This is a genomic window from Paenibacillus sp. FSL R7-0313 (assembly GCF_037969885.1).
Classification (GTDB): Bacteria; Bacillota; Bacilli; order Paenibacillales; family Paenibacillaceae; genus Paenibacillus.
Genome location: NZ_CP150219.1, coordinates 2535579 through 2593249, shown reverse-complemented (window position 1 = coordinate 2593249; position 57671 = coordinate 2535579). Strand labels below are relative to the sequence as shown.

General features: G+C 48.6%; 59 protein-coding genes (2 of these 59 cut by a window edge). 5 read left to right on the top strand and 54 right to left on the bottom strand.

From position 1 onward, the window contains the following. On the bottom strand, nucleotides 1–780 hold the 5' portion of the coding sequence (locus tag NSQ38_RS11365; protein ID WP_339789265.1) for a DHA2 family efflux MFS transporter permease subunit. The gene continues 750 nt to the left of window position 1, outside the view; 780 of the gene's 1530 nt are visible here — the first part of the coding sequence; it begins with the start codon at nucleotides 778–780; its stop codon lies beyond the left edge, outside the window. Between the two features lie 218 nt (nucleotides 781–998). Then, nucleotides 999–1358: a hypothetical protein gene (locus tag NSQ38_RS11360; protein ID WP_339789262.1), complete on the bottom strand. Its 360-nt coding sequence runs from the start codon at nucleotides 1356–1358 to the stop codon at nucleotides 999–1001. A gap of 186 nt (nucleotides 1359–1544) precedes the next feature. Between NSQ38_RS11360 and NSQ38_RS11355 the strand changes: the two genes are divergently transcribed. Then, nucleotides 1545–2783: a glycosyltransferase family 4 protein gene (locus NSQ38_RS11355; RefSeq protein ID WP_339789260.1), complete on the top strand. Its 1239-nt coding sequence runs from the start codon at nucleotides 1545–1547 to the stop codon at nucleotides 2781–2783. After that, nucleotides 2780–2950: a hypothetical protein gene (locus tag NSQ38_RS11350; protein WP_339789257.1), complete on the top strand. Its 171-nt coding sequence runs from the start codon at nucleotides 2780–2782 to the stop codon at nucleotides 2948–2950. Before NSQ38_RS11355 ends, NSQ38_RS11350 begins: the two co-directional genes overlap by 4 nt. Nucleotides 2951–3284: 334 nt before the next feature. Here the strand turns inward: NSQ38_RS11350 and NSQ38_RS11345 are convergent, their stop codons facing one another. The 21 genes from NSQ38_RS11345 to modA form a co-directional block, all read right to left on the bottom strand. After that, on the bottom strand, nucleotides 3285–3815 hold the full coding sequence (locus NSQ38_RS11345) for a GNAT family protein (protein ID WP_339789255.1): 531 nt from the start codon (nucleotides 3813–3815) through the stop codon (nucleotides 3285–3287). Nucleotides 3816–4064: 249 nt separating this feature from the next. After that, the gene (locus NSQ38_RS11340) at nucleotides 4065–4781 is read right to left on the bottom strand and encodes a glycosyltransferase (RefSeq protein WP_338588417.1); all 717 of its coding nucleotides are present in this window, start codon (nucleotides 4779–4781) and stop codon (nucleotides 4065–4067) included. Between the two features lie 96 nt (nucleotides 4782–4877). Next, on the bottom strand, nucleotides 4878–5594 hold the full coding sequence (locus NSQ38_RS11335) for a glycosyltransferase (RefSeq protein WP_338588418.1): 717 nt from the start codon (nucleotides 5592–5594) through the stop codon (nucleotides 4878–4880). Further along, on the bottom strand, nucleotides 5591–6532 hold the full coding sequence (locus NSQ38_RS11330) for an NAD-dependent epimerase/dehydratase family protein (RefSeq protein ID WP_339789253.1): 942 nt from the start codon (nucleotides 6530–6532) through the stop codon (nucleotides 5591–5593). Before NSQ38_RS11330 ends, NSQ38_RS11335 begins: the two co-directional genes overlap by 4 nt. After that, nucleotides 6514–7341 (bottom strand): SDR family oxidoreductase, encoded by an 828-nt coding sequence (locus tag NSQ38_RS11325; protein WP_036605842.1) that lies wholly within the window; start codon nucleotides 7339–7341, stop codon nucleotides 6514–6516. Before NSQ38_RS11325 ends, NSQ38_RS11330 begins: the two co-directional genes overlap by 19 nt. Further along, a complete protein-coding gene (locus NSQ38_RS11320) occupies nucleotides 7338–8324 on the bottom strand; it encodes a polysaccharide biosynthesis protein (RefSeq protein ID WP_017692517.1) in 987 nt (328 codons plus the stop codon). The genes NSQ38_RS11325 and NSQ38_RS11320 overlap by 4 nt, the downstream gene beginning before the upstream one ends. Then, nucleotides 8317–9408 carry a UDP-N-acetylglucosamine 2-epimerase (non-hydrolyzing) gene (gene wecB / locus NSQ38_RS11315; RefSeq protein ID WP_339789250.1) on the bottom strand — a complete coding sequence of 364 codons (1092 nt, stop codon included), beginning with the start codon at nucleotides 9406–9408 and terminating at the stop codon, nucleotides 8317–8319. The genes NSQ38_RS11320 and wecB overlap by 8 nt, the downstream gene beginning before the upstream one ends. A 14-nt stretch (nucleotides 9409–9422) precedes the next feature. Next, complete coding sequence (locus tag NSQ38_RS11310; protein WP_339789248.1) at nucleotides 9423–11048, bottom strand: glycosyltransferase family 4 protein; 1626 nt, start codon at nucleotides 11046–11048, stop codon at nucleotides 9423–9425. A 66-nt stretch (nucleotides 11049–11114) separates the two neighbouring features. Then, a complete protein-coding gene (locus NSQ38_RS11305; protein WP_339789246.1) occupies nucleotides 11115–12254 on the bottom strand; it encodes a glycosyltransferase in 1140 nt (379 codons plus the stop codon). Nucleotides 12255–12314: 60 nt separating this feature from the next. Next, nucleotides 12315–13409, bottom strand: coding sequence for a glycosyltransferase (locus NSQ38_RS11300; RefSeq protein WP_339789243.1), 1095 nt, complete (start codon nucleotides 13407–13409; stop codon nucleotides 12315–12317). A gap of 250 nt (nucleotides 13410–13659) precedes the next feature. After that, nucleotides 13660–14001 (bottom strand): hypothetical protein, encoded by a 342-nt coding sequence (locus NSQ38_RS11295; RefSeq protein ID WP_338588423.1) that lies wholly within the window; start codon nucleotides 13999–14001, stop codon nucleotides 13660–13662. A gap of 1 nt (nucleotide 14002) precedes the next feature. Beyond that, entirely contained in the window at nucleotides 14003–14302 is a 300-nt protein-coding gene (locus NSQ38_RS11290; RefSeq protein ID WP_339789241.1) for a hypothetical protein, read from the bottom strand. After that, complete coding sequence (locus NSQ38_RS11285) at nucleotides 14299–14640, bottom strand: hypothetical protein (RefSeq protein WP_017692510.1); 342 nt, start codon at nucleotides 14638–14640, stop codon at nucleotides 14299–14301. The genes NSQ38_RS11290 and NSQ38_RS11285 overlap by 4 nt, the downstream gene beginning before the upstream one ends. Before the next feature lie 23 nt (nucleotides 14641–14663). Further along, nucleotides 14664–14951 (bottom strand): hypothetical protein, encoded by a 288-nt coding sequence (locus tag NSQ38_RS11280; protein WP_017692509.1) that lies wholly within the window; start codon nucleotides 14949–14951, stop codon nucleotides 14664–14666. Nucleotides 14952–15072: 121 nt separating this feature from the next. After that, nucleotides 15073–15825: an amino acid ABC transporter ATP-binding protein gene (locus NSQ38_RS11275; protein WP_017692508.1), complete on the bottom strand. Its 753-nt coding sequence runs from the start codon at nucleotides 15823–15825 to the stop codon at nucleotides 15073–15075. Beyond that, on the bottom strand, nucleotides 15822–16532 hold the full coding sequence (locus NSQ38_RS11270; protein WP_074096309.1) for an amino acid ABC transporter permease: 711 nt from the start codon (nucleotides 16530–16532) through the stop codon (nucleotides 15822–15824). The genes NSQ38_RS11275 and NSQ38_RS11270 overlap by 4 nt, the downstream gene beginning before the upstream one ends. Before the next feature lie 4 nt (nucleotides 16533–16536). Then, entirely contained in the window at nucleotides 16537–17280 is a 744-nt protein-coding gene (locus tag NSQ38_RS11265) for an amino acid ABC transporter permease (protein WP_036673451.1), read from the bottom strand. Nucleotides 17281–17303: 23 nt separating this feature from the next. Next, a complete protein-coding gene (locus tag NSQ38_RS11260) occupies nucleotides 17304–18143 on the bottom strand; it encodes a transporter substrate-binding domain-containing protein (RefSeq protein ID WP_083677492.1) in 840 nt (279 codons plus the stop codon). Between the two features lie 298 nt (nucleotides 18144–18441). After that, nucleotides 18442–18774 carry a hypothetical protein gene (locus NSQ38_RS11255; RefSeq protein WP_338588425.1) on the bottom strand — a complete coding sequence of 111 codons (333 nt, stop codon included), beginning with the start codon at nucleotides 18772–18774 and terminating at the stop codon, nucleotides 18442–18444. 184 nt (nucleotides 18775–18958) lie between these two features. Beyond that, complete coding sequence (modB, locus tag NSQ38_RS11250) at nucleotides 18959–19645, bottom strand: molybdate ABC transporter permease subunit (RefSeq protein WP_338588426.1); 687 nt, start codon at nucleotides 19643–19645, stop codon at nucleotides 18959–18961. Continuing rightward, entirely contained in the window at nucleotides 19642–20514 is an 873-nt protein-coding gene (gene modA, locus NSQ38_RS11245) for a molybdate ABC transporter substrate-binding protein (protein ID WP_339789239.1), read from the bottom strand. Before modA ends, modB begins: the two co-directional genes overlap by 4 nt. 237 nt (nucleotides 20515–20751) lie before the next feature. Here modA and NSQ38_RS11240 point away from each other — a divergent pair, with 237 nt between their 5' ends. Next, a complete protein-coding gene (locus tag NSQ38_RS11240) occupies nucleotides 20752–21795 on the top strand; it encodes a helix-turn-helix transcriptional regulator (RefSeq protein WP_339789237.1) in 1044 nt (347 codons plus the stop codon). Nucleotides 21796–21938: 143 nt separating this feature from the next. On the opposite strand, the gene NSQ38_RS11235 is transcribed toward NSQ38_RS11240, so the two are convergent. After that, nucleotides 21939–24011 (bottom strand): beta-galactosidase, encoded by a 2073-nt coding sequence (locus NSQ38_RS11235; RefSeq protein ID WP_339789235.1) that lies wholly within the window; start codon nucleotides 24009–24011, stop codon nucleotides 21939–21941. Nucleotides 24012–24192: 181 nt separating this feature from the next. Here NSQ38_RS11235 and NSQ38_RS11230 point away from each other — a divergent pair, with 181 nt between their 5' ends. Then, a complete protein-coding gene (locus NSQ38_RS11230; protein ID WP_339789232.1) occupies nucleotides 24193–25044 on the top strand; it encodes an AraC family transcriptional regulator in 852 nt (283 codons plus the stop codon). Between the two features lie 78 nt (nucleotides 25045–25122). On the opposite strand, the gene NSQ38_RS11225 is transcribed toward NSQ38_RS11230, so the two are convergent. From NSQ38_RS11225 to NSQ38_RS11080, 30 genes are all read right to left on the bottom strand, one after another. Next, on the bottom strand, nucleotides 25123–25356 hold the full coding sequence (locus tag NSQ38_RS11225; protein ID WP_339789229.1) for a helix-turn-helix transcriptional regulator: 234 nt from the start codon (nucleotides 25354–25356) through the stop codon (nucleotides 25123–25125). Between the two features lie 9 nt (nucleotides 25357–25365). Next, nucleotides 25366–25842: a DUF2975 domain-containing protein gene (locus NSQ38_RS11220; protein ID WP_192136289.1), complete on the bottom strand. Its 477-nt coding sequence runs from the start codon at nucleotides 25840–25842 to the stop codon at nucleotides 25366–25368. A 276-nt stretch (nucleotides 25843–26118) separates the two neighbouring features. After that, nucleotides 26119–26454, bottom strand: coding sequence for a DUF3024 domain-containing protein (locus NSQ38_RS11215; RefSeq protein WP_339789226.1), 336 nt, complete (start codon nucleotides 26452–26454; stop codon nucleotides 26119–26121). Nucleotides 26455–26567: 113 nt separating this feature from the next. Continuing rightward, nucleotides 26568–26837, bottom strand: coding sequence for a 30S ribosomal protein S14 (rpsN, locus tag NSQ38_RS11210; protein ID WP_036605831.1), 270 nt, complete (start codon nucleotides 26835–26837; stop codon nucleotides 26568–26570). A 310-nt stretch (nucleotides 26838–27147) separates the two neighbouring features. Next, a complete protein-coding gene (locus NSQ38_RS11205) occupies nucleotides 27148–28344 on the bottom strand; it encodes a GTP-binding protein (protein ID WP_339789224.1) in 1197 nt (398 codons plus the stop codon). Between the two features lie 559 nt (nucleotides 28345–28903). Beyond that, the gene (locus NSQ38_RS11200) at nucleotides 28904–30124 is read right to left on the bottom strand and encodes an MFS transporter (protein ID WP_339312637.1); all 1221 of its coding nucleotides are present in this window, start codon (nucleotides 30122–30124) and stop codon (nucleotides 28904–28906) included. A 41-nt stretch (nucleotides 30125–30165) separates the two neighbouring features. After that, the gene (locus tag NSQ38_RS11195; RefSeq protein WP_339789221.1) at nucleotides 30166–31359 is read right to left on the bottom strand and encodes an MFS transporter; all 1194 of its coding nucleotides are present in this window, start codon (nucleotides 31357–31359) and stop codon (nucleotides 30166–30168) included. Between the two features lie 13 nt (nucleotides 31360–31372). Next, complete coding sequence (locus NSQ38_RS11190; RefSeq protein ID WP_339789219.1) at nucleotides 31373–32125, bottom strand: ABC transporter ATP-binding protein; 753 nt, start codon at nucleotides 32123–32125, stop codon at nucleotides 31373–31375. Next, complete coding sequence (locus NSQ38_RS11185) at nucleotides 32126–32935, bottom strand: ABC transporter ATP-binding protein (protein ID WP_339789217.1); 810 nt, start codon at nucleotides 32933–32935, stop codon at nucleotides 32126–32128. It lies immediately after the preceding gene. Beyond that, on the bottom strand, nucleotides 32916–33812 hold the full coding sequence (gene opp1C, locus NSQ38_RS11180; protein ID WP_339789215.1) for a nickel/cobalt ABC transporter permease: 897 nt from the start codon (nucleotides 33810–33812) through the stop codon (nucleotides 32916–32918). Before opp1C ends, NSQ38_RS11185 begins: the two co-directional genes overlap by 20 nt. Then, nucleotides 33812–34744 (bottom strand): nickel/cobalt ABC transporter permease, encoded by a 933-nt coding sequence (gene opp1B / locus NSQ38_RS11175; RefSeq protein WP_133387061.1) that lies wholly within the window; start codon nucleotides 34742–34744, stop codon nucleotides 33812–33814. Before opp1B ends, opp1C begins: the two co-directional genes overlap by 1 nt. Nucleotides 34745–34757: 13 nt before the next feature. Beyond that, complete coding sequence (nikA, locus tag NSQ38_RS11170; protein WP_339789213.1) at nucleotides 34758–36389, bottom strand: nickel ABC transporter substrate-binding protein; 1632 nt, start codon at nucleotides 36387–36389, stop codon at nucleotides 34758–34760. A 282-nt stretch (nucleotides 36390–36671) separates the two neighbouring features. Continuing rightward, nucleotides 36672–37958, bottom strand: coding sequence for an opine metallophore biosynthesis dehydrogenase (locus tag NSQ38_RS11165; protein ID WP_339789211.1), 1287 nt, complete (start codon nucleotides 37956–37958; stop codon nucleotides 36672–36674). A gap of 57 nt (nucleotides 37959–38015) precedes the next feature. Beyond that, on the bottom strand, nucleotides 38016–38810 hold the full coding sequence (locus NSQ38_RS11160) for an SAM-dependent methyltransferase (RefSeq protein ID WP_339789209.1): 795 nt from the start codon (nucleotides 38808–38810) through the stop codon (nucleotides 38016–38018). Between the two features lie 41 nt (nucleotides 38811–38851). Continuing rightward, a complete protein-coding gene (locus NSQ38_RS11155; RefSeq protein ID WP_339789207.1) occupies nucleotides 38852–39712 on the bottom strand; it encodes a diaminopimelate epimerase in 861 nt (286 codons plus the stop codon). Between the two features lie 333 nt (nucleotides 39713–40045). Continuing rightward, a complete protein-coding gene (locus NSQ38_RS11150; RefSeq protein ID WP_339789205.1) occupies nucleotides 40046–41272 on the bottom strand; it encodes an amidohydrolase in 1227 nt (408 codons plus the stop codon). A gap of 50 nt (nucleotides 41273–41322) precedes the next feature. Then, nucleotides 41323–42384, bottom strand: a complete 1062-nt coding sequence (locus tag NSQ38_RS11145) for an LLM class flavin-dependent oxidoreductase (RefSeq protein WP_339789202.1) — start codon at nucleotides 42382–42384, stop codon at nucleotides 41323–41325. Between the two features lie 121 nt (nucleotides 42385–42505). Further along, a complete protein-coding gene (locus tag NSQ38_RS11140; protein WP_017692495.1) occupies nucleotides 42506–43378 on the bottom strand; it encodes a LysR family transcriptional regulator in 873 nt (290 codons plus the stop codon). Nucleotides 43379–43447: 69 nt separating this feature from the next. Next, on the bottom strand, nucleotides 43448–43996 hold the full coding sequence (ssuE, locus tag NSQ38_RS11135; protein WP_074096318.1) for an NADPH-dependent FMN reductase: 549 nt from the start codon (nucleotides 43994–43996) through the stop codon (nucleotides 43448–43450). A 25-nt stretch (nucleotides 43997–44021) separates the two neighbouring features. Continuing rightward, nucleotides 44022–44936 carry an ABC transporter permease gene (locus NSQ38_RS11130; RefSeq protein WP_339789199.1) on the bottom strand — a complete coding sequence of 305 codons (915 nt, stop codon included), beginning with the start codon at nucleotides 44934–44936 and terminating at the stop codon, nucleotides 44022–44024. Between the two features lie 60 nt (nucleotides 44937–44996). Beyond that, entirely contained in the window at nucleotides 44997–45929 is a 933-nt protein-coding gene (locus NSQ38_RS11125) for an ABC transporter permease (RefSeq protein ID WP_036605816.1), read from the bottom strand. Between the two features lie 41 nt (nucleotides 45930–45970). Then, nucleotides 45971–47614 carry an ABC transporter substrate-binding protein gene (locus tag NSQ38_RS11120; protein ID WP_339789195.1) on the bottom strand — a complete coding sequence of 548 codons (1644 nt, stop codon included), beginning with the start codon at nucleotides 47612–47614 and terminating at the stop codon, nucleotides 45971–45973. Between the two features lie 171 nt (nucleotides 47615–47785). Next, a complete protein-coding gene (locus tag NSQ38_RS11115; protein WP_339789192.1) occupies nucleotides 47786–49129 on the bottom strand; it encodes an LLM class flavin-dependent oxidoreductase in 1344 nt (447 codons plus the stop codon). Nucleotides 49130–49451: 322 nt separating this feature from the next. Next, a complete protein-coding gene (locus tag NSQ38_RS11110) occupies nucleotides 49452–49730 on the bottom strand; it encodes a glutaredoxin family protein (RefSeq protein WP_339789189.1) in 279 nt (92 codons plus the stop codon). Between the two features lie 352 nt (nucleotides 49731–50082). Continuing rightward, nucleotides 50083–51810 carry a glycosyltransferase family 2 protein gene (locus tag NSQ38_RS11105; RefSeq protein WP_339789186.1) on the bottom strand — a complete coding sequence of 576 codons (1728 nt, stop codon included), beginning with the start codon at nucleotides 51808–51810 and terminating at the stop codon, nucleotides 50083–50085. A gap of 66 nt (nucleotides 51811–51876) precedes the next feature. Next, complete coding sequence (locus tag NSQ38_RS11100; protein WP_339790489.1) at nucleotides 51877–52524, bottom strand: GT-D fold domain-containing glycosyltransferase; 648 nt, start codon at nucleotides 52522–52524, stop codon at nucleotides 51877–51879. Nucleotides 52525–53423: 899 nt separating this feature from the next. Beyond that, nucleotides 53424–54155 carry a sugar phosphate nucleotidyltransferase gene (locus tag NSQ38_RS11095; RefSeq protein ID WP_036605812.1) on the bottom strand — a complete coding sequence of 244 codons (732 nt, stop codon included), beginning with the start codon at nucleotides 54153–54155 and terminating at the stop codon, nucleotides 53424–53426. Then, nucleotides 54152–54925: a glycosyltransferase family 2 protein gene (locus tag NSQ38_RS11090; protein WP_338588441.1), complete on the bottom strand. Its 774-nt coding sequence runs from the start codon at nucleotides 54923–54925 to the stop codon at nucleotides 54152–54154. Before NSQ38_RS11090 ends, NSQ38_RS11095 begins: the two co-directional genes overlap by 4 nt. Next, nucleotides 54925–56037, bottom strand: coding sequence for a glycosyltransferase family A protein (locus NSQ38_RS11085; protein ID WP_339789184.1), 1113 nt, complete (start codon nucleotides 56035–56037; stop codon nucleotides 54925–54927). Before NSQ38_RS11085 ends, NSQ38_RS11090 begins: the two co-directional genes overlap by 1 nt. Nucleotides 56038–56078: 41 nt before the next feature. Then, complete coding sequence (locus tag NSQ38_RS11080) at nucleotides 56079–57044, bottom strand: glycosyltransferase (protein WP_339790486.1); 966 nt, start codon at nucleotides 57042–57044, stop codon at nucleotides 56079–56081. A 441-nt stretch (nucleotides 57045–57485) separates the two neighbouring features. On the opposite strand from NSQ38_RS11080, the gene NSQ38_RS11075 reads away from it, so the two are divergent. Then, nucleotides 57486–57671, top strand: partial view of a hypothetical protein gene (locus NSQ38_RS11075; protein WP_339789181.1) — the 5' portion only. It continues 87 nt past the right edge of the window; 186 of the gene's 273 nt are visible here — the first part of the coding sequence; its start codon is at nucleotides 57486–57488; its stop codon lies beyond the right edge, outside the window.

The following is a 57671-nucleotide window of genomic DNA, read 5'->3' as shown; positions in this document are numbered from 1 at the left end:
ACCCACAATGACACCAGTCAAAGTTGTTGCAGACGTCCAGCTCGTTCCACCCTCACTCACACCGTAAGCCAGCATCGAGAACGCAATTGGCGCCAAAATCATGCCGAGCAGATCCAGTGCAGGTGTGCGTCCACGATCTGTATCAGGCAAAAACTTGATACATAGAATGAAAGCTGCAATACCAATGGGCAAGTTAATCAGGAAAATCCAGTGCCAGCTCAGTGATTCAATAAACCACCCGGACAACACCGGACCCAATGCAGGGGCAAGCAGCATCGGAATTCCCAGCATCCCCATGATGGAACCTCTTCGCTCAGGAGGAGCCAGACGAAAGACCATTGCCATACCAATAGGGGCAACCATGCCTCCACCAAGGCCCTGAATGACACGGTAAATGATTAATTGCTCAGGTGATTGGGCAATCGAGCATAACACAGAACCCAAGGTGAACATGGCAATCGTGAACAGAAATACTCTTTTGGCACCAAAGCGGTCCGTTAACCAGCCTGCCAGTGGAATAACTGCAGACAAAGCCAGAGTGTAACCCGTAACCGTCCATTGGATCGTTTTAAGATCCGTCTCAAAATATTGAACCAGATTTGGAATGGCCACGTTCACCACCGTGCTGTCCAGAATAACCATAATCATTCCGACGATAATTGCCAGGAGTGGCAGTATAATGGCTTTAAGCGAAAACTCTGCCGGCTCCTGGGGTACTGCTGTTTGTTCTTTCACGTTCTCCACACTCTTTTCCAGCCAGGAGATCGCAGGCTTATCCATGCGTCTCACTCAGCCTATATTGACGACTAATTTCAAACTATCGTTTTAAATCGTCGTTTTAAACTTTCGTTTAATACTGATCTAATTCTAATGAAAATACCTTTGCTGTCAAGCTATTTTTTTAGGCATTTCTACTATGGATACACCACAAAAAAATGGAACAGGCACCTTCCCTGCTCCATACGTTGGTTAATCATGACTATTCAATGATGTCCATATCAATCTGCAAGCTTCATCATCTGATATTCTGACAGTATGCCCAATGTCTGACCGTGAATACTTCTGCAATATATTCGAATAACCAGATGATTCGGTGAAGAACTGTTGCTGATGACCCTCAGTTCATAAGGCTCGGGTGACACATCCAGATTATGAATGACCTGATTACCGCCCGTTCCCCCCGAATATGCCGTTAGGTGAAAAAGGTGTCGGTACAGTTCTCCGTGCATACTGGCTCCACCAACAAATACATCCGTCCCTTCCTCGCCGCCCACATAGGCCAACTCCACATCCATGTACTTGACGGGAACAACTGTCTGTAACAGATTCTCATGAATCTCAAGTAAATATACCGCCACTGTAGATCCCTCCTTCGGAGCACATGAACCTTCCTGTACATAGGATATGCTTCCTCTCGTCCATTGCCATTTGCATTCACCCATTTTCGACCAATTACACGGAAATGCCCGACCTTCCGGTCCTCTTTTTTCATAGAATAAAAGGATAGAAGCTCGGCCGGTGCAGGCCGTGACAAGGAGGTCGCTATGAAAGTTCTGCTCGTTACGTATTGGGAGCTTACACATATGGGAGGCATATGGACATATGTTAAACAATTGGCCGACAGGTTAATCGCACTTGGTGTAGAGGTTGATATCATGGGCACAAATGGTGCCAATAACGAAGTATATGTTCGTAATCTGAACCGTGCTTTCTCCAAGGATAAGGTATGGCCCATGCTGCAAGCCAAACTCAATCCGACTGATTTGCCACAATTCACTGCCGATCCTCTTCTCGCTTATTATGAACTGAATAGATATGCCTTCGAGATGGCGGCCGCTTATCTGGGGGTGGACCACTATGATGTTATTCATGCGCAAGATCCGGTAGCTGCCGTAGCCATAAAACGCATCTTGAACCGCAATATCCCACTGGTTACAAGCTATCATGGCGCTCTTGCACGCGAAGCCTTTTACGATGCTCAAAATTCCAACCCACAGCTTACTCTCCCTTCATATTTGCAATCCAAGCGTGGACGTTATTTTCTCTCATTGGAAGAGCGAAGTGCAGCACAGTCCGAGCTCATTCTCGTGTCAAGCCACTGGATCAAGAGTACGCTTACAGAACTTGCCGTTCCTGAATCAAAGTTCAGACAGATTCCCTATGCTGTAGATCTCCCAGCCTACCGTGCCGCAGCAGCTGTGAAGTTCCGCCAGCGACCACCTGCGGGCAAGAAAGTCATTGCCTTTACCGGACGACTTGAATACATCAAGGGCGTTCATGTGTTAATCAAGGCCTTAGCCAGTCTGAAAAGTAAACGTTCCGATTGGGTCTGCTGGATCGCAGGAGAAGGCAATCTAACCGATGAATTGCGGTCACAGGCCGCTTCAACGGGTATTGGAGCCGATGTTGTGTTCTGGGGCAAGCTGGACAATATTCCTTCCTTCCTGCGCCATGCAGACATCTATGTCCAGCCCAGCCTGCAGGACACCCAGCCGTTCTCCGTTACCGAAGCGCAACTGGCGGGTGTACCTGTTATCGTCAGTGGTACAGCCGGCATGCCTGAGATGGTTGAACCTGGACGTACGGGATGGGTTGTTCCTCCGCAGGATGTCGACTCGCTTCGTGAACTGTTGGATGCACTACTTGAGGATAATGTTACCCGGAGAACAGTGGGTGCATCGGCGAAAGCCTGGGCTGAACAACACCGTTCACTGGAAGTGATGGGATTTCGTACATTTCAAGTCTACCAAGAAGCCATTTACAGAGGAGGACAACCGATATGACGTTACTTGTACCGAGTGATCTATACAATCGCTGGTTTTCGACTCCAGTTTCCACACCTCACATCGATGTGGATTACGCTGTAATGAACGAATTGATACAGAAGCTGCCTAAAGGATATGTATTTCCCGATCCTGCATCCATGGCGATCATGAATTCAAAAGATTGAGTCGTCCAATGATATGCCGTCTTTATATAACATGCCGAAATATCAAACAAGGGGTGTCCCATCTGTCATATGAATGACTGAGGACACCCCTTGCTCGCTGTAAAGGGTTCTAACGAATCCACCACACGCTATTTGTTACCTTTTGCACAGGTCTGACATGTAACGAATCACAGAGACGTTATTTCGTCCATCGTGGTCGATTTTCAGGTTCGGAAGCCATTTTCGGAGCAAATAACGTGACTGAGATTCGTTAGGATTTGTTTTTCGTGGTAATTCCCCTAATAAGACGTGGCAGATTCGTTAGCGCTTGGAGCTGGGGAAACTCCAAATTTTTCTAATCTGTCGCTAACTTGGAATACATATTCAGATCACTGAACGTTTCGCCTGCCCTCTCATATGCTCTGAGGGTCCCTTCGTATGTGAAATTGAGCTTCTGTAATAGCTTGATAGAATTCACATTATCGGGGTCAACCTTTGCTTCTATTCGATTCAGCTTCATAGTCGAGAAGGCGTGAGCTAACAAAGAAGAAATCGCTTCCCTAGCATATCCTTTTCCCCAGTGTGATCTGGCAATGTCATACCCGATTTCTGCTTTAAGATTGTCAAAATCCAGTGAATTATAACCACAGGAACCTATGATTTCGTTGGACTCTTGCGCAAGGATAGAGAACCGAATGGCCTTGTTTTCCTGAGCAAGATCATTCAGAAGATTAATCATGGCTATGGCTTGATTTTCATCCGTAAAATGAGTGATATTCATAAATCTAGTTACATCCGGATCAGACCAAATTTTAAACAAGCTGGCCGAATCCGCTACGTCCATTTTTCGCAAATATAACCGTTCTGTGTGTAACTCTGTAATCAATACTCTTACCTCCATTAGTTTATTAATAGTTGGGTTTAAGATATTGATATCTGCGCATAGTCCAGTCCCTTCCGTGTATGAATCATTTCATTATACAGAGACTTCAGCAATCGATCACCCTTTCTGTCCACGAAATCTGTCCATAAAGCAAAAAAGAGCTTCCACTTATAACACTTAAAAAGTGCTTCATAAGGGTGCTCTCCTGTCCATTTAACACCTATTCCATTCAGCCATCGTTGCCAAATCCATCTATTTCCAGTAACCGCCAACCTGAAGCAAGTTAAACAGAATAGGCCGATGCTTCTCTTGAACTTTTTCCATCTCGGCAACCAGTGCCTTGAAATGACGTTTGGTTCCCATCGACTCATGCAATCGGTAACACATCAGAGGTTCATTGTAGTAGAACAGCTCATACATTGGAAACAGCCTCATCCACATTTCATAGTCATGGGTGTAGCGAAAATCAGTGTCGAACAGTCCGAACCGCTCAAATGCTTCCATCTCTAACATGACAGTACAGCCGTTAATCGGACAACCTTCCAGCAGTACTTGCAACATCTCCAGACGACTGCCCACTTCCGGATGCACCGTATCCAACCATTCACTCTTCTCATTCACATAATGGTAGGCACCATGGCAGAATGAAGCCTTGACCTCTCGCATGAACTTCAGTTGTTTCTCCACCCGATCCAGCAGCATCACATCATCTGAGCTGAGCCAGACAAAGTAATCCCCTGTTGCATGTTTGATGCCCTCATTCAATGCTGTCGCGGTTCCACCGTTTTCTTTGTGAATATAGCGGATGGAATCCATGAATGGCTGTAGCCGCTCCACGTGCTCGGTTGACCCATCATCCACTACGATGACCTCGATATGCGGATACGTCTGGTGAATGGCACTGTGAACAGCCTGCTCGATATAAGCACAATTGTAAAAAGGAATGACGATCGATACTTTTGGCTCCATTCGGGCCTTCCCCTCCTCTTACTGTCTTAGGTAAAATGCTGCGCAAAGAGGGCGTTAATCAGCCATCTTTTGGCTTTCTTAACTGCCCTCCCTACGCTACCCGCCAAGCGTCGCTATTCGCTGCAACAGCGGTTCCCGATATCTGGACCATACCATGGATGCCTCTCTGCCGATGACATCCGCATGACGTACCGATCCCATTCCACCATGCCACCGATAGGCAGTAAGTGGTTCATTCAGGTATGGGAACCGATGACCGTTCAGTAAAATACGCATCCAGAGATCCAGATCATGGGTGTAGGGAAGAAGTTCATTGAACAGCCCCACTCCGCTAAAGAGATCCTTGCGGATCATGACCGTGCAGCCATTCACCGGATTGCCGTTAACAAACCGTCGTAGTAAATCCATATCCGACATCGGTTCAGGTCCACCATGCATTCTGGTAACTGCCGAATGCTCGTTGATATAGTGAAAGTTGGTATGTGAGACGAGCACATTCTCACGCTGCATAAACTCCAGCTGATAACGAATTTTATCCGGGTACAGATAATCATCCGAACTGAGCCAGGCTACATAATCACCAGAGGCATGGCGGATGCCATGATTAAGTGCCGAAGCCGTCCCGCCATTGCTTTTGCCAAGCACATTAATATAAGGAAGATAGGGTTGAAGCAACTCTGCATGCCGGGTTGAACCGTCATTCACAACAACGATCTCCACATCGGGATACGTCTGGTTCAGCGCACTCTGAATTGCCTGAGGCACATAAGGACAGTTGTAGAATGGAATGACAATGGATACTCTCGGATTCAACTTGTCGTCCTCCCTTGCTGGACACGAACATCACTCAGGATATCCTGAAGCGATGTGGCAAATGGAATCATCGGATGCCAGCCAAGCTTGCGCAGCAGTGATAATTCCTCCTGTTTTCCCGAACCATCCGGACCAGAAGATGCCCCATCCCAGCGAACAGGGACTTCCGCTTCTGTCATGGACAACAGCAGATCTGCAATTTCACCAAGACTGCGCTCGACTCCAGACACCACAGGGTATACTGTACCGCTGGACCCGTGTACCAGGAGGGTCGCATACGCTCTGACTGCATCCCGAACATCCAGAAAGTCACGCGTGTTGTCCCGTCCGGACAGACGGAATGCCTCGGTTTTGCCCTCCTGCTCACAGGCAACAACATGGCGTGCAAGCAGTGAACAGATGCCTGTGGAAGGACCCGCACCAATCAGATTGCCTGGCTCTGCCAACATGATCTGTTGTCCGAAGAGCGACATCCACGACAAGGACACCATCTCTTCCAGAGCTTTACTGAGGCTGTATGGATGCGGGGGCTGAGGAATCCGGCCAGGTTCCGGCGTATATTTTAACCTCGATCCTACAATAACGGTTCGTGCTGTCGGACAACTGCGAAGCGCATCCAGCAGATACAGCACGGCCATCACATTGGTCTCCAGGACCAGTAGCGGATCAGACCACGAATCAGGCACTGAATTTTTGCCAGCGAGATGCAGCACATAGTCGGGCTGCACCTCGCCGATCAGATGACGCACTTGCTGTTTATCGTTCAGATCACAGACATGGACCTGAGTACCTTTACCAAATGAATACACATCCGGCCTCCGGACTACCGCCGCAACCACTGCACCCGCTTCCCGAAAATAAGATACGGCATGTCGCCCGGTAAAACCGGAGGCGCCTGTAATCAGTACGTTCTTGCCTCTCAGCTCTGCTCCATCCATAATGCCAACTCCTTCAGCATTGTAGAATAATCCGGCAGGTCTGTCTTCACATCCTCGCGGGTGGACACCAGCGTACGGTCTTGCACTACACTGTCATCACGCACAATCGTCACATCCTGCTTATCCCAGGTCTGCTTGAACAATACAAGCAGGTCATGCTTGCTGACAGGTGCCGGGTGAGCTAGGTGGATCAGACCACTAACCGATGAGGCCAGGTAATGGTCTACCCATTTGGCCAACTCAAGTGTGGTCACACCGTTCCAGAATACGCGGGTATACCCGCCGACTTCACCTGTGCTGGACATAAACCATTGCATCAAACCAATGCCGCCCTGCCGAATCTCGGGTCCAATGATGGACGTACGGATCGTCAGATGACCTTCATCCTGGACTTCGCCAAGTGCTTTGGTGATGGCGTAAGCTGAAGTCCCATCCGTAACATCATCTTCCCGGTATGCTCCCCGTTCTCCGCTGAACACACAGTCCGTGCTGATATGAATTAAGCGTGCACCAATCGTATCTGCAACCCGCCGCAGACGATGTGGCAGGAAACCGTTAATATGATATGCAGTAATTTTGTCCTCATCTGCGAAGTTGTTCAACACACCTACAGCATTAATAATCACATCCGGGTGCACAGCTTCTACCAATCGATCAACCATGAAGCTGTCGTTCACATCCAGGAGCAGACCATTGGGGTCCGTTACATCCCGAGATGTGTAGAAGACGCTGTGTACACCTTGACGGCGGAAATAGTCGACCAAAATATGGCCGGCCATTCCGTTTCCACCAAGTATCAGCAGTTTCATGACAAGAATCCTCCGCGTTTCAGAATTTCACGAATCTCCTCTTTGGTCATGAGTTGGTGTTCAGAACTGAAACTGTTAAAGGAGACCGGGGGACAATTGGTATAATGTTCACGCAGACCCGGTATACCCAGGGTAGGAAGAATAACCAGGTACTGCTCATCGTAGACAACGGTGGTCATGCTCTCGAATTCACTCATCAATATTTCATGGATTTTCTCCCCTGGACGAATGCCACGTTCCACAATGCTCACATTCTCCACACCGGAATCCTCAATCAGCACCTCCGCAAGATCAACGATTTTGCAGGTAGGCATCGTCATGACAAAGATCTCTCCGCCGACACTTTCCACCGAAGCTTTGAACAGCAAGGTGATTGCATCCTTCAGCGTAAGAAAGAATCGAGTCATACTCATATCCGTGATGGAGACCTGCCCTTTCTGGCGGATCTGATTCTTGAACAGATGTACCACACTGCCGTTTGTTCCCAGTACATTCCCGCCCCGTACCGTAACAAACTTGGTATCACTGTGTAACAAGTTTGCATATACAATTAATTTCTCGCCGATCGCTTTTGTCATGCCATAGAAGTTGGACGGATTGGCAGCCTTGTCAGTCGAGATATAGATTACTTTTTCCACCTTGTTCTCAATAGCCGCCTCAATTACGTTCTGTGTACCAATCACATTGGTTTTGAGTGCTTCGTACGGTTGGTCTTCACACACCGGAACATGCTTGAGCGCAGCCAGATGAAATACATAGTCCACATGCTGGCAAGCCGCCGTCAGGGCATCCTTGTCACGAATATCTCCAATCCGGAAATGAAGACGCGGGTCTTCAAATTCACGACTCATAGCCACTTGGCTAGACTCGTTCCGGGAATATACAATAATTTCTTTGGGCTGCTGGGGCAGTAGTTGAGCCACAAGTTCATAACCCCATGATCCCGTACCGCCAGTCACGAGTATACGCTTATTTTCAAACATGCATTTTCCCTCCAAGCAGAAATTTAACCACTTTACTGGATACATCTGTGGCTTTGTAACCTTGCGGGCAATCCCAATCGGCAGGCATCTTTGTCATGACTTTCACGCAATCAGCGATGCGCGCGGCATCCAGACCGGAGACGACATTGCTACCGCAATCGACCGTTTCCGGCCGCTCGGTAGTTCGACGCATCGTTACGGTCGGCACGCCCATAATGCAACACTCCTCCTGTACGGTACCGCTATCCGTAAGTGCACAGCGTGCATGACGTTCAAGCATTACAAAGTCGAAGAATCCAAACGGCTCGTGAAACTCCACCAGCGGGTTCATCTCCAGATGCAGATGCTCCGCAATCCGGATCGCGGTACGCGGATGAATACTGCAGATCACACGTAACCCGTGTTCCTCTGCGACCTGGTTCAGCCCTTTCATAATCTCCAGCAAATGAGGGGCATGATCCACATTCTCGGCTCGATGGGCAGTAACCAGGAAGTATTGCCCGGACTTCAGCTTGAGCTTCTTCAGTATTTTGCTGGAACTTACTTGCGCGTCGTAGTGCTGCATGACTTCATAGATGGGATTGCCCGTTAGCACGATGCGCCTGCTTGGTACCCCTTCGCTGACCAAATGTTTCTTGCTCTGTTCCGTGTAAGGCATATTAACGGTAGAGATGGCATCAATAACCTTACGATTTTTCTCTTCAGGCACATCCAGGTCGAAGCAACGATTGCCTGCTTCCATATGAATAACAGGAACACCCATGCGCTCAGCCAATATTGCACATAATGCGCTATTGGTATCGCCAAGCAGCAGCAATTTATCGGGCTTCTCCTGCAATATCAGATCTTCCATCTGCGTAAACATCGAGGACAGCTGTCGTCCCAGAGTGGCCGCTTCATCCTGAAGAACGTAATCCGGTGCGCGCAGGCCCATTTCCTTGAAAAAGAGACCGCTGAGACTTTCCGTGAAGTTCTGTCCCGTGTGCACCAGAATATGTTTGGACGCGTACTGGTCCAGCTTGGAGATGATCAGGCTGAGCCGTATGATCTCAGGTCTCGTACCCAGCACCGTCATGATCTTCATCGTAATCCCTGCCTTCATCTTGTATTGGAACCCTTGCGCCCTGCACGGCTACGTCCCGCCTTGGCAGATTTGCGTCTGCGACTAGCCGATTTCCCCATATGTGGACGCGGTCCCTTCGTTGTACGGCTTCTCCCCTTACGTCTGCCAGTTCCGGAAGCACGTTTCAGCCCCTCACGGTCTCGGCGAGAATGAGGTGCAAGTGGTTTGCGACGACGTTTCCGCGTTTTGCCCCTCTGTTGAATCGGCTTTGCAGCTGTGCCAGTACCTGAGGCAACAGGAGCATCGTGACCCAATGCGATTGGAGGTAATGAGGAATGTGGCAACGCCTGTATGACGGTCAGTGGGAATAACAGTGCCCGAACCGTAGTCGGCTCCAGAACCAGTACAGTGCGCAGTCCTCCCTCCCCATGGGTATACACAGGTCCATTCGGAGGTTGGATATAAGCAAACCATCCGGGAAAACGCAATAACCACTGTGTCACCATCGTATGCAGTTTCGTTCGGTAGGTTTCAACGCCGTAGAGCCTTTCCGCTTCTGTCCGATTGCGCCACCCCGTATTGGAGGCCAGCTCTGCATCATTCAGCAAGGTTGTTGCCAAGGTGACAAGTGCTTCGGCATCACCCGGCGGGGCCAAAAATGCATCACTGCCTACGGATTCCATTAATTCCTTCAGTCCACCCTGAGCAAAAGCGATGACCGGTTTGGCAAAATAGAGACCCTCCAGTGCGGTCATGCCAAATCCTTCTTTGACCATGCTTGGGATGACCAGGATATCCATCGCGGTATACGCCAGAGATACGTTCTCTTCAAATGTGGTGAAGGTAAACCGGCGTGAATACCCGGATTTTTTCACCCGTGATACACACTCGTCGTAATACTTTTTATCCGATGCTGCCCCGATGATCCAGAAGCGACAGCGCGAATGCGTTTCACAGATCCTCAAGGCCATATCCACAAAAGGTTTCAACCCTTTGGCATCATATATAAATGAAGAAATATAACCGATACAGGTCTGCGATGATTTGAAACCGAGCTCCTTACGCTTGCGTTCGCGCAGATGAACCCAGCGGTCCGGTGCAGGTAGCGCGGGTTCCCAAGTTGGGGATATGATGGTCACTTTGTCACCCATGCCAGCTTCTTGGAATGGGGCTACCGCTGTCTCGGATATGCCGATAATCCAATCCGCGTAACGGCCAATCATCTGGATCGCCTCGGTTGTATGTTCATTCGCATGAATGATCTCGGTAATCTTCCAGATAATCGGAATCTGAAGGGACTTTGCCGCTACAGCCGGCATCACATTAACGCAGGTGTTCGTTAACACTATATCGGGAGCAGTCTCCCGTATTAGGGAGACTGCTTCCTGATACGCTGGTGTATGGCGAAGATGCTCCGCATCATCTGCAATGCCCTGGTAAGGTGTGTACACACCGTGAAGCATCGGCAGAGTGCATATTTTGACCTGAATGCCGAATCTTCGCGCAAGCCCCGCAAGCTTCCCCTCCTGAGGGGCTACGAGCACACATTCAAAGATCGTACCGATCTCTCTCATAAAATGAAGCAGCAACTTCTCGGCGCCTGTAATGCTGCGAGTATTGCACACATGTGAAAATAACATCATCTTTGGTTTCGTTGCCATGGCCGCACGGACCCTGTACACGGTTATCCGATACAGGGTACTGTGCACACCTCCTCCCGGCCAGAATTAAGGGAATATAATGGTTAACATTTCATTAATTCTTTTGCCATACGTGTGGTCTTTCAGTGTACGTTCTAGTCCACGAAGTGCTATCTCACGGCGTTCTTTTTCATGAGTAAGATAATATTCCACTTTGTCGAGTAACTCCTGCGGCGAGGAATATGTCTCAATCTCCACACCAGGTTTGTAGAAACGCGCAATGTCATCCCGGGCGTCGGTCAGCTGTAGCGTCGTGGACGCGGCAATTTCAAACGTTCTCGGGTTCGGTGAGGCTGGCGGGATTTTGAGGTGATTATTATTGACGGAATCATCTTCGTGGGATCGATGCAGGTTGATGACAATTTTGGTGCCATTGTACACATCATTGGTCTCCGGCGGACTCATCCAGCGACCGAGCTCAATCTTCTCACCATAGGCAGTGTAGTCAGGCAGGCGATCCCACCAGATTCCGTTAAATACCGTATTGTGTGACATCAACTGAGGCATGATCGGATTGAAGAAGTATACCCGGTTCCAGTAGGCAGAACCGATAAAGCTGACATCCCGTTTTAACGGGGAAGGAGTTGTAATCGGAAAGTAATGATTAGTGAATGCGGCAAAAGGGAGGTAGTGAACGGACGCGCAGCCGATTTGTCGATATAGATCGATACAGTTCAGTTCCAACGTGAAGACATGGTCAAAATGTGTCACAATTTCCAGCGTCATATCTGTATAGTACGGATCGTCCGTGAGCCAGATCGCCGTCTGAATGCCCGCTTGGCGAATCGCATCGATATGTTCAATGGGGATATCCATTCCATCCAGCACAAGCACAAGATCAGGACGCGTCTGCAGCGCAATCTCAGAAACCGGTTGACGCGGATCAGAGAGGGTTACTTGAGCTACCATACCCTGTAGCGTAGCCATAATGGCCTCATCCAACGGGGAGTAAGGGAAGCCTTTACCCGAGGATACATACAGCACGTGAAGCTGTCGGAAAGGCAACGGTTCCTGTGCACAATTCACAATATAGTTGGCGCGCCCGCGCAGATATCCTTCTTCCTTACCTGCGTCATATCCGGCATGTTGCCCATTTTTGCGTGCTTGATCAGCCAGGCTCAGTACGGGTGCATGAACCTTTTTGGTTTTACGGTGTTTGAGAGACATACCGCCACTCCTTTATTTTTTGGGATAAGGTTCTCGTTGGTGCTGCACTTCAGATGGGAATTACAAATGTTCCAGTAACTGACCGATGCGACGAGTGAATGTGTGCTGGTTCATCGTGGTGAGAAGTCCCCGCCACGCCATCGCCTGTCGTTCTTCTTCATGCTTCAGATAATAGTGAATCTTGCGCTGAAGTTCTGCTGCGTTGGTGAACGTCTCGATGTCATATCCCGGCTTATAATAACGGGGTAAATCTGCACGTGCATCCGTAATCTGCATTGTGCCGCAGGCGCTGATCTCATACGTGCGTGGATTAATCGAGTGACCTTCAAGATGATGTGTGTTGCGATTGTCTTCCCCATTCTCGCAAGTCCGGTGAATGTTAATAACAATCTTGGCACCATTGTAATAATCCACTGTCTCTCCAGGAGCAATCCATCCTTCGTGGATGAAACGGCCTAGTACCTCAAAGCGTGCCAACCGATTCCACTGGCTACCCGCAATGAATACCTTTTTGTCCGCCAGAAAAGGGGCCAGCTCGTCGAACAAAGCAATCCGGTTCCAAAATCCGGTACCGATAAAACAAATGTCGTGTTGATGCTGCGGTGCCGCGCGCCGCGGTTGAAACATGCCTGGATTCACCGCGAGTGGCATATAGATAACCTGGTTCGCTCCATGTGCCAGATAGAAGGGCACCGCGGCCTCTTCATGCGTGAACACGACATCATAGTGCTGGCAAAGGGACGTTGTATCTTCGGTGAAATACGGATCATCCACAAACCACACGGCAGTTCGGATACCGAGTGCACGTATGCCATTCACCTGCTCCACATGATCTGCGGGAAATACATGCAGACCATTCATGACGAGCACAACATCGGGCCGATGCTGACTGGCTTCCTGCAACATCGCTGCTGGCGATCCAACAACGCATTCACGTACAGATTGCTGCAGAGCCAAGGTGACACCTTCATCGATGGCATCGAATCCTTGCGGGATATATAACACTTTCATGTCCCGCAGGGTCGGTTCAAACATCTGCACCCGCTCCATCATGGCTTGACAGCCGCCAAATCTGCGGCCTTCTGCATATCCGCCGCGGTAAGCCGTTTCCGCTTCGGTCAGCGGACGGTGCCTTCGTTTTGCCACATTCTTCACCCTGTCTTCCTTCAGGAGATCTCACTTCCAGACTCTCCACGAGATTGGTCTTCCCTCTAAAGGATATGCCTCGGGGTCAGATGCATCATGGACGGGTGTCCTGCAAGGCGCAAAATTGGCGCTTGCCCTCCACATCCGCCTGTACGGGCATGTCCGCTTTTGCGGCGATGCAAATAACCCGGAGGGATCTGTCCCCCGGGCTAACTGTATACAGGTATCATTCCATGCAGGAATAATCCTATCTACTCGGTTACTGTGCTTTGTACGCCAGCTGATGTCCGTCCTCGAATCCCTTGGCGAAACCCGCGTTGAATCCCTCGTTGTACGCCTCGTTGTATCCCTGGCTGTACGCACCGTCCGGGTTCGGATCGGTAGGGGTAGCCGGGGCGACTGGTTGTACGGGCTTTGGACTCCGGTGCCGCCGTACCGCACGTTTCTTTTTTTTGAGCCACGCACTGCGTCCTTTAAGTGGGCGTTTGTGAAGAACACGTTTGGCTCTGAGCGCACGCAGCTTGCGAATTTTGCGCAGACGGGCTCCACGGATTAACAAAGCTCTTTTGGTTCTCAGTCGTATTTTCTTCTTCTTTAACATGTCAACATTCCTCCTGTATGTCCCGAACGATACGAATTGCACACCCGGGGTCTTTGAGCCACGGCAAGCTAGGCTCCCCATGCTGGATTCGGGCCAGCCTGATTCCCGTAACCATACGAGACATTTCTTCCTGATAGCGACTCAGCAAACGAATGTTCTCGGCCAGACTGCGGGCGGATACTTCCGAATGAGCGGTTACACTGGCTACACTGTCCAGAATGCGTGCCAGCGCCTGCTGACTGTGTGCGATGGATTCAATGAGCGCCAGTTTTGCTTCCTGCTCACGCCGCATCAGACTCATTTTCCCATGTCTCCCAGATCCATGCCGCCAAACATGCCACCGTCCATACCGCCGCCATCTTCGCTATCGTTCTGCACCATCACCGCTTTGAGATTGTTGCACAGTCCGGTCTCCATCCGGGTTAATCCTTCCAGCAATTCCACCAGCTGATCATGCATTTTGAGCGGCTCGCCTACCTGATCCCCATGCGTCAGAAAGGTATCACCATTCAAATGATTCAACGTCCAGTTCCGTACCTTCTCGGCCTCAATCGCTTTTGCCTCCAGGATCAGGGCAATATTCCACTGCATTTTGGCTGCTGCGTCCAGCATCAGAATGAGGCTCTGTTCTCTACTCATTTTCCTTCACCCGCCTTCCGGGCTTATTCTTCCTCTTGAACCGCGATCTCCCGCATGACTTGGGTCAGCGTCTCGGCTACAGCCTCTTCCAGATCTGCAAGGCCCCCCAAGTAAGAGATAATGCTTTTGTTGATTTGCCCAGAGCTATCCAGCAGACCGTCAACGCCATCCAACTCCGGTTCGATATCTGGCAAATGATTGATGATTTCAGACATGCGTACAGCGACTTGGCGTTTGGCATCCAGCACACGTGCGATCTGCTGGTGAGAGTGTGCAATATGTGTGATGATTTCATCGATTTTGCTCTGCATGGTCCTCCTCCTTACCGTCACGGCCTGCTTCACCCATAGAAAAACCCGGCCTATCAGCATTTGCCTGTTACAGCATATGCCGGGCCGGGATCGTCAGTTACTACAGCTTGCGCCTATATCGTCAGATGACATAACTCCAGTCGGAAGAATATCGACTGAGGAATTGGCGAGTACGTTCCTGCTTGGGACGCACAAACACCTCTTCCGGGGTTCCTTCCTCCACAACGGAACCTCCATCCATGAAAACAACCCGATTTGCCACCTCACGGGCAAACCCCATTTCATGGGTGACTACAATCATGGTAATCCCCTCTTGAGCAATGGAGCGGATGACAGACAATACCTCACCTACAAGCTCAGGGTCCAGCGCCGAGGTCGGTTCATCAAACAAAATCACTTCGGGATTCAGTGCCAGTGCTCTGGCGATGCCCACCCGTTGCTGTTGTCCACCTGACAACATACTTGGATACTCATTGATTTTGGCAGACAGTCCGACTTGTTCAAGCACACGCAAGGCACGCGTGCGGGCATCGGCTTTGGACATTTTCTGGGCAATAATTAATCCCTCGGTGACGTTATCCAGCACGGTCTTGTGTTTGAACAGATTATAATGCTGGAACACCATCGCTGTTTTGCGTCTCAACTGCACAATGTCATGTTTGCGTGCATGCTTGCAATCGACGGTCAATCCACTGATCTGAACCTCGCCCTCATCGGCACGTTCCAGAAAATTGACGCAGCGCAGCAGCGTTGTTTTACCTGATCCGCTCGGTCCAAGGATCGCTACGACATCGCCCTGTTCCACGGTTAGATCAATGCCCTTCAATACTTCCTGCTTGCCGAATGTCTTGTGTATGTTGGTTAGTGTAATCATGACACGCCTCCTTTGCTGTACACGGCAACCCGACGCTCAAGCAGAGCAGTGATCCGCTCGGCAATGATGGTCAGCCCCCAATAGATGAACGCTGCGGCGATAAAGGCCTCCAGAAACTTCAGACTTACGGATGCCACCACATCCGCTTTACCGAGTATGTCCATCTGAGACACGGTAAAAGCGAGTGTTGATCCATGCAGGAATCCAACAAACATACTGCACAGGTTAGGCAATACAGCCCCGATCGCTTGAGGTATAATGATGCGCCTTAAAGCCTGGAATGTGCTCATGCCTACAGCGTGAGCCGCCTCCATCTGGCCGATATCCACAGCAAGAATGCCTGAACGGATAATCTCGGACATATAGGCGCCGGCAGTGAGCGAGAAAGCAATCAGTACAAATACGAGAATTGGAATCGACGAGGATTGGAAAGCCCAACCGTAACGTTCCGACAGCTTATCGATAATCATCGGAATGCCGTAATAGATGAGGAATAGATGCATCAGCATCGGTGTTCCACGCAGGAACGAAACGTAGAAGTCAGCAATGCGGTGAATCCACCGCACGCGATAAATACGGATCAGAGCCGTAGCCAGACCGATTCCGAAGCCTGCAATCAACGGAACAATCGTAATGACAAGTGTCAGTGGCAATGCCTTCAGGATTTGAAAAAAAGAGGTATAGATAAACTGGAGATCAATCGACATATGCTCACCCCGCTATTCGTTTCAGGCGTTTGGCTCGAATTGCCGGTTTGTGCACGACCCTCTTGCGTTCATGACGCTGGAGTCTGCGTTCTGCAAAGGCAAATCCTTTTTCAAGCACAATAACAATGACATAATAGACCACAGACAGACTGATATACACTTCAAGTGCATGCGATGTAGCCGAAATTAACGTCTGCCCTCTGCCCACCATATCCATGACACCAATGGAGAAGGCCAAAGACGTATCCTTTAATGAACCGATTAACGTGTTAGCCATGTTCGGAAAAGCAACAATCAGTGCCTGCGGAACAACAATCCGCCGAAAAGACTGGAATGTGGTCATACCCGCAGCATAGGCTGCTTCCGTCTGACCTTTATCCACACTGCGCACCGCTCCGCGAAAGATCTCGGCAAAGGATGCCGCGTCACTAAGCGCATAGGTCACAATGACAAATAACAACGGGTCGGTTCTCGACAGGTCGATGCCAATGGGTTTGAGCAACTCGGGAAGTCCGTAATACACCAGGAACAATTTGATCAGGATCGGTGTGCCCCGCATGAATGAGACGTACAGGGTAGCCAACTGGCTTAGTACCGGAATCCGATACAGCCGGGGAACGGCCAGAAGCACGCCGCCCACCAGTCCGAGCACGATGGAACCACCCAGCACAATCAGTGTTATATGCAAATATCGTAGCAGTTCCGGGATGAAATCCAGAACCAATGACAGATCAAATGATTTTCCCATTACCGCTGCACACCTTTCTCAGACTACTCTTCAACCGTATAGTCAGCTCCAAGCCACTCTGTGCTCAGTTTGCCTAATGTTCCATCTTCTTTGATCGCTTTGAGCGCTTCGTCCACTTTGGTTTTGAGCTCCTGCTCATCTTTGTTCAGAATGAAGTACACTTTGGAGTTGGAGAGGGCATCTCCTACCGTTTTCAACTGAGCATCAACCGCCTTATTCTGATAATCAATGGCAAACTGAGTGCTGATGGTGGCATCCACCCGGCCTGTTTTGATCTGGGTAATGGTATCCTCACCCGCTCCGGAATAAACGATATCAATCCCGTTGCCGTTCGCTGCATTCCATTTCTCAGCAAGTACAGCCGCATTACTTGTAGCACCAACAATCAGTTTTTTCCCTTTGAGATCCTCAATCGATTTTACTTCCTCATTTTTCTGACTTACGACGATTTTATTTGGAAAAATATTATAGGCTTCATCATTAAACAGGAACTTGGCCTGTCTCTCATCATTCACTTCCATCTGGTGAGCGATCAGGTCAATTTTTTTCGTTTCCAGACTCAGCAGCAGGTTTTTGAAATCCATGGTGCTGAATTCGAATTCATACTCAGGCAAACGTTTGTCGATCTCCCGGATCAGTTCCACATCATAACCTGTTAACTTGCCATTCTCATCAATGAAGCAGACATTCGGGAACTGTGTACCTGTTCCTACAATGATCTTTTTCACTTTGGTGTCGCCTGCTGCCGAAGCAGATTCTGAATCATTGCTTGCAGTTCCTGTGCTGCATCCAGCCAGTACCGCCAGCATTGTAATGAACAGCAGTGCTGTCCGGAATTTTTGAATCCCCCGTTTTTTAACCATTCCCAATCTCCTCCACAGGCTGTTATCACAGCGAATATGATGTGTACTCCCATTCCTCTACCCTATTAACAAACCATTCTTACTTGTATAGTCGGAATTAGGTTGAACAAAGAATATCATTACAAGTCATCTTAGGGCAATAACTAAACTAATAGGACATCCTGATATGGTTATAGGACTTCTCTATAGTACAAGAAAAAACCATCCCCAATATCGATTGGCGGATGGCTTCTTCTTGTATGACTCTCACTAATTATACCATTTTGGCGGTGCATCACTTGGTGTATACACTACTCATCTATCTGCGACTCGCCCATTTAATTTTACGTGCAACTTCCACTCGCTGTAATTGTAAGATACCGATCCGTTCCTCGAACTTCTTGCGTTCGTCCATGGAATGAGCGGCATGAATCTGGTGGCACAGACCTGTCAGTTTGCTGTTGATGTAATCAAACCGTGTCCATAATTCCTCTTCAGGTGTGCGCTGCTGCTCCGTCGCCGTCTGAAATATTTTGAGTTGGCGGATAAGGGATTGTTGCCATTCCTGATCCTGAATTTGGATGGCAAAATGCAAAAGATCCAGATAGTCATCGATTTGCAACGAAACGCCGCAATCAAATTTAGTGTTCATCGTCGTCTCTCCTTATTTCAGTACTTGGCTGGAATCCATTACTTCTATCTTACAGGAACAAGCCCACTGAAAGCGAGTACTGAACGATTAAATTTTGGGAAAATTTTTATTTTTTTATGTTAAAACATCTTTACATTTCCATTAAGACCAATTTGGCAGGATATTGATATTGGTACATATGAAATCAGACATTTTTTCCATCTCGCTGCTGTCTGGTCATCAGTAACATGAGAAACGAGATGATGATAATGGAAATAGTCCATGCCCAAGCCATGGTCTGATTGCCCGAATCCACAGCGACATAGATTGCCGTAGGTACCGTTTGTGTTTTGCCCGGAATATTGCCTGCAATCATCAGTGTCGCACCGAATTCCCCGAGTGCACGGGCAAAGCCCAGGATGAAAGCGGTCATCAATGCTCTGCCTGCGAGCGGCAGGGAAATATAACGAAAAACCTGCCACTCATTTGCCCCAATCGAACGACCCGCATCCTCCAGATCACGATCCACACCACTGAATCCCGATTTCATCGTCTGATACACGAGTGGAAAAGCAACCACCACCGCAGCAATCACCGCAGCCCACCAGGTGAAAATAACCGGAGCGGAGAATATGGCTTCAATCCATTGTCCAAACAGACTTTTACGCCCCAGTATGACAAGTAACAGAAATCCAACCACCGTCGGAGGAAGGACTAACGGCAGCATAAATGCCGTTTCCAGCAGGATCTTTCCCCGAAATGAAGAACGTGACATCTTCCAGGCTATCGCGATTCCGAGCACAGTGGCCACCACGCTGGATAACAGCGCAACCTGAAGTGATAAGCGCACCGGTGACCAGAATACGGACCAGTCTATGGCGTTCACATTCATTCCGGAATTGTGAATCCGTATTTCTCGAAGATATCCAGTACTTCAGGGGTTTGTAAATACGCATAGAATTGTTCGGCCTCAGTACGGTGTTTGGTTCCTTCAATAATGCCTATTGGATAATTGGCTGGTGTGTAGCTGTTTTTGTCCACTTCAAACGCAATTTTCACCTGATCCGAAGTAAGAGCATCCGTTTTATATACAAATCCTGCATCTGCATTACCTGTCTCTACATATTGAAGAACCTGTCTAACGTCTTTCCCCTGCACAAGCTTGCTTTCCAGTTCATCCCACAGCTTGGCATTGGTCAGAGCTTCCTTGGCATAGGTTCCCGCCGGAACACTTTCCGGAATCCCAATGGCTACCGTCTTGATGGAGTCGCTGGTGAGATCCGTTTCACTGGTTACTGTGTGGGTCCCATCTGCTGGTACTATGGCCACCAGTGAATTCTGTAGCAGATTCTTCTGATCGCCCGATGCAACCAGGTTTTCATCTACTAGCGCATTCATATTTTTTGTTGCCGCCGATACAAAGACATCAGCCGGGGCACCCTGTTCAATCTGCTGTTGCAAGGCACCCGAGGCGCCAAAGTTAAAATTAAGTTCTATATAAGGATTAGCTAACTCATAATTGGTTTCAATCTCTTTCATCGCATCGGTCAGACTGGCCGCCGCAGAGATCGTCAGATCTACCGTTTCCTGCGGATCGGTATTTCCTGCTGATGAACTTTCACCTGATGCCGCTGGCGTTGAGGTCGTTTGTTCTGCACCCATGGATGTATCCGTAGTGCCCTTGCTTGCACCACAACCAGCCAATACAAGAGCCAGTCCCAGTGACATACTTCCCAACACATATCCGATTCTCTTTCTCATTCATTTCTCCCCCAACGTTATCTTTAGATATAACTAGTTATAATTGATTATATCTAATTATACACAAGACAAACAAAATGGGAAGGTGATTAAGATCTCATTTGATTTTTGTTACCTGTCCTATGCGTTTCTTGCGTGTCCTCAGGTTTATGGCATCCCTCAATTAATGATATAGTACAAGAAACATTCATAACAAAACCATAATTGCTCTATACCTTTGAAGGAGGATCTTCACTTATGACGGAGGAGCAATCCTACACAACCGAAGAAATATCCAAGCTGCTCAAAATATCGAAACTGACAGTTTATGACCTGATCAAAAAAGGAGAGCTCGTCGCATACCGTGTGGGTAAACAAATGCGAATTGATGCAACCGATCTGGAGGCATATAAACGTCGTTCCAAACAACTTCAGTCCTCAGGTCAGCGTATCCCGGCTCCTCATCAGACCTCGGCATCAGGAACTCAGCCAGGTCAGGGTGATTTTCAGGGAACTTCCTTACAATCGACTACACCCATTGGGTCTGCGCATGCGAATACTCCAGCGAGTTCTGCTCATGCAATGACTGCTGTACCACGGCATCTGGTCATAACAGGTCAGGATGTCAGTCTGGATATTCTTATGCGCCATATGGAAAAACAAACTCGGGACATTCGTCCGCTACGCTCGTTCATGGGTAGTCTGGATGGGCTTATCTCGATGTATCGCGGTGAGTCCGATCTGGTCAGCACTCATCTGCTCGACGGAGATACCGGTGAGTATAATCTGCCGTATATTCGCAAAATTCTGACTGGAAGGTCCTATGTTGTGGTGAACCTGCTATCACGTCCTGCCGGACTGTATGTACAGCGTGGCAATCCGCAGAACTTGCAGAATTGGACCGATCTGAGCAAGCCTGAACTGAGACTAGCTAATCGGGAGATAGGTTCTGGTGCGAGAGTATTGCTGGATGAGCAACTTCGGCTGCATGGAATTCCTACCGCAGGTCTGATTGGATATGAAACCGAGGAAACCAGTCACATGGGTGTGGCTGCCAAAGTCAGTTCTGGCGAAGCCGATGTCGGAGTTGGCATTGAGAAAGCTGCACGACTTGTAGGCCAGGTTGATTTTGTCCCGCTCACACAGGAGCGCTATGATCTGGTCATGCTCAGGAAGCAAGGTAATGAAGCCTGGACAGAATCTGTACTGCGAATTCTCCAATCGCCGGAGTTCAGGCAGGAACTGCAATCATTCGAGGGATATGATGTATCCCGGACAGGTGAAATTTTGTACGAAGCGTAGTTATACAGAATATAACCAACAACACTCATGCTTAATGGATGTTACACATCACATCATGCATATACAAAACGCCTTGCAATGGCTGCAAGGCGCTTTTGGTGTTTATTTGTATATATAACGCATGATATTGATGAATGGATTCCTTATTGCGGCAAATCGATCTCAAAAATGAACACACCATACGCGGGCATGTTGATCTCATTCTGAAGTGTTGTACCTGACAGTAACTCTTTTGCTTGTTTCTTAAGCTTAATGGGTACTTGTTGATCCGAGTAGTTGAGTAAAAATACATAAGCTTTATCCTTACCGGAACGGATACCAAGCTCAACTTCGGACGGTACCTCTACCAGGTCATCCACAGGCGAGACTAGCCTGATTTCATCAAGAAGAGCATCTACGACCGATTCATTGTAAGCCGCACCATAATACCATACCTGCCCCTGACCTACCGCACGTTTGGTCAATGCAGGACTACCTGCATAATATTCGGATGTATACTCAGCCATGACCTGCACGTCAGAATGCTCCACATGAAGAACTTCGTTAAATCCGGCCGTTGACGTTCCCTCCTGAAGTCGCTCACTCGCCCCACTCCATTGCAGCTCAGCTGCTGGAATGGTTCCTTTGATTAAGGTAAAGTCCTCTACGGTTACACCACACAACTCAGCGACAGCCCCAGGGAACGGTCTCATATAACAATGTCCCTTGAGATCCTTATAGCCGGTGCGGGCACCGAAAAACAGGATTCCCCCTTGACTGACATAGGCTTGGAGAAGTTCTGCTGTCTCGTCTGTCATGATGGCCGGGTGAGCATAGATGATCACCTTATATTCAGATAACTCTTCCAGTGTTGTCGTTGGTTGCAGTGTAACCATGTCCGTCGGAATATGACGATACTGGAGCTGCTTATACCAAGAGCGTACACTCTGTTGCTGAAGCGGGCCGTGCCACTCGTCCAACTCCCCGTCCCAGATGTTATCGTAATCCTGTAGGATTGCAACATCGGCTTGATATGTAGTGCCCGCAATAACACGCCCGATCTTGGCAAACTCTTCCCCTACTTGTGCAACCTCGCGTACCCTTCTGTTGGGCTGATTATGGTAATCATTGATGCCATGCCAGTACATCTCGGTGCCAAATGTTGCCGTCCGCCAGCGGAAGTAGACGAGCAGATCTGTTCCATGAAGAACAGATTGATACGACCATAATCGGATCTGTCCCGGTCTTGGCGTACCCATGCCTATACTGTCGACCCAGCCTCCTGGCCCAGACTGTTGTTCCATGACGCAGAAGTTCGGTGACATATTGCGCACGTTCGACAGTTTCATGCTCCAGGTCCGATCTTGTAATGAGTTATCGTCTGTCCCTGGGAAGATCGTGGCAAACTGCGGATACGAATCATAGGAGAAGAAATCCAACAGGTCTTCTGTCATTTCATGATTATCCAAGTGTCCAAACGTACCGTTCGTTGTGATCCAATGTTTCGGATCCAGTTCCCGAATGATCTCCACCTGAAGTTTGGCAAATGAAATGGTATTTGCTGAGATGAATCTCTTTTCATCTAATGCCAGGTGAGGATTTGGCGATTGGCTGACCATATTTCGGGTAAGGTGAACTTGCTCCCAGTCGGTATAGGTCTGACTCCAGAAAACGGTTCCCCAAGCCTGGTTCAGGTTCTCCAACGATTCATAACGATTCTTAAGCCATTCACGGAAGGCGACATGGTCAGCCTCAGCATAGAAAACATCCATATGACAATTGAATTCGTTATCGATCTGCCATCCAATGAGAGCCGGATGATCTTTATAGGCAATCACCATATTACGCACGATTTTCTCACATTGCTGTCTGTAGATTGGGCTGCTGTAGTTGGTATGGCGTCGCATACCGTGTTGATACAATACCCCGTCCTTATTTGCGTTTAATACTTCAGGATATTTGGATGTTAACCATGCTGGTGGAGTTGCAGTAGGTGTTCCCAAAATAACACTTAAACCATATTGATGCGCCAGATCCAGTGCCTTCTGGAAAAAACTAAAATCGAACTGACCTTCTTCCGGTTCAAAGATGGACCATGCAAATTCAGCCATCCGAATAACCGTGATATTCATCTCTTTCATTCTAAGGAAATCGTCCTCCCACAACGCTTCCGACCAGTGCTCAGGGTAATAACAGACCCCCATTTTTAATTCATCCAATTGGATTGATTTTGCCACCTTTAATTGCCCCCTTAACCTGCCATATTGCCTCCATTCTATTGGAACCTTCACATATAATAAATGACAAGATTATGCGACTTATAATAAAATATTGTCATTGCTGAATATTCAAATAACAGTGGGCTGAATCTATTTCAGTTCACTACATAAAAATATTGCGTTTAAATGGAGGATGCACGTGAAAGAACACATCTTTCTCCCCAAGCCGGTTTTCCCCAGACATGTATGTTTTCCCGATTTTATTGGAGGGTACAGTGACTTTCCCAAGCATCATGTGAATCGGGAATATCGAACCAAAGATATCAACTTAGATCATTGCTACAATCTGCACCTTGTACTTGAAGGTAAAGGGTTCCTGGACACTGGAACCGCTTGTTATGAGCTAACACGTGGGCAGGGATTCCTCTATGGCCCCGGTCTCAGACAAACCTACTACTCAGATTTGGATGATCCTTGGAGTATTCGTTGGATTCACTTCTACGGTATTCGTCTCGAAGAGCTGTTAAATGGAAAAGGCGTTGACGAGCCATGGCTGTTTCAATGCTCCAACTTCCCGGTGGTTACCGCGCTCATGGATCGATTACTGGAGCTCGGAAGAGGCTATCAGGTGGAGGACGAGCACAGCATGGCAGCTACTTTATATGAACTTCTGACCCAATTACAATCCGCAGCGAGCCAAATTAATGTTTCGTTAAATCACACATCAGAGCGAATTCGTGAAGCAGGGAATTATATTCGTTCTCATAGTAACGAGCACATTACACTTGACCACGCTGCCGGGATTGCCGGATACAGTACAACATACTTTAGCCGCAAGTTCAGTCAGACGTTTGGTATCTCCTTCCCGGAATTCCTGATGGAATCCAGGTTATTACATGCGAAACAGCTGCTTGCCACAACCAACCTTTCCATTAAACAAATTACGCTGGAAACGGGATTTTCACAGTCAAGTTACTTCATCCGCTGTTTTAAAACCCAGGAAAACGTAACGCCTATGCAATTCCGTATGATGCACAATCATTCGTTATAGGCATGGCAGTATTCCTTGATCAAGCCGACGCAAAAGAAGACTCTGCATACAACATGCAGAGTCTTCTTTTGTCATTTTTCATATATCTTCATTTGTATCTTCGTCCTCGTCAGCCTTATATTCCAATATATCTCCAGGCTGACAATCCAGTGCTTTACAGATGGCATCCAGAGTGGATAAACGGATCGCTTTTGCTTTTCCTGTTTTTAATATGGAAATATTGGCGATCGTGATCTCAACTCTCTCTGCAAGCTCGGTAACCGTCATTTTCCGCTTTGCCAACATCACATCAATATTGATTATAATGGCCATATATTCACCTCAGACCACTAGGTCATTTTCTGATTTGATATCAATCGCTTCCTGTAACAATCTTTGGAGCACAGCAGAAAACACTGCGATGACCAATGAAGCAAAAACAGGAACCATTCCCATAAGAATGAGGCCTGGGGCATCATCTTTCTCTGCTACAACATACACAAAAGGCAACATCACAAAATAGAGACTACTGATTACAATAGCACAATATTTTATAGTTTTTAAGGATTTCACTGATATTAGAGAGAACGCTTCATTTTTGTCGATGTAGCTCAGCAGACGGAATGCCTGGTACAGTGCAACGATAAACGGAATAACGGACACATACATAATAATCACTATGGGGTATAGTGCACCTGCATAATTCGGATTCACCGGATTATTCGCTAACCAGGGTATGCCGAATATACATAAGGCAAGAATGGGAACACCAATAAGCAACACAGCCAATTTTAAAAAGATGGTTGTACCTCGCTTCACAAAAAGCACCTCACTTGTTTTAAGTGATATGAATTTATCATAATATTTATCGTTTTACAATAAATTTTTATTGTAAAACAGATTTTATTTATTCTTTTGCTCACTAAGGAAGGAAGACCAAAAGATCCCCCCTCTTTGCTTCAGTGATTCTTGGACACAAAAAAAGCCCAAAGCTAGCCACTGCTTCGCTAGCTTCGAACTCGGTTGCATCTACGCCATATTTGTCTGAATTAACATTAATTTTCACGAATGAAATATACTCTTAACCGATCTCGCTCACGTACGCCAGAACAGTCCAGCCTCATCCCGTTCCACCTGCTCGAGCACATTCTCAAAATCGGAACAAGGTGTAATAACATCTACCGGATTCCAGCTGCTCTGTTCATCTCTGGCATACACTTTCCACTGATTTTCTTCCCAGTAAAATCGGGCAATATACATCTTATCCCATTGATACCGCTCCTCGGCGGGTCTTTCTTCGGTCAGGATCAATTCATTGTCATTCATCTCATACGTCAACTTCACCATCGTACGCAGTGGCGCAGGTACCTTCTCGTGAATATATCCGTTCATTACAGACTGAATTCTTCGTAACGTAAACAAGTCCAACATGAAGATGCACACCCTTTCAGCAAAAAAACGCCCTGTTCTACGCACCGCATGTAGCTTCCAACAAGTGGTGCCCTTCCTCATGCAAAAGTGGTCAGCTACATCCCTTGATCATTTTACCAACTGGATTTTGTTACGCCAGGAATCTGCCCTTGATGAGCAAGTTCTCTGAACTTGATTCGAGATACCTTGAACTTGCGTAGATAACCCCGCGGGCGACCTGTCACTTCACAACGATTCTTTAGTCTGGTCGGAGATGCATTCCGTGGCAATTTCTGCAATGCCTCGTAATCCCCTTTTTCCTTCAATTCCCGGCGCAGGTCCGCATATTTTGCCACGATCGCCTGACGTTGCTTCTCACGTACCACTTTAGATTTTTTAGCCATGAATTATAGCTCCTTTATCCATCGAATTTATGTTTATGACAGAACAACCTTCCGATCGCTGTTATCCCCAGATTATATTGATTCATTTTACAAAGGGTAAATCCGGGGATAGCGTATGCTTCCGATGTAGCTTTCTTGCAGAAAGCTTGTAGGCGAAGTGTATGCTTTCGAAGTAGCTTTTCTGCAGAAAGCTTGTAGCTACGCTTCTTCAGGTCCTTTCTGCCCTCTCCGTTTTGTGTAAATGTTTATTTCAATTTATATAGATGTGTTTATACAGCGCTACTCCCAATGCAGAACATCATCTTCCAAGTTATAAGACTTCCACAGGCCATGGCAGTGGATTATCAAAATGACCCCAGTCAGCCAGCATTTCTTCGTCACTGAGCAGACACTGATCCAGCTCATCTTCAATGCTGGCACGTTCCATGTCGATCCCGATCATGACAAGCTCCGTCTGACGATCTCCCCACTGGGCATCCCATTTTTCCATAACATCCGGCTCGTTACGCAAAATCTCTTCTTTGTCCGCTTCCGGCAACGCCGCGATCCAATGTCCCGCAGGACCCAACTGAATGGATGATCCCGCCTGACTCAGGCTTGCAGCAACATCCCCTTCGGCTGCGAGCCATACCAAACCTTTGGCACGTACCACTTCTTCCGGCCAGTAACTCATGAATTCAGCCAGACGGGAAGGATGGAACGGCTTTCTGCGGCGATATACAAAGGAACCAATGCCATATTCCTCGGTTTCCGGTGTATGCGACTCCTTCTCCAGCTCCTGAATCCACCCAGCGGACATGCTCACCTTCTCAAAATCAAAGCGGCCTGTATTCAAAATCTCGGACGGATTCACCTGTCCGTTCTCGGTCCGAATGATCTTGGCGTTAGGCTGCAACTTGCGGATGATACCTTCGAGCTTGTTCAGCTCGGTGTCATCGACCAGATCACATTTGTTCAGCAGCAGCACATCACAGGTTTCGATCTGATCAATCAACAAGTCTACGACGTCACGAGTGTCCTCATCTCCAGTCGCTTGATTACGATCCAAAAGACTCTGCCCTGATCCAAAATCATGCCAGAATCGATTGACATCCACCACCGTTACCAGACAATCCAATCGGGCCAGACGAGTCAGATCAATACCCGACTCCTCATCGGCGTATGTAAAGGTCTGTGCAACGGGAACAGGTTCACTGATTCCGGTGGATTCGATCAAAATATAGTCATACTTGCCTTCGTTCACCAGCTTCTCAATCTCTTGCATCAGATCATCCCGCAAGGTGCAACAGATACAGCCGTTGGACAACTCCACTAACTTCTCTTCCGTTCGAGACAAGGTTGCCTCCCCCTTAACCAGCGCAGCATCAATATTGACCTCGCTCATGTCGTTAACGATCACGGCAACCTTAAGCCCTTGTCTGTTGTTCAACACATGATTCAAAACCGTCGTTTTCCCTGAACCGAGGTAACCACTCAGTACGGTTACCGGAACTTGCTTTTGTGTCATAGAAATCTACTCCTTATATGTGCAGTCTGCGTAATCCAGACTTTAATAGTAATTATTACGATTAACAACAATGACTATAATCCTGTTGGACGGTCGTTGTCAAACTATTTTTGATTCAACCTGCAAAAAAAGGTTGATGACCGCCCCTTACACTTTCGCATCCTGATGATACGTTTTGGCAAGAAGTGAGTCATAAACCTCCTCTGTAAATATTCGCACTACATGCGGGATAGGCTAGACAGCGGAACTATCAATATAAATTAGAAGTACGCCTGTACCGGGACATATTCAACAAAACTATATAGATTGAACTGAACATTTACACGAAACGGAGAGGACAGAAAGGACCTGAAGAAGCGGAGCTACAAGCTTTCTGCAGGAAAGCTACTTCGAAAGCATACACTTCGCCTACAAGCTTTCTGCAAGAAAGCTAAATCGGAAGCATACGCTATCCCCGGATTTAACCTTATAAAAAGGAATCAAAAAAATCTGGGGATAACAGCGATCGGAAGGTTGTTCTGTCATCGGAGTGATCCGTGTAAATGTTCTTTGGTTCAATTTATATAGTCACCACAGATCTGGCCTTATTGCCCGCTTCCATCCGTTGCCTGAACACCAACACCAGTACCATCGCTGCAATAGACAGCAACGTGCAGATCATAAACATGGTCGAATACGAACTCACCTGTACAATGAGCCCCATCGCCAGTCCTCCCAGAGAGAATCCAAGGTCATACGAGGACATGAAAATCCCCATGAGTACATATCTGGAATCCGCAGGTAGCACAAAAGACAGATATGTGGTTAATGTCGGGTACAACAGTGCCAAGGCAAAACCGCTGAACACCGCGGAGAGATACACCAATGGCCCGATGATCTCCATCAGGCTGAGTAACTGGGTTCCCAGTGCTGCACACAGCATTAATCCTGCCATCAGCCAGGTATTCCAGCTACCGTCGGACGGAATTTTTTTACGCAAAATAAACCTGCACAGGATCACAACCAATCCCTGAATCGTCAGAAATACCCCAGCACTCGCCGTTCCGGTGGATACCATATACAAGGGAAGGAAGGTCGCTGTTGCCCCAAAAACGCAGGACGCAAACAGCATCACCACACTACTGATCAGCAGTGGCGTACTGCGCCAGATGCCGCCGAATGAACGAAACATATCGCCCAAGGTATACGATTTGTTCTGCACGGTACTTCGCGGCAGATCCACATTATATCCAATCAGAAGTGGCAGCGCCGCCAGTCCGATCATCAGCAGCGTAAACGCTAGATCACTGGCATTTTCCCAGATTTGTATGGCGAGGATCGGAATGACCAGAGAAGGAACCATCGTAAACAGGGTGTACATGGACAACCCTTGTGCCCGGTCTTTGTCCTCCAGCTTTTCCACAATGCCTGCCTGCATCGTCATGGAGAAAAAGGCCGTAGCCACCCCTTGCAGGGCTCGCAACCACAGATACGTCTCCACACCAAAAACAACAAACAGCAGCAACGTCCCGGCATGTAAAAGTAATAGCCATTGCATCACACGAAGCGGCCCATGCTTGCCCAGCAGCTGTGCTGCAAAAGGTCTCAAGAGCATACAGGTGAACATGTATGCCCCCATCATCAGACCAATCTCAGCCTGATTCAATCCGGCGGCCTCGCTTCGCAAAGGCAGAATAATCGTCAAAGCAGAATTCGCCGCAAAAAATAAAAAGGCCAGCATATAAAACCGGATAAACGAAAAGGATACCGGATTTAATTTCCCATTGGATGTTGCCGTCATTGAAGCCTTCAAACGTTCGTCACCACTTTCTCTTCTGGCAGTCAATTCATAGATGTACCTGTCACGGGTCTACGCCGCTCATAGGCAAAAACGATCATTACCGCTCCTAGGATAGCACAGATCATGTACATAAATGAATAGGAAGAGAAGTCAGCGACGGGTCCCATAATCACACCACCCAGAGAAATACCCAGATCAGCCATCGCGATAAATAAACCGATCAGAACGTTCCGATTCAGCTTAGGCAAGACAAAAGATAAATAGGTCGTGAGTGTCGGATACAGGATCGCCTGACCGATTCCCATGAATACAGCACCCACATAGAAAAAGACCACCCCGCCTGTCACGGCAAAACTGACACATTGCGCAGCTACGGCGAGCAGACACATGGTGCCCATCATGAAAGGAGAATGCCAACTGCCATCGGAAGGAATCCTTTTCCTAAGCATAATTCGAGCCAGTACCACCGTTCCTGCCTGAAGCATCAGATATACGCCGGCATTCCCTTTTGGTACTTGGCTCGCATACAGCGGAATGAAGGTTGTAATCGCGCCAAATACAACCGAGGCAGCGAGCATTAACACACTACAGCGAAATAAATACGGATTCTTCACCAACTGCCCAAAGGATTCCCACATGCTCACATTCTGCTCCGATGGATTCTCAGCAGGTTTCTCCTTGTTTGGTTCCATTTTGGCGGTATATCCGAAGATACCCGTACAGATGGCAATACCGATCAGAACCACTGTAAAATAATCCATGCCTCCCGCCTGCCATATCCCTAATGCGAGCACTGGCCCCACGATCCCTGGTATGTAACTGAATAGCGAATAATAGGAAATACCCTGAGACCGATCTTTCTCCGGAAGAGCATCAATAATGCCAATCTGCAAAGCCATGGAGAAGAAAGCCGTGGATACCCCCTGAAGAATACGAGCAAGCAAATAACCTCCAAGTCCCGTAAAGGTATATAAAATCAGCGCAAATCCATTGATAATCAGAATCAGACGTAATATTTTGATTGGTCCGTGCTTTTGAATAATCCGACCGGCCCAGGGTCTGAAGAACATCGTTGTGAACATATAAGCACCCATGATCAGACCAATGGTGGTACTACTCGCGCCAAGATATTCTCCCTGCAACGGGATCAATACATTAAGAATGGCATTGGCACTGAAATAAAGAAGGACCAATATGTACAAACGCAGAAAAGGCCAAGACATCGCTCCACTCACAATGGGGCTCCTCCTAAAATGGTATTAAATGCTTCAATAATCGCTTCGCATAATCGGACTGTACGTCCTTAAGTTGCTTGGTCGAAACGATTTCTACAACCTGTCCCTCTCTGAAAATGATTACCCTGTCACAGATATAAGCTGCCGCCTGTATATCATGCGTGATAAAAACATAGCTCAGCTTGTAGATTTCTTTCAGCTCTTTCAACAATTGCAACACCTGAATCTGAACAGACACGTCCAGTGAACTGATCGCTTCATCAAACACAATGCATTTGGGGGCGGTGGAGATGGCCCTGGCGATGCACACTCTCTGAGCCTCCCCACCGGATAGTTCATGCGGATATTTGAATTTATAAGAAGGGTCCAGTCCAACTTGGTTCAGCAACAGATCCACCTTTTCTGAGTTACCCTGATCCTTTCGCAGCTTTTGCTGTGCTTGCATCGGTTCCATAATGGCAGCTTCCACGGTAAGAAACGGATTGATGGAGGATGTATAATTTTGAAAAACGGCGCTGATGTTACCCATCCGTACACGTCGATCCTGTACGTCTTTACCATCGAGCGAGATCGTTCCACGATCCGGGCGTTCAATGCCCAGAATCAGACGGCCCAACGTAGATTTACCGCTTCCGCTTTCACCGATGATACCGAGACACTCGCCCTGCTGGCATTCAAAGGTAACCTGTTTCAAAACTTGTTGTTTGTGCTTGGAGAACAGTCCGCCTTGGTTATATGATTTTTCGATACCTTCCACCTTTAGCATCTAGGAGTCCCCCTGCATCAACGCCTTAAAATGATTGCTTAGCTCCAGCCGGGTAGAGACCAGATACTGCGTATAGGCATGCTTCGGCTCTGTCAAAACAGAATGCATGCTGCCACGCTCAACGATCTTGCCGTCTTTCATAACCATCACGTCATCTGCAATCTTCTGGACGACGCCGAGATCATGGGAGATGAACATCATGGAACAGCCCATGCGTTCACGTAATTGAATCAATTGCTCCACCACTTCATATTGAGAGATCGTATCCAGTGCCGTTGTTGGCTCATCCGCAATAATCAGATCGGGCTCAAGCACCAACGCCAGTGCAATCATGATTCGTTGCAGCATCCCACCAGACAGTTGATGTGGATATTGATTCAGAATCTCGCGTGGGTTTCTGAGCATGACGTTTTCCATGGCATGGATGATTTTCTGTTCAATCACGCGGGTGTTCCAGCCAAAATGCTGCTGAAGCGTCTCCCGGATATGCACACCAATGACACAGGAAGGATCAAATGCACTCATGCCATTCTGCAAAATCATACACAGATGCTTGCCCCGCTTACCCCACATCTCCGGTTCCGAAAGCTGGTTCAGGTCTTCGCCCTGAAATAACATTGTGCCCGATTGGCGAATCCATGGCTTGTTCAATCGCATGATAGCCCTGCACGTAACGGACTTCCCACTACCACTTTCCCCCACGATGGCCATACAGCTTCCCTGCTTAACTTCAAATGAACTGTCATGAATGATCACTTTTCCTGTATTGGTGTCCCAGACTTTCAAATGTTCAACCTCGACTATATTCATAAGCGGTCTTTCTCACCTCACTTTCGTAAGACTTGTCAGACTTACCTTGAGAGGTCATCAATTTGGGGTCCAAAGCCACTTGAAGCGCATCCGACAGAAAATTAAAAGCAGACACGACCACCACAATGGCCAGGCCTGGTGCCAACATCAATTCAGGTCTGGAGAACATGACTTCCCTCGCCTCATTGAGCATCATGCCCCACTCCGCATGCGGAGCCTGGATTCCAAGCCCCAGAAAGGAAAGGCCGGAGATCTGCAACATCATCGAACACATGGAACCGCTGGCAATGACAGCAATATCGGCAAATGTAACCGGAACAATATGTTTGGTTATAATTCTCAGATTAGGCGTGCCGGAGGCTTTAGCGAATTTTACATAATCCATATCAGAGAATTGCATCACAGATGTTCGAATAACGCGGGCAAACCAGGCCCATTTCATCCACACAAAGGCAATCAAAATATTCTCCAGTCCTGCACCCAGAATGCCAACCACCGCCAGTGTCATTACGTATCCGGGGAAAGAAAGCATAATGTCACAGACTCTCATGATCCACGCATCCACTTTCCCCTTGAAGTAACCTGCGATGAATCCAACAATGGCCCCGATCAGAACAGAAAGGCTCAGCGCAACCAGAACCCATAACACACTTGGACGGATGCCATAGATAAGCCGAGATAATACACATCTACCCAGATGATCATTGCCTAATAGATAATCCCAGGATGAGGAGGCATACCGAAGCTTCATGTTCACTTGTCCAGGATCATGCGGCGCAATAAGCGGAGCCAGTACGCCCGCCATAAGCGTGGCGATAATCACCACCAAAGAGGTCATCGCAATCTTGTCTTTGCACAGATTTTTCAGTATTCGCATCAGAATTCCTTTCTCAACCGGGGATTCATCGCCGCATTAATGATGTCGGATAACGTATTAAACAAGACAAAGGTAACAGCCAACATCAGAACATACGCCTGAATAATCGGAAAATCCCTGCTTAAAATGGATTTCACGCTGAGCCTCCCGAGCCCCGGCCAGGCAAATACATTTTCGATGACCACCGTACTGCCCAGCACAATCGGGATCGCCATGCAAAAGATGGACACGGCCACCTGTAATGAATTTCTTAGAATATGCAGGGTAACTTTCTTCTCGCTCAGACCACTTGCCCGTGCATATAACACATAGTCCTCATTCATATTGCTCAGCATGGAACTTCGAACCGTTCGGAAATAAATGCCTGTATAACTCACCGTGATTACAATCACTGGTAGAATGTAACTTCGATACGAGTCCATACCGCTGGTAGGCAGCAGATCCAGCTTGACGGAAAAATACCAGATCATCATGGCTGCAAGCCAGTAGGATGGCATGGCGGTAAGGAAAAATGATACGCCTCTGACCGATCGATCCAGCAGCTTGCCTTCTCTCATGGCACAGATCACACCCAGCAGAATGGACAGCGCAATAATGAATACCGATGAGACAAGCGTTAACTTCAATGTGTTCATAAAAGCCGGCCCCATCAATGACCATACGGGTTCACCAGATACATAAGAATTGCCAAAGTCCAACTGCACAACAGCCATAATCCAGTTCACATACTGGATCATGAACGGCTGATCGAACCCCAATGCCTTGTTGGTCTGGGCAATTAATTCCTCTGTGATCTGCGGAACTTCCTGTGCCTGTAACACAACAACCGCCGGGTCCAAAGGAGATAAATTAATCAGAACAAACGTTATAAATGAAATGATAATCAGTAAAGGGATGGTTAACAGAATCCTTTTGACGATATAACTTCCCATATCCATCTCCGCTCTATTTAAAATTCATTTGTTCAAATGGCAGTTCATATTGAGTCTGCTTGAATGAGATTCCTTCGAGATTTTCAGGAGCGACTACGGTGACACGTCCGTTGGTAATCGGGATGAAGACTGCTTCATCATGGACAATCTTCATAATGTCGGCATACAGAGATTGGCGTGAAGCCTCATCCGTGGAGACCATAACCGCATCAATTTTTTTATACAATTCATCTGCTTGGGCAATTCCGCTTGTTGTATGCTTGTATGCCGAATCTGATGTAAATGCAGCAATGGTACTCTGTGGATCATAGGCCAGTCCCCAGGTTTGATTAAAGAGCAGATCATATTCCCCGGTGGCTCTCCGATTCGCGATAGAAGTGGATTCTTCACCCACGATCTCAAGCTGAACACCCAATTCTTTCATCGAATACTGGATCAATTCGGCCTGTATTTTCTGTGAAGACGAGTTGCTGTCATAGTATAGTTTCATGGCTAAAAGCTTACCGTTCTTCGTTCTCACCTCTTTACCATCTGCCAATGTCCAGCCTGCTTGGTCCAGAAGCTGTTTAGCCATTTCCGGATCATACTCCCGTTTCTTCAGGTCCACCTTGGCGTAATTGACATTGGCTGAAAATAGCGTGTCCGCTACAGTCTGCGTTCCGTTGAAAATATCTTTACTGATCGTTTCCCGATCGATGGCAACCCAAAGCGCTTCCCGAACTGCCGTTTCCTGAACCGGACTATTCTGGCGACTGCTATTGGCTACGATCATATTGGTATTCATCGCTTCACTTCGGACCACTTGATAACCACCAGATTCAGCCAATTGGTCCATGGCTTCGACATCGATACTGTCTGCTCCCCGGTCATCGGTAAACACAAAGTTGATCTCTCCCTTTTGTAATGCCAAGAATGTCGTTTCGCCAGCCGGAAGAACCTTGGATGTGATTTTCTTGATTGCAGGTGCACCACCCCAATAGTCTTCATTGGCTTCAAACGTGGCATTCTCTTCGACTTTATGAGCAGTAAGCTTGTAAGGTCCTGTACCGTGGAAACCACTCACTCCGTCTTTGGTTCCGCCATCTTTGAAATCCTTGGGTGATATGAAGACGTAAGGTCTTGTCATGGACAATTCCACCAGTGCCGGATAATAGGCTTCCGATAGCGACAGCTCCACCGTGCGCTCATCGATAACTTTTACACTTGTGATTTTGGTAGACAGCTTGATCCAGGCGTGTTTTTCGGCATTGGCCTGAACGGCATCGATATTTTGTTTGACCGCCTCTGCATTGAACGGCTCTCCATCATGGAATTTCACATCTTGTCGCAGATGAAAGGTGTAGGTCTTGCCATCCTCCGAGATATCCCATGATTCCGCCAGTAATGGCTTGATCCCATCAGGTGTGTTTTCCACCAGAGATTCATATACCATCCCTTGTGCAGGCATGGAGCCTGTGTACAGATGGGGGTTCATATCATTAATATCTTTGGCAGAAGCATAGATAAGTTCCGTTTGTACCTGGCTATTGGCAGGCTCCGTTTGGGCGCTCTCTTTTTCTTTTGTGCTCTGCTGTCCGCATCCGACGAGCAGCGCAATGGCAGATACCAGCAATAATAACCATTTAAAAGTACTACCTTTATTCACAACATTTCCTCCTGATGATGAAATTACAAGCAGACCTCGTAGGTTACATCGGGCAACTCCGATTGCAGTACCATCTTCCGATCACTGTTATCCCCAGATTTTTTTGATCTCTTTTCCAAAGAGAAAATCCGGGGATAGCATATGCTTCCGAAGTAGCTTTCTTTCAGAAAGCTTTTAGGCGACCGCTTCGCTTCTTCAGATTGGTTCTGCACTCTTCGTTATGATGTAAACATCAGGTTCAACTTGATTAATTTGAGATGTAATTAACCCAATTACTCAAAGTCAAAGTCCGGTGCAAATCATGCGGATATCCTCGTCAAAGGATTGGATGACAAAGGCATCGGACAAACGTTGATTCGGGTGTGCGTCAGTCATTTCCTGAAGCTTCGATTCATATATGGCGATGAATTGATCAATGATTGGACAGCTCACATCGAGATGTCTGGCAATGCCCTGGATGATTTTAATGCGGTAGTAATCTTCCTTGGGCATACGGGGAATATCTAGCTCCCCTTCGCGGTTCATGAACGTTTTGCGGAATGGGACTGCTGAAAAGTCAAAATATTTCCCTTCCGAATCGGGTTCCGAGAATGGATCAATCAATAAGGAGGTGTACCGTATGTATAATAAATACTCTTGATGAATGACCTGCAGCTGATTGAAATTCTCGATATCCTGGCGTGATATACTCTCTAATCGAACCGGATAGTTGTCATCCGTCATGAATTGAAGCAGGTTCACTCCCTGAATATCAAGTCGGTCCGTAATATTCATAATCTCCTGCCACTGCGCTCGCATATCCCGAATCAAATCTTGTGTAATCGGACCTTCGGGGTACATCTTGTATACGTATTTCTGAATATTTGATGCTCTAAAGATGGCCTCTAATGAGAAATCGTTCATGAACAAAGGGGGATGCACGTACAACGAAATATTTCTCGTTTCCGCCTCCAGTGGAGATCGCATCACTTCCAGCGCAATACCCAAACGCTCATAAACTTGGCATAACATACTGACCTGTTCAGACGGGGAACGAGTGGAACCGATATAGACCTTTTTCTTCACCCCTGTAGTAATCACATGATTGGACGGATGTTCGTGCATCCAACGGGTATCTCCAAGGTAGGTAGAGAAACTGATCACTTCCGGCGTTGCATTCCGCTCTCTCATATAATGGGTCACGAGTCGATTCGACCCAAACGTTGGAGAAATCAAAATGATACATTTCAGTTGTTTGATGAATTCATCATTCATTTGTTCCAGTACATCGATATACGCATCGGTGGTAACCGCCAAAATGAGTGTATCCCATTCACCATCAATGGTGTCATATCCCTTGAACACATGATCAACGTAACACTCACCTGCGAGCGATTGATGTTTCTCATTTTGAATGCTGACCTGAATACTTTGATTGCTCTGTTCGAGGGCTGAGAATACGGACGCTGAACGAACCGATGGTCTCCCCGCAATGCCTATACAGCAATTGAGATGATCTTTGAGCGTTACCGCCAACTGAATGGATACCGGTCCGGTTCCAAGTAACAAAATTCGCTGAAGATTGCTCATATAAGCCTCCTTTATTTCAAAGTTCAACCTGGACTCCATTTAGAATAACTTGGACAGCTATGCTTTTTGGTACAACGCAATATCGAATACATCATCCGGACGCAAAATCTTGTCCACTAGCCTCCACTTGCTGTTGTCCGTCTCTCTCATGGGATAATTGAACAAGGACTTCAACTGATCACCGTATCTCATGGCTACAACCACCTGTGCATTCGTCAGGGCATGCAGTTGATCAAGCAGCTCATATTTAGGGGCCACCGTAGAGCTGAAAATGATATGGGTTGCTTCCTGGGTATACTCCAGATTTTCCAGCAATGTTGACTCCAAACGAATCTTCAAACCCGCGCCCAGCGTCTCCACCACTTTCTGCCCGAGTCTAATGGATTCTTCATCAATATCGATCCCAACGACCTCTGCACCTGTTCGCTTGGCGATGAGTAATGGAGTCATGGGGAATGAACCGGAGCCGACCAACAATACTTTCGAATCGGAGGTCACATGGAAGCTGCCGAATTCTTTATCGATACACTCTTCTATGTTTTTGAAATAATCGGCAATCTGCACATCCCCGTTCTCTAACTTCAATGCACGATATTTCTCCATGATCGCCACACACTGGGCGGATTTATTTCTTAACTGCCATATAAGCGAATCCAGTTCTTCCAGCTCCGAATGCTCCAACTGTTCCCAGGCTGCCTTATTCTCCTGATTGGTCACAAAGCGGGAGTAGTCATTGATCACAGCCTCCAGCTCCGAACTATGCTGAATCGTATGATCATACTTGCTCGCGAGCTTATCGAATTTCTCTGCAAATTCACTCAAACATGTCTGAAAATGAACCAATGTGATCATTTCTTCTCCCCCTATACGTTGTCTCGATCATGTCATGTACCTCATGCGTTTATAACGCTCCATTCTGCTGGAGCATCTATGTAGGCTTTGCCCTGTGCCACGATGCCTACCGATCCCTCAATCGTAATGCTCCCAAGTTCTGCGCCATTCCACTCAGCTATCACTTTGATTGCACCACCGGGCTGCTTGATATACTGTGTAATCTCCCTCTGCTGGCTCCATGCAAGATAGGCTCCCACGGAGGCCGTACCCGAACCGCATCCTCTCTCCCACATCAGACTATCCAGCTCTGGAACATAGATGAGTGGGGCCATTTCTTCCAAGTGTGATTGATATAACAAGATACCGATCAGCTTATCTCCCAGGGTTAGTCCCAGTAACCTTGCAAGGGTCTGTGCCCTCTTTTTCATCGTATCGTCGAAGTCATCCACTTCAATCACGATATGAATGAACTCAGCGTACCGGATGATCACCATATCCAGTTCGATGCCTTCGTACCGGATTGTTCGTTGTTCGATCTGCTTCGGAATCGGCATAGTTACCTGGCAGTTGTATTCGTTCTGCTGTTTCTTCACATGGCACATGATCAATTGATCGGTTCCGGAAACCTCCAGCGCGATATCCATAGACTCCTGTTGTGCAAGTCTTGCTTCAGATGCGAGGTGTGCTGCAATTGCCATGCAGGCATTACCACAGAACTCTCCTCCGGCCATTTCCAGGCGGGCCACAGCTTCCGGTCTCCTCGTTGGTTTAATGAATCCCACTTGTTCAGCGTAAACGTTATCATACGACATTAGACGAGTCGCAATATGATTGTATTTCTCTGCTGCATGATCCGTTTTAACCAGAATCGTCATGTTTTGAGTGGGACTGAACTTGATAAAATCGATCTCCTGTTTCATCGCAGCAGCTACTCCTGTTCTTCATTTTTTACTAATAGTAATTATTACGATTAAAGGTCGAGAAAAATATAGCACAACCTTTTAGGGAGCGTCAACAAATATTTCCATTAAAAAAAAATAAAATTTACAATACCTTCAGCTGCCCCTCCTGTAAGAAAACCCAAACAAAGCTGACGCTTATGCGCCAGCCCTAGCCATAACTACACCATATAACAAGATTCAACGAATCGTCGTTCCTACCTCACTCTCACTTAAAAAAGGGAATTCGAAAAACGGTTGCCGTCGAACGGAACCGTTTCGATCTGGATATGATCCAGTGATTCACTATACTCATCACACTTGATGTGCTTGCACATTGTGCAGTGCTTTCTCAGCCAGTGCAGCCAGAAGATGTGCTCCGAGCGGCAGTGCCCGTTCATCCACATCAAAGCCAGGGTGATGCCACTCATGCGGGCCAGAGGTGCCCAGGAAGAGGAACAGGCCGGGAACTTCTTTTTGATAAAAAGAGAAGTCCTCACCTGCTGGAGAAGGTAACGGTCTAACACTGTTTAATCCAATCTCACTTGCAACTTGCTCAGCCGAAGATGCCAGAGACTCATCGTTGACCACGGCAGGAGGTCCCTGAATCCAGCGAACCGTAGCACGTGTGCCATAGGCCGCCGCAACACCCGCTACCACCTGATTGAAACGCTCGCGAATCCGTGCACGCACTTTCTCATCAAAGGTACGTACCGTGCCATCGAGTATCGCTTCGTCGGGAATAACGTTCCAGGCTGTGCCGCTATGAAGCTTGGTGACGCTGATTACAGCACTCTCCTGTGCTCCCACATTACGACTCACAATGGCCTGTAATGCCGTAACAATATGTGCGGCAACCACGATTGGATCAATGCCTGCTTCAGGCACGGCTGCATGGGTGCCTACACCTTCCACTTTGACAACAAAACCGTCTGCTGCTGCCATCAACGCACCTTCCCGAATGCCCACCGTACCCACCTGGAGATCAGGCTTGTTATGCAACCCAAATACGGCCCGAACATCGGACAATGCGCCGCTCTGGATCACTTGCCGTGCACCCGTTGCTTTTTCCTCCGATGGCTGGAATATCAACCGTACTTTTCCCGGCAAACTGGACTCGCGCTGTTTCAGTAATCGTGCAGCACCAATCAGAATTGCCGTGTGTGCGTCATGTCCGCAAGCGTGCATCCTCCCATCTACCTGGGAGGCAAAATCCAGCTTTGTCTCTTCCTGAATGGGCAGCGCATCAATGTCCGCTCTTAGGGCAACCACAGGTCCGTCCCCTTGGCCTACTTCAGCGACGAGCCCTGTCCGCAGCACATATTCGTCTGCAATACGGACGCCCTCCTCTTCCAGCCAACTTCGAATGGCTGCCGTCGTCTCCCTTTCCTCGCCGGACAACTCCGGGTTACGATGCAGGTGTCGCCGAATGGTGATTAAACGTTCCGCGAATGCTTCTGCCCGTTCACCGTGAAGCTCATGCTCGGCGCCCTGTACTAATTGCTCAGTCTGCTGCTCGGGCTGTTCCAGATCACTTTTCATCACATGGCCTCCCATTCGTATATATTCACTGCTATATTAACTGCCTAATTCTATCCGATTGCAGCTTCCTGTTCCTTGGATTCCAGTGCAAATTCGCTTAGTCCCTGCTCTGCCAGAATCTCACGCAACAATTCGAATGAACGAATTCGCTTGGCAAAGTCCCGTGTAGCTGTAGTCACAATGAACTCTTCCACAGCAAAATCCTGCTGGAACTTCAGCAGCGCCTGACCTACGCTTTCCTTCGTACCTCGGGTCACACTTGGCTCCAGAATCTCGATCCGATAGGTTTCGTTTGATTGACGTCCGAATTCTTCCGCCTGTTCCACAGAACCCACCGTCAGCACCTTTCCACTCTCCAGATGGATCTTCACCAGCATATGCTCACTCGCAAGACCTTCCGCTTCTTCCTCACTTTCGGCCACAATTAACGATATGGCTAATGCAGCGTAAGGCTCCCGTCCCTGGGAACGATCAAATTGTTCACGATATACACGGATCGCTTGAAGCGCTACCTCTATATTACTGTTAATGAACAGTGAAAAGACATATGGGAGTCCCAGTTCCGCAGCCATGCCTGCACTATCGACACTTGCTCCAAGCACATACAGTTCCGCTGGAATGTCGGACACAGGCGAGGCGCTGAGACCTGCAAGTGGATGCGACTGATCTTCAAACGGCTCATTGTGGATGTATCGTTTCACCTGAACAATCTTCTCTTGAAGAGAGGCAGCTTCCTGAATACCTTCCTGCAACGCCTGCGTCGAACGAGGTAACCCGCCTGGTGCACGACCGATTCCCAGGTCAACTCTTCCTGGCCCTAGCGCTGCGAGGATATTGAAATTCTCGGCGACTTTGTATGGACTGTAATGCTGGAGCATTACTCCGCCAGACCCCAACCGAATCCGCTTGGTATGCGCAAGCAAGTGGGAGATGAGTACCTCTGGGGAGGACCCTGCAACATGCCCTGAATCATGGTGCTCCGACACCCAGAATCGATGGAATCCAAGCTGCTCTGCCCGCTGTGCCAGCTCAATTGTATGCCGAAAAGCATCCACCGCCGTTTCCCCTTCATAGATGGGAGTCTGATCCAAAATGCCAACACGAATACTCATATCCTTCTCCTCCTTGATTGTGCTGAACCGCTGTTCTTGAATCACTATTAAGTTGAACTGGAGATGTTACAGTTCTGCACTCTCCGTTTTGGTGTAAAAGTCAGATTCAACGTTAGACGCTTTATAGTTGCCGCAGCAGTTCCCCGAAGGGCTCTGCCAATGGCGAATATTCTTCCTTTAACGTGACAACGCTGATCTGCAAAGATACACCTGCTACCTCATGTACCTGAATGGGGAACAGCTCCTGATTCTGCACTTCCTTCTTCACCGTAAGTCCCGGGAGAAAGGCAATGCCTGCCCCTTGCATAACCAGTTTCTTCGCCGTCTCCGAATTATCGACATGATATGTAATATTCGGCGGATGTTCCAGCGAGTCGAAAGCCCGGTGAATGCGAAGCCAGTCCAGTGAACCACATTCAAAAAAGACCAGTTGCTCATTCCGGATGGCTTCCATGCTGACATGCCCGCTCTCAATGAATGGATGTCCTTTGTACACATAGAGCTGGATCGGATCTTCATAAAAAGCAACCGTACGGATCGCAGGATGCATGACCTTGCGTACAAAGGCAAGATCGATCTCCTGACCAAGCAGTTTGGCAATCAGCTGATCCGTCGTTGCTGTCGTCAATTTGATGTTAATTTCGGGGTAAGCTTCCTTGATCTTGGGTAGAAAATCAGGAATGACATAATTGGACACCGATACTGTACTACCGAGCCGAAGCGCATCCGGTGTTGATCGCCGTTGCTGAATCTTCTGCTTGCCCTTCTGAATCACTTGCAGCACTTGCTGCGCATATGGAAGGAATTTCCGACCTTCTTCTGTCAGCACAATTTGCTTGCCAAGCCGATCAAACAACTTGCAGCCCAGCTCCCTTTCCAGTGACTGAATGCGAGCTGTGACCGAAGGTTGGGACAAGAAGAGTACTTCGGCAGCCTTATTGAAGCTTCCATAATGATTGATATATACAAATGCTTCAATATTCTCGATATTCATGAGCGCCTCCGTATCCACGTCCGCAGACGTTTGATCTTATATTGATTTATCCAATATATTTACTTGGTTTTATGATATCGTAATCCCATCCTTTTCCAGTGTCAATATCAATTCATCCAGCGAGCGATCCAGACGTGTAGTAATATCCGCCGAGAGCACAAATTTCCCATCATCCAATCGTTCAATTCCCTGATCCACAGCATACACGCCACCCAAGATATGTCTTCCACCAAGGGCTGCCAGTACAGGCTTCAATGCATAATCAATGGCGAGCAGATGAGCAATGGAGCCACCAATAACGAGTGGGAGTGTCAACTTACCCCGTAGCCCTTCTTGCGGAATCAGATCCAGGAACAGCTTGAGCACTCCCGAGTACGATGCCTTATACACAGGTGTAGCCACAATAACTGCATCCGCCGCTTCCACGACAGCAAGTGCATCACGAATGAACGAGCTGTCAAACCGGGCTTGCACCAGATCCTCAGCGGGAAGATCCACAACATGAATGACTTCAACGGTGATGCCTGCCTCCGTTAATTTTTGGCTGCTGTAATCCGTCAGACCTGTCAAACGCGAACGTTTGGAAGGTGATCCGGCAATAATGACAACATGTGACATAAAGTATTCCTCCTTAGGGTAGCGGTCAGGCCGCTCCTTTTAATTTGGGGTCCAACCGATCGCGAATATCGTCTCCAATCAGATTAACCGCCAGTACAAACAAAGTGATCGCCAGACCCGGGAACGTACAGATCCACCAGGCAACCGTCAGATACCCTCTACCTTGCGAGAGCAATGCGCCCCAATCCGGTATTTCCTTCAACACCCCAAGTCCCAGAAAACTGAGTCCGGAACCCGTAAGAATTGATGTCCCTACGCCCAGTGTAGCCATGACCAGCAAGGGTGACAACGAATGTGGCAGTACATGTTTCCAGAAAATGCGTGTATTGGAACCGCCCAGTGAACGTGTCGCTGTAATGAAAGGCAGACCTTTAACTGATATGACCTGCCCACGCATCACCCGTGCGTAGCCCGGAATGGAGGAAACCGCAACAGCCAGTGCAATATTCATCAGTCCTGGCCCGAGAGCAGCTGCAACAGATAATGCAAGCAGTACGCCGGGTACAGCCATCAGAATATCAACAGCCCGCATGGTGATGGTATCAACAATACCTCCGGCATAACCGGAGATAATACCAAGAGCACTGCCAACAATACCGCCTACAAGTACCGAGGCGAATCCAATGAGCAATGAATCTCTGCTTCCATGCACAACCACACTGAAGATATCCCTGCCAAAATAGTCCGTCCCGAACAGGTGCGCAGCAGAAGGAGCCTGCAGGATAGCATCCGTCATCATCTGAGTTGGATCATAGGGTGCAATCCAGCCCGGTACAATCGCACATGCCACGGTAAACACGACCACCAGCAATGCTGCATAAAAGAATAATCGGGATACCGCGAGTGAAACGCGATAGCGCCAAGGGCGGCGATTCCACAGACGTATACGTCCTACGCCCGCCCATACTTTTTTGTCACCAACCAAAGGTTTCATGCTCATGAGCAACAACTCCTCCTTCCATACTCCGCGTCAGGACACTTCTGACTGTTCCGGCTGTCATCATGTTCGGACTGCACGCCGAACCCGGGGATCAATGTACGAATACGAGATGTCCACCAGCAAATTCAAGACCACATAGATAATGGATGTAAAGAAAACAACGCCTTGCACCACGGGCAGATCTTTGGCCATTAGCGCATCTGCAATAATCCGGCCGATTCCTTGTCTGGAGAAGACAGTCTCCACCACAACCGTACCCGCAAGCAGATCACCGATCAGCATGCCAATTACCGTTACGGCAGGGATCAGCGCATTACGCAGCGCATGGCCATACATGATGGCGCGCTCCGAAAGTCCTTTGGCCCGTAAAGCCACGATAAATGGTTCATTGATCACTTCCAACATGCTGTTCCGCACCATTCGTACGATAAACCCTGCACCAACGAGACCCAGCGTAGCTGCCGGAAGAACCAGTGAGCTGAATCCGTCGGAACCCATCGCAGGGAACCAGCCAAGCTGTACTGAAAATAACAGGATGAGCAGTATCCCCGTCCAGAAGGTTGGCATAGAGATACCGAACAGTCCAACGAGCCGAGCGACGAAATCAATCACGCCATTGCGATGAATCGCAGACAGTACACCAAGTGTAATTCCAATCGTGATGGCAATGATTGAACTGAGTGCGGTCAAAGCCAGTGTCGCTGGAAAATGTTCCAGGATTTTTGGCAAAACCGGATCCGAATTGATCATGGATTTACCGAAATCTCCACGCAGCATGTCACCGAAATAGTTCGCAAACTGGATATAAAACGGCTGATCCAGTCCAAGCTGCACCCGCAGATTCTCGATCATCTCCGGGGTAGCCGAGGACGGGTCCAGCATGAGTAGAACCGGATCACCCGGCAGAAGATACATGATGCAGTACACCAGCACCGAAGCTCCGAAAATAACCAGAAGCGATGTTGCGAGTCGTGACAGTATCGTTTGAACCATACCGGGATATCTCCTTCCTGAATCTGGATTGGCCGTTCATGTTAGGGCTGAATGCGGACGTCGTTAAAGAGTGGATACCCCAGTGAATCAAACTTGATGCCTTCGACCTTTTTGGATGCTGCGACAGTATAAGGGAATACATAGATCGGCAGAATTACCGCTTGCTCAATCAGGTATTGTTGGATCTGATTGTAGATCTCGACACGTTTATCCGCGTCACTCTCAACCGCCCCCTGTTCCAGCAGTTCATCGATCTTTGGATCAGACAAACCGGATAATGTCGGACGCTGTCCCTCTGCACTCGTATGATAGAAAGCGTACAAGGCATTGGGATCGGAGTTGACCTGGCTATTGCCATATAGATCATAATCCCAGTTTTGATAGATGACCGTTGCTACGTCTTTTGTAATTTCCACTTCAACAGCGATGCCTACCTGCTTCAACTGTTGTTGAATAATGGCGGCAATGTCATTACGTTTCTCCCGATTGGGCGAACCATCGACATAACGCAGGGTCAGTTTCTGGCCCTCTTTGGCACGAATACCGTCAGCGCCTTTCACCCAGCCTTGTTCATCGAGCAGCTGATTGGCTTTATTGATGTCCGGGTTGATACTTCCTTCCAGCGATGCATCATAACCCAGAATTCCAGGAGACAGTGCAGACCACGCACGTTCGTAGTTGCCCAGATACAATGTTTTGACAATCGATTCAACATCTACAGCGGATTGTACTGCCTGCCTTACTTTCACATCATCCCAAGGCGCTTTGCGCAGATTGAAAAAGAGTGTATATGGCAATCCCACCGTGTTAGCCTGCAACAGTTGCTGGTTCGGATCGTTTTTTAATGCAGCGATATTTTGCGGTGGAACGGTCTCGGCAGCGAGTACCTGACCACTTTGTACACTTCCGATGCGTGTCGCTTCTTCCGGTACAATTTTGAATGTGATCGTATCCACATGGGGCGCGGCTTTATTTTCAACCGTCTCAGGTCCCCAGTTGTAATCCTTGTTCTTGGCAACGACGATATCCGCATTCTCATCCCATTTCACAAAGGTATACGGACCTGTGCCCACCGGATTTTTACCTAATTGGTCTCCATATTTTTGAGCAGCCGTAGGGGATACGATTCCCAGCAGCGCCTGACTCAAATTGCCAAGAAAAGCTTGCGATGGTGATTCCAGATTTACCTTGATCGTATATTCATCAATGACCTCGGAGGAGCTATAGGGTCTAATCAGGGCTAGAGAATTGGCAGCTTTGGTGGCCGGGTCAATCACCCGGTCCAGATTGTATTTCACGGCTTCCGCATTAAAAGGTGTACCATCATGGAACTTCACACCTTCACGCAGCTTGAACGTATAACTCTTGCCGTCTTCGGATACGCTCCATTCCGTGGCGAGCCAAGGTTTGATGGAACCATCAGGCAACTGCACGACCAGATTATCGTAGATCGTCCGGATCGCACGTACCGTTACGGCAAGCCCACTGCGATGAGGGTCTAGTGTATCCGGTGAAGTCGCGAGTGCAAAAGTCAGGTTGCCTCCTTCAGCTTGCCCGGCCTGCCCCCCACCTGATGCCTGTGCCGTACTGTTCGTGCTGCCTCCCGCCGCTCCGCAACCGGATAATACCATCACCAATACTGCTGCCAATGCCATATATTTCATCCATGAGATAGACCTGTTCATATCGCTTCCCCCTCTGTGTATACAGGTGTCATTATATTGATGTTTATACTTGATACTTGATATATCCTATGAGTTAAGTCGGTTTTAAGATAGTACGAAACGTAGTAATTACTTTATTACCGGTTGGAGATAACAGCAGACAACATCAGATGCTCGTTCGCTCCCTATCCGTCATGCCAAATCAGATACGACTTGTTCCTTGGCAGCCGTATAACGGTTAACCGGAATCTGTACCCCAAGGTTCCCCCGCAAAGTATCGTGTTCATAGTCCGTACGATACAGACCGCGTTCTTGCAGAATCGGCACAACGAGTTCCACAAAATCAGACAACCCACTTGGCAACTCCGAAGCAATAATGAAACCATCCGCTGCTTCCGTCTCAAACCATTCCTGAATCTTGTCAGCGACCTGCTCCGGTGTTCCAAGGAATTTGCTACGCGGTGTTGCTGCCCGCAGAGCCACTTCACGCAAGGTCAATCCTTGCTCTTTGGCGTCCTTCTTGATCTTGTCGGTTCCACTGCGGAAGCTGTTGCTTCCAATGCCATTCAGCTCCGGGAAAGGCTCATCCAATGGATATTGGGAGAAATCATGATGTTCGTAGAAACGTCCCAGATAATCCAGCGCTTTATCAATGGTGACCAAGCTTGCGATTTCCTGATATTTCTGTTCAGCCTCCTCTTCCGTCCGTCCAACAATAGGATTGATGCCTGGTAGAATGACAATATCCTGTGAAGAACGTCCATAGGAAGCCGCTCGTGTTTTGACATCCTTATAGAATGCCTGTGCATCTTCAATACTGTCGTGCCCAGTGAATACTGCATCCGCTTCTTGTGCCGCCAGCGTTTTGCCATCTTCCGATGAACCTGCCTGGAAAATCACCGGCTGTCCTTGCCGTGAACGGGCAATATTGAGCGGACCTTGTACGGAGAAAAACTCTCCTTCATGATTAAGCGTGTGCAGCTTGGATGGATCGAAGAAAACGCCGCTCTCTTTGTCTCTTACAAAGGCATCATCTTCCCAAGAGTCCCACAACCCTTTGGTTACCTGTAAATATTCTGCGGCAATGCGATAACGTTCCGGATGCGAAGGGTGACTGCTCTTACTATAATTCTTCGCCGTCCCTTCCAGCGGAGAAGTCACGACGTTCCAGCCTGCACGGCCATCACTGATCTGATCGAGAGAACCGAACTGTCTGGCTACGGTGAACGGATCACTATAGGATGTTGAGAGGGTACCCACCAGTCCAATGCGTGAAGTAACGGCAGCCAAAGCGGAGAGGATACTGATTGGTTCGAAGCGATTCAGGAAATGCGGAATGGATTTCTCAGTAATATACAGACCGTCTGCGATAAAGACCAGATCGAACTTGCCTTCCTCCGCTTTCAGTGCCTGACGTTTGTAGAATCCAAAGTTAACGCTGGCATCCGACAGAACCTCCGGGTGTCTCCATGTGGTGTTGCTTCCTCCAACCCCATGAATAATGGCTCCAAATTTCAAACTGCGTTTCGCTGTCATATGCACTCCGCCTTCCTTGGATTAGAATCTTCAAAAGAATGATCAAGGGCCAACTGAACTGATTACGTATGCAAAATAACTTAAAAGTTAACTATTCCTATGAGTTTGGTTTGTTTTAATTTCACAAATCTTATCACTGCCCCGTAAAAGGGTCAACAGCGTGACTAATAGATTTTTTCTATATGAACATTGAAGATGTAAATAAGACCATTTACATCCCAAGTGAGCCATAACTTATGAACGTTCCAGCTGCTGTACAAATGCGATCTTGCATCATGCAACAGCCGGAACGGCTTGCTTCAAAGGTATATATTAACTCCCGTTAGACTGCTGCCGCTTCGTCCGTTCGTGCCAGCAGTTCCGCCAGCTTCTCCAGATCAGGTTCCAGCAAGGCTTCAAACTTGCCGTCCCCTCCCACTTCAATGACAGGTACATGCCGAATGCCATATTTTGCTTCAAGCACATCTCGCAGCACGTCATTTCCCTGCACTTCAATGTTCTCAAAAGGCTGGTTTCGCTCTGTCAGAAATGCTTTCACTTCCCCGCAGAAATGACAGCCTGTTTTGCTCCACAGCACGACTTTTTTGGTTGATGATGACATCGACATACCTCCTGATTGGTTTTAAGATCAAGGTCTGGGTGATTAACTATGAACGCCCTAGACCTTCAATTCCCATCTGTTAAATAAGAATTATGGCTCTAAATGTACTCCTACGCCCCTCATGCGTCAATGGATCTGCTAATAGAATAAACCTATAACCAAATAGAAAGATTAAATTATAAATTTTAAAGAGGGCTTATTTTACAAGATTGAATCGCTCTGCTTCAGTAGTCTAGCTAACAACTCATATGTAATATTCGGATGCGGAATGAATCAGAGCGATTACACAGGGTACCGCTACATTTTCCATTCCGCATCATACTGCCAATCTGGATAAACAGATCGCCTGACATTACAGATCCGGGTTCAAGAGCTGAGGTGGGGCGATAATGGGCCAGCCTTCTTCCATTGAATTCAGTTGGTCCGCAGACACGCTGATAATATGCCCAGAATGTACACCCCAACGTTCTGCCGCATAGACCGATACAAATCGTCTCCGCTTGTCTCCGCTGATCTGATATCGAATCTCGGGTGCATCCACTGCGGCAACAATACTTCCTTCTGCCCAGCCATGGTGAGAACCATGAACCGCTGTCGTATGCACCTGTTGTGATTCCCTCGGCCATCCTTGCACATTCCCCGCTGATATCAGTGCTTCTCCGGCAGGAATGGCGAGCAGGTCCGGTTTGGCAACCTGAACAGGAGATATTCCACGCGGTACAGGGATATTCAGCTTCCGCCGCCGACCGCCGGTTAAAGTATAGACATCTCCTTTGGCATCGGACAGGAACGAACCTTCCGGGTAGAAGTCATAACTGTGTCTGAACTGTAATGCTGGATCTTGGCTGCCCTGCGTTGAGATTCGCTGACGCGGATCCATTGGGTTTGTGTCACCATCCTCTTGTTGACCGGATGGGGTACCAGAGGTTTGTTCTCTAGCCAACCGGGAGGTTTCGGCAACCAGCGCATGGGGATCTCCCCACTTTTGGCTATAAAACTGCTCGTTATCCTTATTCACTACAGCAAAGTCCTGCTCACCCAAGGCTTTCATACTGACACTTCCGAAGTGGTGGATAAAAGCATCCCCGGCTACCGCAAGCTGGTATCCTGCCAGCTTCACCCGAATGATCCAGTCATCATCTTCGAAATTGCCCACCGCGTACCCTTCGTCCAGATAACCTACTCGTTCCAGCAGCTCCCGTGAGAACAACCAGCAGAATCCGACCAGGCGATTGGTTATTCGATGTTTGTCTGCATCCGGACGATTATGTGTCGCGGCAAAAGGCCACATCTCTTCTACCTCACGGTACGGAACCTGAATCTGCTGATCCCCACCAATATAGTTGGTCACCGGACCCACCACACCAATCTTCGGATCACTGGCAAGACAAGTCATCATGTTATCCAGCCAGCCTGGAGTAACGAGCGTATCGTTGTTCAGCACGATGATATGTCGTCCTCTCGCCATCATCAGCCCATGATTGACACCTCCGGCAAACCCCCGGTTCTGATTAAGGGCAGCCACCCTCACCATGCCGCCTTTGCGGAGCATGGCCTCGGCAGTTCCATCCTTGGAGCCATTATCCACGACAATGATTTCGAAGGGGGCAGGGGTATGTTTCTCGATACTGGACACACATTGCAGCACATACTCCCGCTGATTGTACGTGGGGATAATGATGCTGACTCCTTCAAAAACAAGACCAAATGAACTCTGTCCCTGGCGGACACCTTCGTCGTATCCTCTACGATACCCCTGTTTGTAGATCCTGGCGCCTTTGGCTGTGCGCCTGCTTTTGCCTTTACGTCTGGATTTCTGCATTGAGCGACGACCTGCTGCATGCAGGACTGCCATATCAGATCGCGAGACATCGTGCTGTGTGGCACGGCGTGCCGCTTTTTTTTCATTGCTTATGCTGCCATTCCGGTTGTTTTCACTGCGGCTGTTGTCACTGTGAGTGCTGATATTTGGAATGATGTTCAGATGACTGTGACCCTTTCGACGGACGACGTTTCGAGCCTTAACCTTGTTGCTGCGGCTATGACGTTCTTCCCCGCGCTGTTGATCGGGTGTGCTCATGTTGCTCCCTCCATTTCCACTTGTCCGTGAGGCCAACACGCACATAAGCAGCCCCCGGACGGTCCACTAGAGTTGAAGCTCTCCTGTTACCAGTTTGTCAGCCAAATGTCCAAAATCCAGAGCGACCTTGCCGAGTTCACCTGCAATTCGCCGACACAGAATGACCGCCGGAATTCCCGCCGCCACCAACGCGATATCAAAAGCATGTTCTGCGGTTTGTTGCATCACCCTCGGTATATCCATAACTCCTGCCACAGAACCAATGATGCCTGTGACATGAATCCCCCGGTTATGCAGCAGTGCCGCAAGCTCTGGTGCCTGGCTACCTATGAGCAGAACCCGCCGTCCTTGCAGCAAGGGCAACACCAGGCCGGACTGATGCAGACTGTAATTGATCGTGGAACTGGTCAATTTCAGCCGGGACCAGTCGATCCCGAAGTAGCGCAATACCGGGAATAACAGCCCCTGGAATGTCGGCGCCCGCGAGATCGGCACGCCAACCCAGTCGGCGGCCTGTATGGCTTCCGCAAGCATCGCGCGGATGTCGGGGGTTGAGCTTGGCACCCCTGCATAGGGCAGAAACGGTGCCAGCTCCTGCACTTCCTGGCCTGGCAGCACCGTATCGGCTGCCAGCGTGAGCAGTTCGCCATCTCCGAGGCGAACGACAGACAGGGGGCGCTGTGCATCCAGCGCCGCCGTGATGTGTCCAGCCATCTCATGCGGGCTGGACAGCCGGGCCAGGCTGGGCGCATATTGGCGGAATCCCGCCGCGATCAGATCTGCCGCCGCCACGGCAGGCAGAATGTGATCCGGCGGGATGTGCTGCGCCACCAGCGCCTCCCCGCCGGCGAATACGCCGTCGCGGTAGCCCTCGGCGTAGCCGCCGGGCACGGCCTCCGCCTGCACTGCGTGCTCCGCGGGCGGAGGCGGCAAACCCTTCGCGCTGCCCGCCTTCGCGCCGGCAGCGCCTCCCCGCCCCGCGGGGGCGACACCCTTCGGGTGTGTCACCTGGCGCGGGGCGGGGCCAGCACCGCTGGCAGGCATCGCCTGTGGCGTGCTGGCTTGCGGTGCTGGCAAGGGCGCACGGCGCATCGCCGTGCGCTGCTTGGCGCGGGCAGCGGCACGCCGGCCCCGCGCTGGTGCAGGCCTGCGCCCAGCAGTGGCCCGGCGCAGGCCTGCTTTGCCTTTGCCGGTGCGGCTGGCTCTTGCCGCTTTGCTCGCACTCGCACGGCCAGCTTTGCCTGCTCTGCCAACAACACTGCCTGTGCTGCTCGCTTTGCCTGCACGGACCTTATGCGCTGCGCCTGCAGATGTACCCGCTTTGGTCAGAGTACTACGTTTCCCTGACTTCACACCTCTGACTCCAGCAGACCCTGTATCTGCTGCTGCCGGAGTGCCACTGCCCATAAATACGGCCGGGTGGATGCCCCGGGGTTTACCTGACACGGTGGCCCTAGCAGCCCCGTTGCGTGTCACTACTCTCACGCCATTCCCTCCTTTGGCATGCACGAGGATTGTCGCTGCGCAAAGCGCCGGAGCATCCTTCCAGCTCCGGCGCAGAGTGTTCTGCTCCCATGGGGCACCGCACAGCGGCAGCATCAGTCGCATATATTTTAGGGCAATTGTCCTTTCATACGGACAGCTGCTTCCTGAAGGGATTCAAATGTACCTGCATCACTCCAGTATTTCTGCAAAATGTCGTATTCCAGTCCGCCAGCAGATGCGTAGTGATTATTCACATCCGTAATTTCAAGTTCTCCGCGCGCAGACGGCGCAATGTTGCGAATCAGGTTAAATACATGATCATCATACATGTATATGCCCGTCACACAATAAGAGGTTTTCGGCTGGCTTGGCTTCTCCTCAATGTACGAGATTCGCTCTGGATGCTTTGGATCAAAAACAGGCACCCCGTAACGTCGTGCATCATCCACCTCTTTGAGCAGAACTCGCGCTGTACCAGCAGGTTGCTGCATGTAACGGTCCACATAAGGCTTCAGATCATCGCTGAAAAGATTATCTCCGAGAAGCACAACGAATTTTTCGCCAGGAAGAATAAAAGAAGTTGCCAGATCCAACGCTTCCGCAATCCCGCCTGCCTTTTCCTGAATGCGATAAGTCAACTTGACCCCATGATCCGCTCCGCCACCAAGATACTCTGTATATAACCCGGCGGAATGTTTGTTGATCACAATCAATAGTTCATCAATGCCTGCCTGGCGGAGCCTGTCGATGCCATACATAATCATCGGATGTTTACCGACTGGAAGCAGATGTTTGTTAATGAGCCGGGTCAGCGGATACAGTCTAGTTCCTGTTCCGCCGGCAAGAATTACACCTTTCATTCCACGTTCCCTCCTTCATCGGATATGTCCATATATTCAAGCGGATCGACATGCCATTTGTTAATAAAAATCGAACGATTACGCTCAAGCAGCTGTTTCCACGCTACCGGATCTGTCTTCTGGAAGCTGGCACTTCCCTGATGATGCACGAGAACATCTCCACATACCAGCAGGCGATATCCCTGCAATCTTGCTCTATAACAATAATCGTCATCCTCATAGTGTCCCGGAGAATATGCCTCGTCAAGCAGTCCAACCGATTCCACGACATCTCGTTTCATCAGCATGCACAGACCGACGATCCGGCGTACTTCCTTCCACCTTGAAGAATCCGCAACATTATTGGAATTGGCCAACTCCTGAAAATGCTCCATGTCCCGAAACTGCAGTTTAATCTGCTGGATGCCGCTTGCATAATTCGTAACAGGACCCGTGATCCCAATACTTGCGTCACTGTACAGAGCCGTTCGCAGGTTCTCCAGCCACCGGGGCGTGACCGTAACATCATTGTTCAACAGCAACAGCTCATCCCCGCAAGCTGCACGAAGTCCAGCGTTACACGCTGCCGGAAACCCCCGATTGTCCGGGAACCTTACAAATCGAATTCGCTCCAGCGCACAATATTCAGCCGTTCCATCCGTCGAACCGTTATCTACCACGATAATTTCATATGACGCAGGATCGCCCGAGTATTGACGTATGGCATCGATGCAGGGCCTGATCAGATCCAGACCATTGTAAGTTGGGATAATCATACTCGTCAGTGTCATTAGGCGTTCCTCCTGTAAGCCACTTCTACACGGGAGAGTGTATGTGCCTGGGCTGGATTCCAACCTGTACCCAGCAATGTAGCCAGTGCCTCCAGATGATCTCCGATGATCAATTTTGCGACATCATTCCCACTTCCCGTGTTACCAGGACGCAACCGATTGGAACGAATAACATCCACCTGACTTGGTGCCGAGACGTTCATTCCATGCTGAATAGCTAAACTTTGTGCCTTAGGTGGAACGGCCAGTGATGCTGACTTCACGGTCTGAATCATACGACGAGATAATGCATGAGGCACGGCTGTCATGGAATTGGAACCAAGATCTGCCCTGCCTAATGTTCGGTTCAGATATGCTTTGATCCGGCTTACCTCATCCTGCCCTGCAAACGCAGGAAGCAAAGACGTCAGATTATTCAACGCCACATCCTGTCCCCGATCAACCGCGAACAGAAAGGGTGCAAGCTGTTCAGCCGAGACGACCATATCTCCATCCACAAAAAGTACCGTCTCCGCATCCGTCATCTTGGCTCCAAGTGCCCGGCCCACATCATGTCCTGCCCGATCCGGTTCATAGATTACTGTAAGTCCCGGCTGCCCTAGTACCTGCTTCAAACTGTCATCTGTCGTTCCATTCAGTACCACAATAATATCCGTCAGAGGCAACCGCTTTAGTTGCAATAACACCTGCCCCAGTGTATGTTCCTCATTACAGGCACAGACAACGGCAGCAGCCGAATGACGAAGGGGTAGCGGCACGATCTGGAATGAATGTCCCGAGGCCTGAGCATAACCCTGCATAAATGCCTTACCTGCCTTCAGAGCTAGCTCGAAGTTGCTTAGCTCCCCAACGTTCGCCGCGTGTGCATTCCATACGAGACGTGCATGTTCTTCTGATACTGTGTTGTTCGCCTTTGCCTCGCTTCCTGCAACTTGCCCCGCTTTCCACATCAAGTGCAGATCTACTTGGCCAGACTTTGCTCGGCTTCTTCTTTTTTTTTGAATATCTACATGCTTCTTGTTCCTATGACGCTTGTTCATTACTGTTCTTCCTGCTGTCATTTGTCTACTTGTTGTCCGCCTACGGCGGACAACCCCTGAACGTCCCTTCATTTCCTCACCTCCAGCATGCTGCATCATCCGATGCGACATGCTTACCTCGCCAGGTTGCGAACACGTTTCAGATCGGTATAACCTCCGCGGGGACCGAGCGTATCCGTAATCCACTTAATCGCTGCCATATGATCATTCAGTACCACTTGACTGAGCGGATCAGGTCCGCTTCGCTTCTTGATTCGCACTGCATTCATTCTACCCACAGGTACGTGATGAACAGCGCGTACTCGAAGTCCGCCGATCACTGCCTTCGCTTGTGCGAGTGGCGGAACTTCCAGTGAGGATATGCCCATGACCTCAAGTCCTTTTCGGCTTATTGCATGTGGAATAGCTGTCATGGATGCCCCCCGGAGATCGGATCTTGCGAGTATGCTGTTCAACATGTGTTTGGCCTCCACTACCGGATGAACAGGATGATGAGTGACCGGCCCATGGTAGTCGTTAAGTGCCACATCCGTTCCCTTCAGCACAGCCTTCACGTAAGGTGCAAGATGCTCTGCGGGAATTGCGATATCTGCATCAGTAAATAACAACACCTGACCGCGCGCCTCCGCTGCGCCTACTTTTCGTCCTCCATCATGCCCTAGCGCTTCTGCATACGTGAGCACGCGTGCTCCAGCCCGTTTGGCTGCGCTAGCCGTACCGTCTGTTGAACCATTCACAATGACAAGCACTTCAGCATCGCGGCATATCCGCCGCGCTTCACGAACAACTGCACCAATCCTTTTCTCCTCATTCATAGCAGGGATAATGATCGAGAGCATCGGTCGCTGAGAAACATCCCTGTGTGAAGGAGCATCACTCATGCCATTTTCCGCTCCATTCTCTACTCCATCCTTAGCCTGTGACATCAGCTGTCTGGATGGAATAACGAACGTATAGGCCTTTGTACCCTTTTTGTGTCCAGACTTCAATCTTCGTTTCTTCAGCACTGTTTTTCTTCGTGGCACATTCGATCGAGTTGCATAACGTGCTGTAGTACGGGTTTTGCGCAACAGTTTCACCTCCCGCATTCGATCATCGGCATGCCAAGGGAGTACACGTTATTCTATGTATTCGTGGAGCAGTGGAAACGGCGTTTGTCCTTGCACTAAGCAGGTTCTCCCTGTAAACACGAGGGTACAGGCCTTGCTTTTAGACAAAATACGCCAAAATATGTGAAAAACGCTACCTCTCCCCTACTTCAGACACAATTTTAGCAAAAATCCAAATTTGTATCTTTTCCAAAGTTTTACATTGTGATAATATACGTTCCAAGCAGTTTTATTTACAAAAATAACCTTGTTGCGAACATAAGTTCCCATTCATTTTTTAAATCATTTATTGACCTTAGGTTGATTAGATTATGACCTCATTCACAGAACCTGTTAAGCAGATACATTTTACTCTTGAGAGGAGTGATGCCGTTCAGAACACACTGCCTTTGTCATTTACGCAAACCCGGATTGAACACCCCAGTTTTCCGTGAACGTATCTTCTACCTGCGCAATTGGACAACCCCCGGCTTTCTGAAAGAGGAACACAATAGACGATTAAACCTTCGGGTTGAACTGAATAAACGGTTATCCTTTTCGTTTGGTGTTGTGCTTAACACTTCCCGAGCTAAGGCCAAGCCAATTTTGTTCCAATCG

Bases quoted from the DNA above. Each gene is read 5' to 3' on its own strand.
- NSQ38_RS11355 (WP_339789260.1), top strand. From the start codon at position 1,545: ATGAAAGTTCTGCTCGTTACGTATTGGGAGCTTACACATATGGGAGGC.
- NSQ38_RS11350 (WP_339789257.1), top strand. From the start codon at position 2,780: ATGACGTTACTTGTACCGAGTGATCTATACAATCGCTGGTTTTCGACT.
- NSQ38_RS11340 (WP_338588417.1), bottom strand. From the start codon at position 4,781: ATGGAGCCAAAAGTATCGATCGTCATTCCTTTTTACAATTGTGCTTAT.
- NSQ38_RS11330 (WP_339789253.1), bottom strand. From the start codon at position 6,532: ATGGATGGAGCAGAGCTGAGAGGCAAGAACGTACTGATTACAGGCGCC.
- NSQ38_RS11325 (WP_036605842.1), bottom strand. From the start codon at position 7,341: ATGAAACTGCTGATACTTGGTGGAAACGGAATGGCCGGCCATATTTTG.
- NSQ38_RS11320 (WP_017692517.1), bottom strand. From the start codon at position 8,324: ATGTTTGAAAATAAGCGTATACTCGTGACTGGCGGTACGGGATCATGG.
- wecB (WP_339789250.1), bottom strand. From the start codon at position 9,408: ATGAAGATCATGACGGTGCTGGGTACGAGACCTGAGATCATACGGCTC.
- NSQ38_RS11310 (WP_339789248.1), bottom strand. From the start codon at position 11,048: ATGGCAACGAAACCAAAGATGATGTTATTTTCACATGTGTGCAATACT.
- NSQ38_RS11305 (WP_339789246.1), bottom strand. From the start codon at position 12,254: ATGTCTCTCAAACACCGTAAAACCAAAAAGGTTCATGCACCCGTACTG.
- NSQ38_RS11295 (WP_338588423.1), bottom strand. From the start codon at position 14,001: ATGTTAAAGAAGAAGAAAATACGACTGAGAACCAAAAGAGCTTTGTTA.
- NSQ38_RS11290 (WP_339789241.1), bottom strand. From the start codon at position 14,302: ATGAGTCTGATGCGGCGTGAGCAGGAAGCAAAACTGGCGCTCATTGAA.
- NSQ38_RS11285 (WP_017692510.1), bottom strand. From the start codon at position 14,640: ATGAGTAGAGAACAGAGCCTCATTCTGATGCTGGACGCAGCAGCCAAA.
- NSQ38_RS11280 (WP_017692509.1), bottom strand. From the start codon at position 14,951: ATGCAGAGCAAAATCGATGAAATCATCACACATATTGCACACTCTCAC.
- NSQ38_RS11275 (WP_017692508.1), bottom strand. From the start codon at position 15,825: ATGATTACACTAACCAACATACACAAGACATTCGGCAAGCAGGAAGTA.
- NSQ38_RS11270 (WP_074096309.1), bottom strand. From the start codon at position 16,532: ATGTCGATTGATCTCCAGTTTATCTATACCTCTTTTTTTCAAATCCTG.
- NSQ38_RS11265 (WP_036673451.1), bottom strand. From the start codon at position 17,280: ATGGGAAAATCATTTGATCTGTCATTGGTTCTGGATTTCATCCCGGAA.
- NSQ38_RS11260 (WP_083677492.1), bottom strand. From the start codon at position 18,143: ATGGTTAAAAAACGGGGGATTCAAAAATTCCGGACAGCACTGCTGTTC.
- NSQ38_RS11255 (WP_338588425.1), bottom strand. From the start codon at position 18,774: ATGAACACTAAATTTGATTGCGGCGTTTCGTTGCAAATCGATGACTAT.
- modB (WP_338588426.1), bottom strand. From the start codon at position 19,645: ATGAATGTGAACGCCATAGACTGGTCCGTATTCTGGTCACCGGTGCGC.
- modA (WP_339789239.1), bottom strand. From the start codon at position 20,514: ATGAGAAAGAGAATCGGATATGTGTTGGGAAGTATGTCACTGGGACTG.
- NSQ38_RS11240 (WP_339789237.1), top strand. From the start codon at position 20,752: ATGACGGAGGAGCAATCCTACACAACCGAAGAAATATCCAAGCTGCTC.
- NSQ38_RS11225 (WP_339789229.1), bottom strand. From the start codon at position 25,356: ATGGCCATTATAATCAATATTGATGTGATGTTGGCAAAGCGGAAAATG.
- NSQ38_RS11215 (WP_339789226.1), bottom strand. From the start codon at position 26,454: ATGTTGGACTTGTTTACGTTACGAAGAATTCAGTCTGTAATGAACGGA.
- rpsN (WP_036605831.1), bottom strand. From the start codon at position 26,837: ATGGCTAAAAAATCTAAAGTGGTACGTGAGAAGCAACGTCAGGCGATC.
- NSQ38_RS11205 (WP_339789224.1), bottom strand. From the start codon at position 28,344: ATGACACAAAAGCAAGTTCCGGTAACCGTACTGAGTGGTTACCTCGGT.
- NSQ38_RS11200 (WP_339312637.1), bottom strand. From the start codon at position 30,124: ATGACGGCAACATCCAATGGGAAATTAAATCCGGTATCCTTTTCGTTT.
- NSQ38_RS11190 (WP_339789219.1), bottom strand. From the start codon at position 32,125: ATGCTAAAGGTGGAAGGTATCGAAAAATCATATAACCAAGGCGGACTG.
- NSQ38_RS11185 (WP_339789217.1), bottom strand. From the start codon at position 32,935: ATGAATATAGTCGAGGTTGAACATTTGAAAGTCTGGGACACCAATACA.
- opp1C (WP_339789215.1), bottom strand. From the start codon at position 33,812: ATGCGAATACTGAAAAATCTGTGCAAAGACAAGATTGCGATGACCTCT.
- opp1B (WP_133387061.1), bottom strand. From the start codon at position 34,744: ATGGGAAGTTATATCGTCAAAAGGATTCTGTTAACCATCCCTTTACTG.
- NSQ38_RS11165 (WP_339789211.1), bottom strand. From the start codon at position 37,958: ATGAGCAATCTTCAGCGAATTTTGTTACTTGGAACCGGACCGGTATCC.
- NSQ38_RS11160 (WP_339789209.1), bottom strand. From the start codon at position 38,810: ATGATCACATTGGTTCATTTTCAGACATGTTTGAGTGAATTTGCAGAG.
- NSQ38_RS11155 (WP_339789207.1), bottom strand. From the start codon at position 39,712: ATGAAACAGGAGATCGATTTTATCAAGTTCAGTCCCACTCAAAACATG.
- NSQ38_RS11150 (WP_339789205.1), bottom strand. From the start codon at position 41,272: ATGAAAAGTGATCTGGAACAGCCCGAGCAGCAGACTGAGCAATTAGTA.
- NSQ38_RS11145 (WP_339789202.1), bottom strand. From the start codon at position 42,384: ATGAGTATTCGTGTTGGCATTTTGGATCAGACTCCCATCTATGAAGGG.
- NSQ38_RS11140 (WP_017692495.1), bottom strand. From the start codon at position 43,378: ATGAATATCGAGAATATTGAAGCATTTGTATATATCAATCATTATGGA.
- ssuE (WP_074096318.1), bottom strand. From the start codon at position 43,996: ATGTCACATGTTGTCATTATTGCCGGATCACCTTCCAAACGTTCGCGT.
- NSQ38_RS11130 (WP_339789199.1), bottom strand. From the start codon at position 44,936: ATGAGCATGAAACCTTTGGTTGGTGACAAAAAAGTATGGGCGGGCGTA.
- NSQ38_RS11125 (WP_036605816.1), bottom strand. From the start codon at position 45,929: ATGGTTCAAACGATACTGTCACGACTCGCAACATCGCTTCTGGTTATT.
- NSQ38_RS11120 (WP_339789195.1), bottom strand. From the start codon at position 47,614: ATGAACAGGTCTATCTCATGGATGAAATATATGGCATTGGCAGCAGTA.
- NSQ38_RS11115 (WP_339789192.1), bottom strand. From the start codon at position 49,129: ATGACAGCGAAACGCAGTTTGAAATTTGGAGCCATTATTCATGGGGTT.
- NSQ38_RS11110 (WP_339789189.1), bottom strand. From the start codon at position 49,730: ATGTCATCATCAACCAAAAAAGTCGTGCTGTGGAGCAAAACAGGCTGT.
- NSQ38_RS11105 (WP_339789186.1), bottom strand. From the start codon at position 51,810: ATGAGCACACCCGATCAACAGCGCGGGGAAGAACGTCATAGCCGCAGC.
- NSQ38_RS11100 (WP_339790489.1), bottom strand. From the start codon at position 52,524: ATGGCTGGACACATCACGGCGGCGCTGGATGCACAGCGCCCCCTGTCT.
- NSQ38_RS11095 (WP_036605812.1), bottom strand. From the start codon at position 54,155: ATGAAAGGTGTAATTCTTGCCGGCGGAACAGGAACTAGACTGTATCCG.
- NSQ38_RS11090 (WP_338588441.1), bottom strand. From the start codon at position 54,925: ATGACACTGACGAGTATGATTATCCCAACTTACAATGGTCTGGATCTG.
- NSQ38_RS11085 (WP_339789184.1), bottom strand. From the start codon at position 56,037: ATGAAGGGACGTTCAGGGGTTGTCCGCCGTAGGCGGACAACAAGTAGA.